Annotated in this window: 75 protein-coding genes, 1 tRNA gene, 1 other RNA gene and 1 pseudogene (2 of these 78 cut by a window edge); 62 read left to right on the top strand and 16 right to left on the bottom strand. The window is 70.1% G+C overall.

Annotated features, from left to right (window positions below):
• The 3 genes in view from AB1K56_RS08230 to AB1K56_RS08220 are tightly spaced (at most 45 nt apart) and all read right to left on the bottom strand, a layout consistent with a single transcriptional unit that may run on beyond the window.
• A protein-coding gene (locus AB1K56_RS08230) for a bifunctional [glutamine synthetase] adenylyltransferase/[glutamine synthetase]-adenylyl-L-tyrosine phosphorylase (RefSeq protein ID WP_371205260.1) crosses the window boundary here: on the bottom strand, positions 1-275 show its 5' end (the start). The gene continues 2,716 nt to the left of window position 1, outside the view; 275 of the gene's 2,991 nt are visible here — the first part of the coding sequence; the start codon lies at positions 273-275; its stop codon lies off the left edge, out of view.
• 10 nt (positions 276-285) lie between these two features.
• A complete protein-coding gene (gene glnA / locus AB1K56_RS08225) occupies positions 286-1,626 on the bottom strand; it encodes a type I glutamate--ammonia ligase (protein WP_136585609.1) in 1,341 nt (446 codons plus the stop codon).
• 45 nt (positions 1,627-1,671) lie between these two features.
• Positions 1,672-1,854 carry an SPOR domain-containing protein gene (locus tag AB1K56_RS08220; protein ID WP_136585608.1) on the bottom strand — a complete coding sequence of 61 codons (183 nt, stop codon included), beginning with the start codon at positions 1,852-1,854 and terminating at the stop codon, positions 1,672-1,674.
• Positions 1,855-1,950: 96 nt separating this feature from the next.
• Here AB1K56_RS08220 and ppgK point away from each other — a divergent pair, with 96 nt between their 5' ends.
• From ppgK to AB1K56_RS08205, 3 genes are read left to right on the top strand one after another with little or no spacing between them, the layout of a single operon-like run.
• A complete protein-coding gene (gene ppgK, locus AB1K56_RS08215; RefSeq protein WP_371205259.1) occupies positions 1,951-2,736 on the top strand; it encodes a polyphosphate--glucose phosphotransferase in 786 nt (261 codons plus the stop codon).
• Entirely contained in the window at positions 2,733-3,152 is a 420-nt protein-coding gene (locus tag AB1K56_RS08210; RefSeq protein WP_371205258.1) for a hypothetical protein, read from the top strand. The genes ppgK and AB1K56_RS08210 overlap by 4 nt, the downstream gene beginning before the upstream one ends.
• Positions 3,134-3,502, top strand: a complete 369-nt coding sequence (locus AB1K56_RS08205; RefSeq protein WP_371205257.1) for a hypothetical protein — start codon at positions 3,134-3,136, stop codon at positions 3,500-3,502. Before AB1K56_RS08210 ends, AB1K56_RS08205 begins: the two co-directional genes overlap by 19 nt.
• 4 nt (positions 3,503-3,506) lie before the next feature.
• Here AB1K56_RS08205 and AB1K56_RS08200 read toward each other — a convergent pair whose 3' ends face one another.
• Positions 3,507-3,794 (bottom strand): hypothetical protein, encoded by a 288-nt coding sequence (locus AB1K56_RS08200; protein ID WP_264630829.1) that lies wholly within the window; start codon positions 3,792-3,794, stop codon positions 3,507-3,509.
• A gap of 174 nt (positions 3,795-3,968) precedes the next feature.
• Between AB1K56_RS08200 and AB1K56_RS08195 the strand changes: the two genes are divergently transcribed.
• Positions 3,969-4,202 carry a hypothetical protein gene (locus AB1K56_RS08195; RefSeq protein WP_371205256.1) on the top strand — a complete coding sequence of 78 codons (234 nt, stop codon included), beginning with the start codon at positions 3,969-3,971 and terminating at the stop codon, positions 4,200-4,202.
• Positions 4,203-4,294: 92 nt separating this feature from the next.
• On the opposite strand, the gene rnpB is transcribed toward AB1K56_RS08195, so the two are convergent.
• From rnpB to AB1K56_RS08180, 3 genes are all read right to left on the bottom strand, one after another.
• An RNA gene (rnpB, locus tag AB1K56_RS08190) (RNase P RNA component class A) lies at positions 4,295-4,674 on the bottom strand.
• 28 nt (positions 4,675-4,702) lie between these two features.
• Positions 4,703-6,403, bottom strand: coding sequence for a bifunctional 3'-5' exonuclease/DNA polymerase (locus AB1K56_RS08185; RefSeq protein WP_371205255.1), 1,701 nt, complete (start codon positions 6,401-6,403; stop codon positions 4,703-4,705).
• Between the two features lie 15 nt (positions 6,404-6,418).
• Positions 6,419-7,147, bottom strand: a complete 729-nt coding sequence (locus tag AB1K56_RS08180; protein ID WP_371205254.1) for a zinc ribbon domain-containing protein — start codon at positions 7,145-7,147, stop codon at positions 6,419-6,421.
• A 229-nt stretch (positions 7,148-7,376) separates the two neighbouring features.
• On the opposite strand from AB1K56_RS08180, the gene AB1K56_RS08175 reads away from it, so the two are divergent.
• Positions 7,377-7,449: transfer RNA gene (locus tag AB1K56_RS08175), tRNA-Val, on the top strand.
• Here the strand turns inward: AB1K56_RS08175 and AB1K56_RS08170 are convergent.
• Positions 7,409-7,633 (bottom strand): helix-turn-helix domain-containing protein, encoded by a 225-nt coding sequence (locus AB1K56_RS08170; protein WP_371205436.1) that lies wholly within the window; start codon positions 7,631-7,633, stop codon positions 7,409-7,411. The genes AB1K56_RS08175 and AB1K56_RS08170 overlap by 41 nt on opposite strands.
• A gap of 170 nt (positions 7,634-7,803) precedes the next feature.
• Here AB1K56_RS08170 and AB1K56_RS08165 point away from each other — a divergent pair, with 170 nt between their 5' ends.
• The gene (locus AB1K56_RS08165) at positions 7,804-8,007 is read left to right on the top strand and encodes a helix-turn-helix domain-containing protein (RefSeq protein WP_371205253.1); all 204 of its coding nucleotides are present in this window, start codon (positions 7,804-7,806) and stop codon (positions 8,005-8,007) included.
• Between the two features lie 46 nt (positions 8,008-8,053).
• A pseudogene (locus AB1K56_RS08160) lies at positions 8,054-8,200 on the top strand (helix-turn-helix domain-containing protein); the annotation flags it as partial.
• A gap of 123 nt (positions 8,201-8,323) precedes the next feature.
• Here AB1K56_RS08160 and AB1K56_RS08155 read toward each other — a convergent pair.
• Positions 8,324-8,635 (bottom strand): hypothetical protein, encoded by a 312-nt coding sequence (locus AB1K56_RS08155; RefSeq protein ID WP_371205444.1) that lies wholly within the window; start codon positions 8,633-8,635, stop codon positions 8,324-8,326.
• A 95-nt stretch (positions 8,636-8,730) separates the two neighbouring features.
• Between AB1K56_RS08155 and AB1K56_RS08150 the strand changes: the two genes are divergently transcribed.
• The 41 genes from AB1K56_RS08150 to AB1K56_RS07950 all read left to right on the top strand — a co-directional run bounded on the left by AB1K56_RS08150 (position 8,731) and on the right by AB1K56_RS07950 (position 35,240).
• Complete coding sequence (locus AB1K56_RS08150; protein ID WP_371205252.1) at positions 8,731-9,384, top strand: phage antirepressor KilAC domain-containing protein; 654 nt, start codon at positions 8,731-8,733, stop codon at positions 9,382-9,384.
• 19 nt (positions 9,385-9,403) lie between these two features.
• On the top strand, positions 9,404-9,592 hold the full coding sequence (locus AB1K56_RS08145) for a hypothetical protein (protein WP_371205251.1): 189 nt from the start codon (positions 9,404-9,406) through the stop codon (positions 9,590-9,592).
• A complete protein-coding gene (locus AB1K56_RS08140) occupies positions 9,589-10,419 on the top strand; it encodes a hypothetical protein (RefSeq protein ID WP_371205250.1) in 831 nt (276 codons plus the stop codon). Before AB1K56_RS08145 ends, AB1K56_RS08140 begins: the two co-directional genes overlap by 4 nt.
• Positions 10,416-10,658: a hypothetical protein gene (locus AB1K56_RS08135; RefSeq protein ID WP_371205249.1), complete on the top strand. Its 243-nt coding sequence runs from the start codon at positions 10,416-10,418 to the stop codon at positions 10,656-10,658. Before AB1K56_RS08140 ends, AB1K56_RS08135 begins: the two co-directional genes overlap by 4 nt.
• A gap of 330 nt (positions 10,659-10,988) precedes the next feature.
• A complete protein-coding gene (locus AB1K56_RS08130; protein ID WP_371205248.1) occupies positions 10,989-11,588 on the top strand; it encodes a hypothetical protein in 600 nt (199 codons plus the stop codon).
• A complete protein-coding gene (locus AB1K56_RS08125; protein WP_371205247.1) occupies positions 11,581-12,063 on the top strand; it encodes a hypothetical protein in 483 nt (160 codons plus the stop codon). Before AB1K56_RS08130 ends, AB1K56_RS08125 begins: the two co-directional genes overlap by 8 nt.
• Complete coding sequence (locus tag AB1K56_RS08120) at positions 12,054-12,344, top strand: hypothetical protein (protein WP_371205246.1); 291 nt, start codon at positions 12,054-12,056, stop codon at positions 12,342-12,344. Before AB1K56_RS08125 ends, AB1K56_RS08120 begins: the two co-directional genes overlap by 10 nt.
• Positions 12,341-12,613 (top strand): DUF3263 domain-containing protein, encoded by a 273-nt coding sequence (locus AB1K56_RS08115; RefSeq protein ID WP_371205245.1) that lies wholly within the window; start codon positions 12,341-12,343, stop codon positions 12,611-12,613. Before AB1K56_RS08120 ends, AB1K56_RS08115 begins: the two co-directional genes overlap by 4 nt.
• Positions 12,610-12,870, top strand: a complete 261-nt coding sequence (locus AB1K56_RS08110; RefSeq protein WP_371205244.1) for a hypothetical protein — start codon at positions 12,610-12,612, stop codon at positions 12,868-12,870. The genes AB1K56_RS08115 and AB1K56_RS08110 overlap by 4 nt, the downstream gene beginning before the upstream one ends.
• A complete protein-coding gene (locus tag AB1K56_RS08105; protein ID WP_371205243.1) occupies positions 12,867-13,100 on the top strand; it encodes a hypothetical protein in 234 nt (77 codons plus the stop codon). Before AB1K56_RS08110 ends, AB1K56_RS08105 begins: the two co-directional genes overlap by 4 nt.
• Entirely contained in the window at positions 13,097-13,849 is a 753-nt protein-coding gene (locus AB1K56_RS08100) for a hypothetical protein (protein WP_371205242.1), read from the top strand. The genes AB1K56_RS08105 and AB1K56_RS08100 overlap by 4 nt, the downstream gene beginning before the upstream one ends.
• Positions 13,846-14,961 (top strand): DNA cytosine methyltransferase, encoded by a 1,116-nt coding sequence (locus AB1K56_RS08095; RefSeq protein WP_371205241.1) that lies wholly within the window; start codon positions 13,846-13,848, stop codon positions 14,959-14,961. Before AB1K56_RS08100 ends, AB1K56_RS08095 begins: the two co-directional genes overlap by 4 nt.
• The gene (locus AB1K56_RS08090; RefSeq protein WP_371205240.1) at positions 14,958-15,182 is read left to right on the top strand and encodes a hypothetical protein; all 225 of its coding nucleotides are present in this window, start codon (positions 14,958-14,960) and stop codon (positions 15,180-15,182) included. Before AB1K56_RS08095 ends, AB1K56_RS08090 begins: the two co-directional genes overlap by 4 nt.
• Positions 15,179-15,637, top strand: a complete 459-nt coding sequence (locus AB1K56_RS08085; RefSeq protein ID WP_371205239.1) for a hypothetical protein — start codon at positions 15,179-15,181, stop codon at positions 15,635-15,637. The genes AB1K56_RS08090 and AB1K56_RS08085 overlap by 4 nt, the downstream gene beginning before the upstream one ends.
• On the top strand, positions 15,637-16,080 hold the full coding sequence (locus AB1K56_RS08080) for a hypothetical protein (protein ID WP_371205238.1): 444 nt from the start codon (positions 15,637-15,639) through the stop codon (positions 16,078-16,080). Before AB1K56_RS08085 ends, AB1K56_RS08080 begins: the two co-directional genes overlap by 1 nt.
• Positions 16,077-16,535 (top strand): hypothetical protein, encoded by a 459-nt coding sequence (locus AB1K56_RS08075; RefSeq protein ID WP_371205237.1) that lies wholly within the window; start codon positions 16,077-16,079, stop codon positions 16,533-16,535. The genes AB1K56_RS08080 and AB1K56_RS08075 overlap by 4 nt, the downstream gene beginning before the upstream one ends.
• Positions 16,532-17,227, top strand: a complete 696-nt coding sequence (locus AB1K56_RS08070) for a hypothetical protein (protein ID WP_371205236.1) — start codon at positions 16,532-16,534, stop codon at positions 17,225-17,227. The genes AB1K56_RS08075 and AB1K56_RS08070 overlap by 4 nt, the downstream gene beginning before the upstream one ends.
• On the top strand, positions 17,227-17,448 hold the full coding sequence (locus AB1K56_RS08065; protein WP_371205235.1) for a hypothetical protein: 222 nt from the start codon (positions 17,227-17,229) through the stop codon (positions 17,446-17,448). Before AB1K56_RS08070 ends, AB1K56_RS08065 begins: the two co-directional genes overlap by 1 nt.
• A gap of 231 nt (positions 17,449-17,679) precedes the next feature.
• Entirely contained in the window at positions 17,680-17,877 is a 198-nt protein-coding gene (locus AB1K56_RS08060) for a hypothetical protein (protein ID WP_371205234.1), read from the top strand.
• A 94-nt stretch (positions 17,878-17,971) separates the two neighbouring features.
• Positions 17,972-18,490: a hypothetical protein gene (locus AB1K56_RS08055; RefSeq protein WP_371205233.1), complete on the top strand. Its 519-nt coding sequence runs from the start codon at positions 17,972-17,974 to the stop codon at positions 18,488-18,490.
• Complete coding sequence (locus tag AB1K56_RS08050) at positions 18,487-18,633, top strand: hypothetical protein (protein WP_371205232.1); 147 nt, start codon at positions 18,487-18,489, stop codon at positions 18,631-18,633. The genes AB1K56_RS08055 and AB1K56_RS08050 overlap by 4 nt, the downstream gene beginning before the upstream one ends.
• Positions 18,630-18,902, top strand: a complete 273-nt coding sequence (locus tag AB1K56_RS08045) for a hypothetical protein (RefSeq protein ID WP_371205231.1) — start codon at positions 18,630-18,632, stop codon at positions 18,900-18,902. The genes AB1K56_RS08050 and AB1K56_RS08045 overlap by 4 nt, the downstream gene beginning before the upstream one ends.
• Before the next feature lie 2 nt (positions 18,903-18,904).
• Entirely contained in the window at positions 18,905-19,393 is a 489-nt protein-coding gene (locus AB1K56_RS08040) for a hypothetical protein (RefSeq protein WP_371205230.1), read from the top strand.
• Positions 19,394-19,621: 228 nt separating this feature from the next.
• Positions 19,622-19,930, top strand: coding sequence for a hypothetical protein (locus tag AB1K56_RS08035; RefSeq protein ID WP_371205229.1), 309 nt, complete (start codon positions 19,622-19,624; stop codon positions 19,928-19,930).
• 387 nt (positions 19,931-20,317) lie between these two features.
• On the top strand, positions 20,318-20,587 hold the full coding sequence (locus tag AB1K56_RS08030; RefSeq protein WP_371205228.1) for a hypothetical protein: 270 nt from the start codon (positions 20,318-20,320) through the stop codon (positions 20,585-20,587).
• A complete protein-coding gene (locus AB1K56_RS08025) occupies positions 20,508-21,992 on the top strand; it encodes a terminase large subunit domain-containing protein (protein ID WP_371205227.1) in 1,485 nt (494 codons plus the stop codon). Before AB1K56_RS08030 ends, AB1K56_RS08025 begins: the two co-directional genes overlap by 80 nt.
• 9 nt (positions 21,993-22,001) lie before the next feature.
• Positions 22,002-22,160: a hypothetical protein gene (locus AB1K56_RS08020; protein ID WP_371205226.1), complete on the top strand. Its 159-nt coding sequence runs from the start codon at positions 22,002-22,004 to the stop codon at positions 22,158-22,160.
• Positions 22,157-23,329: a phage portal protein gene (locus AB1K56_RS08015; RefSeq protein WP_371205225.1), complete on the top strand. Its 1,173-nt coding sequence runs from the start codon at positions 22,157-22,159 to the stop codon at positions 23,327-23,329. Before AB1K56_RS08020 ends, AB1K56_RS08015 begins: the two co-directional genes overlap by 4 nt.
• Positions 23,326-24,096, top strand: a complete 771-nt coding sequence (locus tag AB1K56_RS08010) for an HK97 family phage prohead protease (RefSeq protein WP_371205224.1) — start codon at positions 23,326-23,328, stop codon at positions 24,094-24,096. Before AB1K56_RS08015 ends, AB1K56_RS08010 begins: the two co-directional genes overlap by 4 nt.
• Positions 24,097-24,240: 144 nt before the next feature.
• Positions 24,241-25,689 (top strand): phage major capsid protein, encoded by a 1,449-nt coding sequence (locus AB1K56_RS08005; protein ID WP_371205223.1) that lies wholly within the window; start codon positions 24,241-24,243, stop codon positions 25,687-25,689.
• An 89-nt stretch (positions 25,690-25,778) separates the two neighbouring features.
• Positions 25,779-26,282 (top strand): hypothetical protein, encoded by a 504-nt coding sequence (locus AB1K56_RS08000; RefSeq protein WP_371205222.1) that lies wholly within the window; start codon positions 25,779-25,781, stop codon positions 26,280-26,282.
• Positions 26,279-26,863, top strand: a complete 585-nt coding sequence (locus AB1K56_RS07995; RefSeq protein WP_371205221.1) for a hypothetical protein — start codon at positions 26,279-26,281, stop codon at positions 26,861-26,863. The genes AB1K56_RS08000 and AB1K56_RS07995 overlap by 4 nt, the downstream gene beginning before the upstream one ends.
• On the top strand, positions 26,860-27,324 hold the full coding sequence (locus tag AB1K56_RS07990; RefSeq protein WP_371205220.1) for a hypothetical protein: 465 nt from the start codon (positions 26,860-26,862) through the stop codon (positions 27,322-27,324). The genes AB1K56_RS07995 and AB1K56_RS07990 overlap by 4 nt, the downstream gene beginning before the upstream one ends.
• A 10-nt stretch (positions 27,325-27,334) precedes the next feature.
• Entirely contained in the window at positions 27,335-27,691 is a 357-nt protein-coding gene (locus AB1K56_RS07985; RefSeq protein WP_371205219.1) for a hypothetical protein, read from the top strand.
• Complete coding sequence (locus AB1K56_RS07980) at positions 27,688-28,707, top strand: phage tail tube protein (RefSeq protein WP_371205218.1); 1,020 nt, start codon at positions 27,688-27,690, stop codon at positions 28,705-28,707. The genes AB1K56_RS07985 and AB1K56_RS07980 overlap by 4 nt, the downstream gene beginning before the upstream one ends.
• A complete protein-coding gene (locus AB1K56_RS07975; protein WP_371205217.1) occupies positions 28,707-29,276 on the top strand; it encodes a hypothetical protein in 570 nt (189 codons plus the stop codon). Before AB1K56_RS07980 ends, AB1K56_RS07975 begins: the two co-directional genes overlap by 1 nt.
• Positions 29,277-29,290: 14 nt before the next feature.
• Complete coding sequence (locus tag AB1K56_RS07970; RefSeq protein WP_371205216.1) at positions 29,291-29,692, top strand: hypothetical protein; 402 nt, start codon at positions 29,291-29,293, stop codon at positions 29,690-29,692.
• Between the two features lie 155 nt (positions 29,693-29,847).
• The gene (locus AB1K56_RS07965; RefSeq protein WP_371205215.1) at positions 29,848-32,673 is read left to right on the top strand and encodes a phage tail tape measure protein; all 2,826 of its coding nucleotides are present in this window, start codon (positions 29,848-29,850) and stop codon (positions 32,671-32,673) included.
• Positions 32,670-33,419 (top strand): hypothetical protein, encoded by a 750-nt coding sequence (locus AB1K56_RS07960; RefSeq protein WP_371205214.1) that lies wholly within the window; start codon positions 32,670-32,672, stop codon positions 33,417-33,419. The genes AB1K56_RS07965 and AB1K56_RS07960 overlap by 4 nt, the downstream gene beginning before the upstream one ends.
• A gap of 14 nt (positions 33,420-33,433) precedes the next feature.
• Positions 33,434-34,552: a hypothetical protein gene (locus AB1K56_RS07955; protein ID WP_371205213.1), complete on the top strand. Its 1,119-nt coding sequence runs from the start codon at positions 33,434-33,436 to the stop codon at positions 34,550-34,552.
• Positions 34,542-35,240, top strand: a complete 699-nt coding sequence (locus AB1K56_RS07950; RefSeq protein ID WP_371205212.1) for a hypothetical protein — start codon at positions 34,542-34,544, stop codon at positions 35,238-35,240. The genes AB1K56_RS07955 and AB1K56_RS07950 overlap by 11 nt, the downstream gene beginning before the upstream one ends.
• Here the strand turns inward: AB1K56_RS07950 and AB1K56_RS07945 are convergent.
• On the bottom strand, positions 35,237-35,626 hold the full coding sequence (locus AB1K56_RS07945; protein ID WP_371205211.1) for a hypothetical protein: 390 nt from the start codon (positions 35,624-35,626) through the stop codon (positions 35,237-35,239). The genes AB1K56_RS07950 and AB1K56_RS07945 overlap by 4 nt on opposite strands.
• A 69-nt stretch (positions 35,627-35,695) precedes the next feature.
• Between AB1K56_RS07945 and AB1K56_RS07940 the strand changes: the two genes are divergently transcribed.
• From AB1K56_RS07940 to AB1K56_RS07910, 7 genes are read left to right on the top strand one after another with little or no spacing between them, the layout of a single operon-like run.
• Positions 35,696-35,845 carry a hypothetical protein gene (locus AB1K56_RS07940; RefSeq protein WP_371205210.1) on the top strand — a complete coding sequence of 50 codons (150 nt, stop codon included), beginning with the start codon at positions 35,696-35,698 and terminating at the stop codon, positions 35,843-35,845.
• Entirely contained in the window at positions 35,845-36,588 is a 744-nt protein-coding gene (locus AB1K56_RS07935; protein ID WP_371205209.1) for a hypothetical protein, read from the top strand. The genes AB1K56_RS07940 and AB1K56_RS07935 overlap by 1 nt, the downstream gene beginning before the upstream one ends.
• Complete coding sequence (locus AB1K56_RS07930) at positions 36,585-37,001, top strand: hypothetical protein (protein ID WP_371205208.1); 417 nt, start codon at positions 36,585-36,587, stop codon at positions 36,999-37,001. The genes AB1K56_RS07935 and AB1K56_RS07930 overlap by 4 nt, the downstream gene beginning before the upstream one ends.
• Positions 37,002-37,031: 30 nt before the next feature.
• Entirely contained in the window at positions 37,032-37,448 is a 417-nt protein-coding gene (locus AB1K56_RS07925) for a hypothetical protein (protein WP_371205207.1), read from the top strand.
• A 19-nt stretch (positions 37,449-37,467) separates the two neighbouring features.
• Positions 37,468-37,920 (top strand): hypothetical protein, encoded by a 453-nt coding sequence (locus tag AB1K56_RS07920; RefSeq protein ID WP_371205206.1) that lies wholly within the window; start codon positions 37,468-37,470, stop codon positions 37,918-37,920.
• 1 nt (position 37,921) lies between these two features.
• Positions 37,922-40,138, top strand: a complete 2,217-nt coding sequence (locus AB1K56_RS07915) for a hypothetical protein (RefSeq protein WP_371205205.1) — start codon at positions 37,922-37,924, stop codon at positions 40,136-40,138.
• 35 nt (positions 40,139-40,173) lie between these two features.
• The gene (locus AB1K56_RS07910) at positions 40,174-40,449 is read left to right on the top strand and encodes a hypothetical protein (protein WP_371205204.1); all 276 of its coding nucleotides are present in this window, start codon (positions 40,174-40,176) and stop codon (positions 40,447-40,449) included.
• A 54-nt stretch (positions 40,450-40,503) separates the two neighbouring features.
• On the opposite strand, the gene AB1K56_RS07905 is transcribed toward AB1K56_RS07910, so the two are convergent.
• Complete coding sequence (locus AB1K56_RS07905; RefSeq protein ID WP_371205203.1) at positions 40,504-40,785, bottom strand: hypothetical protein; 282 nt, start codon at positions 40,783-40,785, stop codon at positions 40,504-40,506.
• 124 nt (positions 40,786-40,909) lie between these two features.
• Positions 40,910-41,830 (bottom strand): tyrosine-type recombinase/integrase, encoded by a 921-nt coding sequence (locus AB1K56_RS07900; protein WP_371205202.1) that lies wholly within the window; start codon positions 41,828-41,830, stop codon positions 40,910-40,912.
• A 231-nt stretch (positions 41,831-42,061) separates the two neighbouring features.
• Between AB1K56_RS07900 and AB1K56_RS07895 the strand changes: the two genes are divergently transcribed.
• Positions 42,062-42,412: a hypothetical protein gene (locus tag AB1K56_RS07895; protein ID WP_371205201.1), complete on the top strand. Its 351-nt coding sequence runs from the start codon at positions 42,062-42,064 to the stop codon at positions 42,410-42,412.
• A 108-nt stretch (positions 42,413-42,520) separates the two neighbouring features.
• On the opposite strand, the gene AB1K56_RS07890 is transcribed toward AB1K56_RS07895, so the two are convergent.
• Complete coding sequence (locus AB1K56_RS07890; protein WP_264630832.1) at positions 42,521-43,216, bottom strand: DUF1345 domain-containing protein; 696 nt, start codon at positions 43,214-43,216, stop codon at positions 42,521-42,523.
• Positions 43,217-43,467: 251 nt separating this feature from the next.
• On the opposite strand from AB1K56_RS07890, the gene aceE reads away from it, so the two are divergent.
• The 6 genes from aceE to AB1K56_RS07860 all read left to right on the top strand — a co-directional run bounded on the left by aceE (position 43,468) and on the right by AB1K56_RS07860 (position 51,204).
• Positions 43,468-46,194 (top strand): pyruvate dehydrogenase (acetyl-transferring), homodimeric type, encoded by a 2,727-nt coding sequence (gene aceE / locus AB1K56_RS07885; protein WP_371205200.1) that lies wholly within the window; start codon positions 43,468-43,470, stop codon positions 46,192-46,194.
• Between the two features lie 125 nt (positions 46,195-46,319).
• A complete protein-coding gene (locus tag AB1K56_RS07880) occupies positions 46,320-47,492 on the top strand; it encodes a PucR family transcriptional regulator (RefSeq protein ID WP_371205435.1) in 1,173 nt (390 codons plus the stop codon).
• 167 nt (positions 47,493-47,659) lie between these two features.
• Complete coding sequence (locus AB1K56_RS07875) at positions 47,660-48,580, top strand: ACP S-malonyltransferase (RefSeq protein ID WP_371205199.1); 921 nt, start codon at positions 47,660-47,662, stop codon at positions 48,578-48,580.
• On the top strand, positions 48,577-49,581 hold the full coding sequence (locus tag AB1K56_RS07870; RefSeq protein WP_371205198.1) for a beta-ketoacyl-ACP synthase III: 1,005 nt from the start codon (positions 48,577-48,579) through the stop codon (positions 49,579-49,581). Before AB1K56_RS07875 ends, AB1K56_RS07870 begins: the two co-directional genes overlap by 4 nt.
• A 67-nt stretch (positions 49,582-49,648) precedes the next feature.
• Positions 49,649-49,897, top strand: a complete 249-nt coding sequence (locus tag AB1K56_RS07865; protein ID WP_022880558.1) for an acyl carrier protein — start codon at positions 49,649-49,651, stop codon at positions 49,895-49,897.
• A gap of 68 nt (positions 49,898-49,965) precedes the next feature.
• Positions 49,966-51,204: a beta-ketoacyl synthase gene (locus AB1K56_RS07860; protein WP_371205197.1), complete on the top strand. Its 1,239-nt coding sequence runs from the start codon at positions 49,966-49,968 to the stop codon at positions 51,202-51,204.
• A 144-nt stretch (positions 51,205-51,348) separates the two neighbouring features.
• Here AB1K56_RS07860 and AB1K56_RS07855 read toward each other — a convergent pair whose 3' ends face one another.
• The 3 genes from AB1K56_RS07855 to AB1K56_RS07845 form a co-directional block, all read right to left on the bottom strand.
• Positions 51,349-51,852, bottom strand: a complete 504-nt coding sequence (locus AB1K56_RS07855; RefSeq protein WP_076675660.1) for a DUF3145 domain-containing protein — start codon at positions 51,850-51,852, stop codon at positions 51,349-51,351.
• Between the two features lie 129 nt (positions 51,853-51,981).
• Positions 51,982-52,863 (bottom strand): hypothetical protein, encoded by an 882-nt coding sequence (locus AB1K56_RS07850; protein WP_371205196.1) that lies wholly within the window; start codon positions 52,861-52,863, stop codon positions 51,982-51,984.
• A gap of 80 nt (positions 52,864-52,943) precedes the next feature.
• Positions 52,944-53,118: the final stretch of a hypothetical protein gene (locus AB1K56_RS07845; RefSeq protein WP_371205195.1), read on the bottom strand. It continues 410 nt past the right edge of the window; only the last 175 of its 585 coding nucleotides appear in the window; its start codon lies off the right edge, out of view; the stop codon is at positions 52,944-52,946.

Below are 53,118 nucleotides of genomic sequence, written 5' to 3'. Positions count from 1 at the left end.
CCGTCGGAGGCCCCGACGATGTCCCACAGCGCGCGCCAGGCTCCCGCGTCGGCGGCCGCGCGGCGGACGGCGTCGGCATCCCGACGCGCGACCTGCAGGACCGCCCGGAGCGCGCGATCGGGATCCGCCACGCGCTGCGCGAGCTGCATGGCATCCGCCCGATCGACGCCGACCGACTCCTCGAGCTCACCGAGCAGGGTGTCTGCTTCGGTGAGCTGCGAGAAGCCGGTGCGGGCGAGGGCGGTGAGCGCGGTGGAACGGTCGCCCGAGGTCATCGTTCGCTCGTCAGAGCGCTTCGAGGTTGCTCGCGAGCTCGAACGGCGTCACCTGCGCGCGGTACTGCTGCCACTCGCGGCGCTTGTTGAGCAGCACGTACTTGAAGACGGTCTCGCCCAGCGTCTCGGCGACGAGCTCGGACTCCTCGAGGTACTCGAGGGCGTGGTCGAGGCTCGCGGGCAGCGGCGCGTACCCCAGCGCGCGGCGCTCGGCGTCGCTGAGCGACCAGACGTTGTCTTCGGCCTCGGCGGGGAGCTCGTACTCCTCTTCGATGCCCTTGAGGCCGGCCGCGAGCATGAGCGCGTACGACAGGTACGGGTTCGCCGCGGAGTCGAGGGCGCGGTACTCGACGCGCGTCGACTGGCCCTTGTTCGGCTTGTACAGCGGCACGCGCACGAGCGCCGAGCGGTTGTTGTGGCCCCAGCAGATGAAGCTCGGGGCTTCGTCGCCGCCCCACAGGCGCTTGTACGAGTTGACGAACTGGTTCGTCACGGCCGAGATCTCGTTCGCGTGGCGCAGGAGGCCCGCGATGAAGTGCCGGCCCACCTTCGACAGCTGGTACTGCGCGCCCTCTTCATAGAACGCGTTCATGTCGCCCTCGAACAGCGAGAGGTGCGTGTGCATGCCGCTGCCGGGCTGCCCGCTGATGGGCTTGGGCATGAAGGTGGCGTACACGCCCTGCTCGATCGCGACCTCCTTCACCACGGTGCGGAAGGTCATGATGTTGTCGGCCGTGGTCAGGGCGTCGGCGTACCGCAGGTCGATCTCGTTCTGTCCCGGTCCGCCCTCGTGGTGGCTGAACTCCACCGAGATGCCGAGGTCCTCGAGCATGCGCACCGAGCGGCGACGGAAGTCGTGCGCGGTGCCGCCGGGGACGTTGTCGAAGTAGCCCGCCGAGTCGACCGGCTGCGGCTTGCCGTCGGGGCCGAGCTGCGACGACTTCAGCAGGTAGAACTCGATCTCGGGGTGCGTGTAGAACGTGAACCCCGCGTCGGCGGCCTTGGCCAGGGTGCGCTTGAGCACGTGACGGGGGTCGGCGACGGCTGGCTGTCCGTCGGGCGTCGTGATGTCGCAGAACATGCGCGCCGTGGGGTCGATCTCTCCCCGCCACGGCAGGATCTGGAACGTCGTGGGGTCGGGGTGGGCGAGGAGGTCGGACTCGTAGGAGCGGGTCAGGCCCTCGATCGCCGATCCGTCGAAGCCGAGGCCCTCGGTGAAGGCCCCCTCCACCTCGGCCGGCGCGATCGCCACCGACTTGAGCGTGCCGACCACGTCGGTGAACCACAGGCGGACGAACTTGACGCCGCGCTCCTCGATCGTGCGCAGGACGAAATCGCGCTGCTTGTCCATCGTCATCCTTCGTTTCGGGGGCAGTCGGTGGGTCGGGCCCGACTCTCAGTCGTCCTGGGCCTCTTCGTCGGCCCACTGCTTGGCGCGCTGCTTGAGCAGCTGCGGAGCCGCGGCGGCCTCTTCGGCGGTGTCGAACGGTCCGGCGCGGTCGATCGCGGGCGACTCGTACCCCTTCTCGACCTGTCCGGTCTCGAGGTTGTACCAGTACTTCTCATTCTCGTCGCTCACGATGGCTCCTCCCGTGCGTTCGCGAATCGGCGCGGAACCGCCGGTGCTCTCCTGATCCTACTGATGCCGACCCCGCGCCTGGATAGGCTGAGGGGTATGGCAACGAATGCGTCTCGTGCGGTCGGAGTGGACATCGGCGGAACCGGCATCAAGGCCGGAATCGTCGATCTGGATGCCGGGGAGCTCATCAGCGACCGGGTGAAGGTCGCCACTCCGGAGGGCGCGGAACCCGCCGACGTGCTCGCCGCGGTGAAGCAGGTGCTCGAGACGCTCGAGGCCCCCGCCGATCTGCCGCTCGGCGTCGCGTTCCCCGCGATCGTCAAGGGCGGGCGCACGCTGTCGGCGGCGAACGTGTCGAAGTCGTGGATCGGCTTCGAGGCCGAGAAGTTCTTCGAGCAGGGCCTGTCGCGCGACATTCACTTCGCCAACGACGCCGACGTGGCCGGTATCGCCGAGGTGCGCTACGGCGCGGCGAAGGGGATCGAGGGTCTCGTGATCCTCACCACCCTGGGCACCGGCATCGGTTCGGCCATGATCTACGACGGCGTCCTCGTCCCGAACAGCGAGCTGGGGCACCTGCAGCGCGCCGGACACAAGAAGGATGCCGAGCACTTCGCTGCCTACTCCGCGCTCGAGCGCGAAGAGCTGTCGTGGGAGAAGTGGGCCAAGCGGCTGCAGTGGTACTACGACTACGTCGAGTTCCTCTTCAGCCCCGACCTCATCGTCGTCGGCGGTGGCGTGTCGAAGCACTCCGAGCACTTCCTGCCCCTGCTGAACCTGCGTGCGCCGATCGTCCCCGCGAAGCACCGCAACAACGCCGGCATCATCGGTGCGGCCTCGCTCGCGGTGCCGGTTCCCGAGGCGCTGCCCGCCGTCAAGTGAGGCGCGGGGCGGGCGGCATCCTGATGCTCGCCGCGGGTGCCGTCGCCACGCTGACCGCCTGTTCGCCGGCCGCGGAGGCCGCGCCGTCCGGGACGGGATACATCGTGAGCGAGCGGGGGTGGTGGAGCGACGCCGACTCCGACGAGGTCGAGACGGCGCGACCGCAGGTCGCGGTAGAGACGGCGCCTGCCGAATTCGTGGCCGCCGTCCGCGCGGGGCTCCCGGAAGACAGCCCCGTGCAGGCGTTGCCCGATGAAGCGCTCGAGGAAGTCGGCCAGGACTTCTGCTTCCTCGCGGTCGAGGTCGACGACAGACCGTCTCTTCCCGAGGCCGTCGCGGGTGTCTCGCTCTCGCCCGGCGACGACCGGGTGATCGCCGACGCGGCGCGGAGCGTGCTGTGCCCGAGCGACGACTGATGCGGGTGACCGCGCGCCGGGCGTTGGCGGCCCTTCTCGTCGTCGGGGCGATCGTGTCGATCTCGCTCGAGTACGCGGAGGCGGCGGCCGTTCCCCGGTTCTCCCTCGCCACGGTGCCGCCCGATCCGGGTGGCTTCCTGGCCGAGGTGCGCGCCGGCGCCCCGCGCGGGGGTGTCGTCGCGGTCTCCCGGGACGACACGGTGCTCTCCGCGGGGTGGAAGTACTGCTCTGCTCACGCGCAGATGCAGCCCGGATCGTCGGCGGTCGTTGCGGTCGGAAAAAGACAGCTCACGGACGGCGCGGAGATCGGGATCGTCGCGCGGGCCGCTCTCGCCTCCCTGTGCCCCTGATCTCTCACGCCGCCGCGTCGCGCACGCTCACCGCGTTGCGCCACACCACCGGCGCCCAGTGACCGCCCTCGCAGGGCACCTCCAGCATGACCACGCGATCGTTACCGCCGGTCGCCCAGGCCGGCTCGCGCGTCGCGGCGCGATTGGGCCACGTCACCCAGGCCCACACGGCGCGCTTCTGCGCGTACCACTCGATGGGTCGGGAGCCCCAGGTCTCGGGCTGGAGCGTGCAGGGAGCGATGGATGCCAGCACGCGCGCGACCATCTCGTCGCTGACTCTCGTCGACCCCATGCACCGGCTCCCTTCCCCGGCCGAGATCGAGTGTAGAACATATGTCCGACACTCGCCCCGGCACGTCCCACGCCCCTACCGAATCGGCGCGCCCGCCGTCAAACGGATGCCGCGCGGGAGCCCGGCCCCCTAGCGTCGAGCGCATCGATGCACACGACACAGAGGGGGAACATCGTGAGCAATGACTACAGCGGCGCCGCCGCGGGGCTCGGAATCGGCGTCCTGATCGTCGGATTCCTCGCCTACATCGCGATCCTGGCGCTCGCGATCTGGATCGGGTACCTGATCATGCGCACGGCCGTGAGGAACGGCATCCTGCGCGCCGATGAGGAGCGCGCTCGGCGCGGACTCGCCGGAGGGGGCATGGCGCCTCCGCCCACGGGCCCCGGGTACAGCTCGGGCGCCTGAGACCACCGCACGGCATGATGGCCCCGTCGCTCTTCGGAGCGGGCGGGGCCATCGTGCTGTGTCGTGCTGTGCTGCGCTGTGTTGTCGAGGGGCGAATGGGCCGGCCTGTACGCCGGGTTCTGTCCGGGAGGCGTTCCGACGAGCGGGACGTCTCCGTGGACGGTCATCTCTCTCGGCGACACGTTGCCGTGCCGCTCCAGCGGCCTACCCGGGGACTCGGCGAGCCGCGTCTGCATCCCCTGTCTGGCCTTGCTCCGGACGAGGTTTACCTCGCGGGTCGTGTCACCACGACCCCGGTGGTCTCTTACACCACCCTTTCACCCTTACTCGCGCCGTGAAGCGCGGGCGGTCTGCTCTCTGTGGCACTGTCTCGCGGATCACTCCGGGTGGGCGTTACCCACCGTCCTGCCCTGTGGAGCCCGGACGTTCCTCGGCACGGGCGAACCCGTGACGCGACCGTCCAGCCGACCCATTCGCTCCGTCGAGTCTACGCGGGTCGCTCAGCCCTTCTCGGCCGTCTCGCCGATGCGCAGGTCGAGGGGGAAGTCGATCGGGAACGTCCCGAACAGCAGTCGACCCGCGGATGCCGCGGATGCGCGCACGGCGTCCGCGACGGCGTCGGCGTGCGCGAGGGGCGTGTGCACGACGATCTCGTCGTGAAGGAAGAACGCCAGGTGCGGCACCCGCGCGAACACCGGACCCGACGCGGGCGCCGCGTGGGCGGCATCCACGGCCGGAAAAGCGGCGAGACGCGCGCGCAGATCGGCGAGCCACGCGAGGGCCCACTCGGCGGCCGTGCCCTGCACGACGAAGTTGCGGGTGAACCGGCCCCGATCGCGCGCCGAGCGGCGGGCGCGGTTCTCGTCGACTCCGGATGCCGCGGCGTCGCTCGCGCGCGACTGAAGGTGCTGCCAGGCCTCTCCCGCGGCGGGTGAGGTGCGTCCGAGCCACGTGCGCACCACTCCCCCGTCCTCGCCGACGCGCGCCGCGTCGTCGACGAGCCGCATCGCCCGCGGGAAGGTGCGGCGCAGCCGCGGAAGGAGCCGACCGCTCTCCCCCGTGGTGGCGCCGTACATGGCGCCGAGCATCGCGAGCTTGGCCTCGGCGCGGCTGGCGACGGCTCCGCGTTCGACGATGCCGGCGTAGAGATCGCGACCGGATGCCGCTTCGGCCAACGCCGTGTCGCGCGCCATCGCCGCCAGGACGCGGGGTTCGAGCTGCGCCACGTCAGCTGTGACGAGCGTCCATCCCGGGTCGGCGCGGACGGCCGTGCGTAGCGCGCGGGGGATCTGCAGGGCGCCCCCACCCGACGACGCCCACCGGCCGGTGACCACTCCGGCGGGGACGTACACGGGGCGGAAGCGGTCGTCCTGCACCCACTCCTGCAGCCACGCCCAGCCGTTGGCCGTGTAGAGGCGCATGAGCTTCTTGTAGGCGATGAGCGGGGCGACGGCGGGGTGATCGTGCTCGGCCAGTTCCCACCGACTGGTCGAGTTCACGAGCAGGCCCGCCCGGTGCAGCGATCGCAGCAGCCGCGGTTGCGAGTCGAGCGACGCCGTGGGGTCGTCGAGGGCGGCGCGCACGACCGCGGCCGTGCGCTCGATGCGCTCCGGCAGGCCTCCCCCGCGTCGTCCGCCGAGCTCGCGCTCGAGCATCTCCTCGTGTGCGCGACGGCTCCACGGCACGCCCGCCGCGTGCAGTTCGGCGGCGATCAGGGCGCCCGCGGACTCCGCGGCGCACAGCAGACGGAGTGCTCCCGGAGCCGCGGCCGAGGCGAGGGCGCCGAGCTGGCGGTGATACTCGGCGGCGACCGCGTCGAGCGTGTCGGGCAGGGCGGTCGGGCTGTCGCCGAGGTCGAAGAGCGTGTCGGTCGTCGCGGGAGCCGAGATGCCGGCATCCCACTCCCGGTGGGCGCGGAGTCCGTGATCGTCGACGACGTCGTGGGCGTCGCGCAGGATGCCGTGCGCCAGGCGCACGTCCCAGGCGCGGGCGACCCGGACGCCCGCCGCGAGCAGCGCCGGGTAGACGGATGCCGTGTCGGCCCAGATCCAGCGGACCTCTCCTCGCGCCTCGCGGTCGGCGACGGCGTCGGCGAGGCGGTCGGAGGGAACCTCCTCGGGCGGGAGGGCCTCACCCCCGAGGGTCAGGAGAGCGAGGGAGCCGGAACCGGTGCGCCCGACGACGACAGCGTCAGACGCCATGGGTGCCGGGTGGGGTCACCGGGATTCTTCGGTGCGGACGAGGATCGCCCCGCACTCGGGGCACAACACGACCTCGTCGGTCTGCGCGCGGCGCACCGTCGCGAGATCGCTCGGCGGGAGCACCATGCGACAGGCTTCGCACGCCCCGGCCCGCAGCAGGCCGGCGCCGTTGCCCCGCGAGGCGAGACGCTCGTACAGCCCCAGCAGGTCGGAGGGAACGGATGCCGCCACGGCGTCGCGATCGCGACGGGCGCCCTCGAGGCGCGTGGTCGCGTCGGACACGGTGGTCTTGGCCTCGGCGCTGAGCTGGGCGCCCTGCGCGTTGGTGTCGGCGATCAGCGACTCCTGCTCGGCGACGGCGGCATCCGCTGCCTCGAGACGCTCCATGAGGGCGATATGCATGTCTTCGAGGTCGCTCTTGCGCCGCTTCAGCGACACGAGTTCGCTCTCGAAGCCCTGCGCCTGCTTCGGGTTCGACGACGCGGCGAGACGCTCGGTGTCGCGGGCGATGCGGGCGTCGACCACGGCGACGTCGGACTCGAGACGCTTCAGCTCGGCGGTGATGTCGTCGCGCGCGTTGGCCCGGGTGCCGAGCTCTTGCGACAGCGTGGCCCGCTGGGCGATGAGCTCGCGCACGCGCTCCGCCTGCGGAGGGTTCGCCGCGACGCGCTCGTCCCGACGGATGCGGGCGTCGAGGTCGGCGAGATCGAGCAGTTTGCGCTGGTCGGCGGGATCGGCATTCACGGCTCCCACGCTACCCCGGCCCCCCGACATCGGCGCACGCGCGGACAGCGCGGCCGGCGCGCCCCGCGCGCCCGGCGCCGAGATCACACCTTCGGCGCGAGATCACCGCGTAGGGCCGCGCTCTTCGGTGCGATTTCGCGCCGAACGTGTGATCTCGCGCGCGTCGCCCGGCGATCGCAGCGGCGGGTGCGCACGCGGCGGGGGCTCGCGGATAGACTCGGGGCATCCCGGGCCTTTAGCTCAGCTGGTAGAGCGCCACGTTTACACCGTGGATGTCGTCGGTTCGATCCCGGCAGGGCCCACCGGAGCAGCACCTGTCTCGCCAAAGAGGTAGGCGACGCTCGTGTCGAGCTCGGCGGCCAGGTCGACCACTTCCTGCAGCGCCCAGCCATTTTTTCCGCGGAGCTTCTTGCCGAACGCGGTGGGCTCGATGCCGAGCGCCTCCGCGACGGCGCCCTGCGTGCGGCCGGAAGCCCAGATCAGCATGTGCGCGCGCTCGCCGAGGCGGGCGTCAGCTTCACGCGAGGCGGTGCGTCGAGTGCGGGGTGCAACGGCGGTGGAAGTCATGGAATGACCGTATCGGTCAAAACGGACAGATAGCAAGTAATCCGGCCAAATCGCTTGAAACGGACTAATTGTCATGTAGTGTCCTCCGCATGCCGCAGATGACTAACAGTCCGGAACCGGACTCTCAGCCCGAGTTCATCACGCCGCGCGAAGCAGCACGGATCGCATTCCTCACCCCGCGTAGCCTCTCCCGTCTCGCCGACGAGGGCAAGATCGAGGCGCGCCGACCCGGAAAGCACCGCCGCTACCGCCGGTCCGACGTCGAAGCGCTCGCCGCGGACGGTGCGTCGTAGCGGCGGCGCGGTGGATCGCGTGATCGGACGCAACGTGTGGCTCATCATGCAGGACCGTGGCGTTACCGCTCGCCAGCTGGCAGCGGACATCGGCATGAACGAGTCGGCGCTGTCGCGGCGACTGCGCGGTGAGAGGGGCTGGCGCCCACAGCATCTCATCGACGTAGCCCGACACCTCAAAGTGACGGTCGTCGATCTCTACGGAGCCGACGCGACGGACCAACTGCCGGCGCACGGTCGGCCGTTCTGTGACGCTCACCCTGCCGGGACGTCGAAACCCTGCCGAGACTGCGGACGAGCTCGTCTCGCGGCGGCCTTACGACAGGCGGACCTGCACGCCGAGCAGCCGCCCTCCGTCGAGGAAAACGGTCCGGCCGGGCAACCGAATGGACCGGGAGTCGCTTCCAACCTCGGCGATCTTCAGGGCAAGCCGCGCTGTGTTCTCCGCGTTCACATCCCCCAGCCGTCGACCGCTGAGGTAGACGCTGACGGTCGGCTCGAGACGGTTGGCGAGCAGACGCACATCGACCTCGACATCTCGCTCTCCCTTGCCGACGAGGTGTTGGTACGTGCTGGCGCCACGGACGTAGGCCCACATGTCCGTGTTCAGATCGGCCTCAGGCTGCACGGCGGGTCGTCTCCCTCTCCCGAAGATCCGCTCCCAAATGCTCACGAGGTGCCTCCATTCGATGGTCGTGCGGGCGAGCCTATCGGCGGCGCATCGTGAACGGCCCGACGGCGCAGCTGCAGACCCGCGACGTGCTCGCCCGCAGCGCCGCTCTCGTCCAGCCCCGTCGCCTCGTCGCGCGGATGCCGCGGCGCGGTGACCTTCGCATCACGATCGACGGGCCCTACACCTACCTGAACATCGGCGACCTCGAGCACCTCGTCGATGACTCCGTCGTTGGTGGCGATGACCGCGGCGTCGCGACGCTGCCCGACGCGCTCGACTGGGCGCGCGACCGCGGCCCCCGCGGCGTCGAGGTCGCCGACTGGGTGCAGGAGTTCCTCGCTGGCGTCGACGACGTCGTGCTCGAGCAGGCGCACCGCATCCCCTCGTTCGTCGACGCCGTCACCGTCCGCAAGGCTGCGCAGTTGCTGGATGCCGACCCCGCCATCTCGATCGGTCAGACGACCCTCTTCGAGCACATGGCCCTCATCGGGTGGATCCACCGCACGGGCGCGGATGCCGCGTGGCAGCTGACCGACATCGCCCGCCGCTTCGACTGGCTCACCACGCGCACGGTCATCGTGCGCCGCAAGCGCTACCCGCAGGTCTACGTGACCGCGCGCGGTCTCGCCGCTCTGCAGCGGTCCCTGCACGGCATCGCGGGCCCGCCCGCCGAGCCGGCCCCGCAACCGACCCTCTTCGACTGACACACCGGAGACACACACCATGAAGACCCGAAACCTGCTCGAGATCGAGCACCCCGCCCTGCCGTGGCTGCTGACCCCGGCGCTCCTCGCGCTCGTCCTGCTTCTCGGCGTGCTCTCCGTGCACGTGCCCGTCGCGGCCGCTGTGCTCGCCGTGCTCGTCGGTGCGCTGCTGCTCGTCGCGTTCTTCCGGATGGGGCGCCGCTCGTGAGCGCCGAACGGACGGCGCCCGTGTGCACGTGCGTCGAGGATGTCGTGTGCGGCGCCTGCATGTCGGGCGCGGTTACCCCCGGCGTCCCGGCGGATGCCGACGAAGACGTGCACAAGTGCCCGCCGGAGCACCGTCACGGCGAAGACGCGAACTGCTACACGAACCACCGGTGCCGGTGCGACGGATGCCGCACCTACGCCCGCGAGCACCGCTACTGGCTGTTCCACCTGCACCGCGCCGGCAAGCTGTCTCCCGGTGCGGCGCTCGACGCCCGCGGCGTCCGCCGCCGCCTCGAAGCGCTCATGGCGATCGGGTGGAGCATGCCCGCCGTCGCCGAACGCGTCGGCGTGCACCGCTCCCTGGCGCTCCGCTGGCTCGAGGCCGACGCCGTCGAAGCGTCGACCATCACCCGCGTCTCCGCCGTCTACGAGCAGCTGCGCGCCGAGCAGCCCCCCGCCGACACGCACATCCAGCGCGGCATCGCGAACCGCACCCGACGCCTCGCCGCCGAACGCGGCTACGTGGACCCCGCCTGGTGGGTCTACATCGACACCGACGACGACCCGACCGCCGACGACGACGCCGAGATCATCGACGTCGTCGCCATCGAGCTCGCCGTGGGCGGCGCCCGCGTAGCCCTCACCACGCACGAACGACACGAGGCCGTCCGCCAGCTCAACGCCCGCGGCTACTACGACACCGTCATCGCCCGCATGCTGAGCGTCGACCAGAAGACCATCGCCCGCGACCGCGAGCTCCTCGACCTCCCCACCATCACCCCCACCATCCACGCGGACCGCGCCACACAGAAAGCGCTCGCCGCGTGACCGGGCAGGCTCGCCGCCCGGAGACGCTGCGGTGGATGGTGCGGCGCACGCGCGTCTCGAGCGGACGCCGCGCGGGGATGACGGCGTGGGTCGCGTTCCGGTATCGCTGGGTGCGCATGTTCGGTGTGCCCACCCGGCACACGGAGGCTGTGCTCGGGCTGTTCCCGACGCTCGAGGAGGCCGCCGACCGCGCGCGTCGCGATTGCGCGATGTTCTACGACGAGCGGTCGCGGCCGTGAGCGGCCGTCCCGAGCGGGCGATGGTCTACGCGGTGTACTGGCGCGAGCTCAACGTGATCAAGATCGGGCGCGCGTCCCGTCACCGCCGCTACCGCGAGCTGTGCGCGGGCGACGACGGCGGCGAGGTGCTGTTCCTGCTGCGCGACGTCCCGGTCCGCTATGAGGGCGCGATCCTGCGCCGCTTCGCCGAGCTGTTCACGCCGGCATTCGACTCCGAGCTCGATGCCGAGTGGCTGCTGCCGCGCGGCCGCGGGTGGACGGAGTGCTTCCTCGTCGCGCCTGAGCGGCTCGCCGAGGCGCGACGAGAGATGTACGAGGGGATCCTCCGCTATGGCGATTACGAGGCAGAGACAGCTGCCGCCGGAAGCGTTCCTGAACCCGCAGCTGTTGGCGTTGTCGCCGGCGGTGCGCCTGACGGAGATCGGGCTGCGGATGTACGCGGACAACTTCGGTCGGGAGCAGGCGATCTCGCGTCTGCTGGTCGCGTCGATCTATCCGATGGACCGGGAGATGAGCGAGTCGACGATCGACGAGCACCTGCTGCAGCTGGCGGATGCCGGGGTGATCGCGGTGTACGCGGCGGGGCCTCGGCGGGAGACGTTCTATCAGTTCGTCGAGTGGCCGGCGGTGTCGCATGCGGGTCGGTCGAAGCATCCGGAGCCTCCGGAGGACTTCCGGAACCATTCCGGAACCGTTCCGGGCGAGGGAGTGAGAGGGAGAGAGGGAGCGGGCGAGAGCGGCCCCGGCCTCACCCCTTCCGGAACGGTTCCGGATCCCGACGCCCCGCCCGCCCCGTTCTGCCGGGCGCACCTCGAGACCCTCGGGACGGACGAACCGTGTCAGCCCTGCGGCCGTGCCCGCCTGGCACGGAAGTTCTACGACGACCAGCTGTTCGCTCGACGACGCGCCGCGGAGGCATCCGATGACTGACCACACCGAAGCGCCGGCGACGGGCTACGCCGCCCGGGTGATCGTCGCGAACCGCGACCTCGAGCGTTCCGCGGCATCCGGCGTCTACGCCCTCGGCATGGCGCACAGCTACCACCACCGTCAGCTGCGATCCCACGGCGGCCCCGACTCCCCCGACAACCTCGTGCTGCTCACCGGCACGGGCACGACGGGCGAGCACGGCGCCGTGCACGGGGATCCCCGCATGGCGCAGCGCGTCGGCCTGATCGTCCCGTCGTGGGCGACGCCGGCGGAGTACCCGATCTATCGGCGCGACCCGTACGGCCTCGGGTGGGACTGGTTCCTGCAGACGCCCGACGGTCAACTCGAGTGGGCCGGCGGAGACGGACGCGCGACGATGGCCCGCCTGCACGGCATCGACGACACCGACATCGACGCCGCGCTCGCGCTGTTCCGCGAGATGGTGTCGCTGGCGAGGCGGTCACCATGGGACTGATCGCTGAGGCATTCGACGCGTGGCGGGAGGCACGGCAGGCGTACGACGACGCCCTCGTCGCCGCATACGTCGCCGCCGAGGAAGCCACGAACGGCCGCCTGTTGAACGATCGCGGCCGCCGCGCCGACATTGACGCCCTGTCCCTGTTCATGGGCCCGGAGATCCGCGCGCACGCGTACGCCTCCGAGGAGCTCCGCGACTGGTGGGCGCAGCATCCGCGCGTCACCTTCGAGGACTTCGAACGGCAGTGGACCGCAGCCCGAGAGCAGGCATGGGCATGAGCCGCGGTCACCGCGCCACCCTCGGCCTCTTCCGCCCGCGCTCGCCGGAGCGCCGCCCCGAGCCGACGCCGGTGCAGCTGCTCGCCTTCGAGGAGGAGTTCGGCGCTCACTCGAGCCGGAAGCAGCTCGAGATCCAGGACCGTCTCGGCATCCGTCCCGCCCGCTACTACCAACTGCTGCTGCGCGCCGTGCACGACCCGGCCGCCGTCGCCGCGCACCCGACTACTGCCCGCCTCGCGCGGGACCGCTTCGAGAGGAAGACCCGATGAGTTCGACCGAGCTGACCGTGCCGCGCAGCCGCGGCGAGTACCGCAAGCGCCGCAAGCCGAAGCCGGAGTGGGGCCGCGGCGACGTCGTCGTCGTCGGCCGCGTGCGGTGGATCATCCGCTCGATCGGTGGCACCCCGTCCACCCCGAAGGCGAAGCGTCCCGTGATGCTGCACTCCGGTTCGACGGTGAACCACCTGTGCGAGTGGAACACGACCCTCGCCCTGCTGCCCGAGAAGCCCTCGAAGGAGAAGCCGTGAGCATGCCGCACCCTCCCGCCGATGTGCCCGAGCACACCGAGCACGCACCCCTCCTCCGCGCCGACTTCGGGCAGGCCATGGTCGACGTCGACGTCGAGGCCGCCCGCGCGACAGCCGTCCGCCTCGAGCAGGAGCTTGCCGAGACCGAGCGCCTGCTCACCATCCGCACCGCCGAGCGTGACAGCGCTCGCCGTGGTCGTTCCCGTTGGCCTGAGGAGGTGTCGTCGTGACGGTGGAGTTGCTGCCTCGCGCAGCATTCGAGCGCGCCGTCGTGGAGGAGATCCGGGTGCAGGTGTATCGGCTGACGGTGTCGACGCGCGCGGGGCTGGATGTCGTGGCGTCCCGGGTGGAGCGCCGGGTGATGCCGACGCTGCCGCCGCTGCTGGATCAGCTGCGCGGCGCGATCCGCCCGTCGGGTTCGGGGCGCGACTCGGGTCGTGCGACGTCGGCGCCGCTGCCCTTCGATGCGACGGCGCTCGAGCTGCTCCGTGCGGTCGAGTCGGGTATCGCGGAGATGTACCGCACGGCGACGGATCTCGAGCCGATCGGCACCTCGGAGCAGCTGCTGCTCGAGTGGTTCCGGGAGTTCGAGTTCGCGCACCGTGCCGGGGATCTGGTGGAGGCGCAGCTGCTGAACTACCGCGACCGGATCCGCACGTGGCGGTGGCGCATCGAGGACTTCTTCGCCCCACCTAAGCAGCTCGAGATGCCCCTGTGCCCGCGGTGCGGGTACACGCACGAGGTGGTGCTCGTGGACGGGGAGCTGATGAAACGCCGGTGCGCGGTGCTGACGTCGTGGGGCGATCACTCTCGCCGTGAGCCGGTGGCGGAGTGCAGGCATTGCGGAGCCCGGTGGGTCGGGTTCGACGAGCTCCGCAGCATGCAGGTGGAAATCGACGAGAACGTCGAGAAGTACGGCGAGATCGAAGAGGTGCTCGCCGAGTACGAGCAGCGCGACGAGGCGGAGGTCGACGAATGATCCCGATGCAGGCGCTCGACCTGTTCGCGGGTACGGGCTGGGGCGTGGCGCTGCAGGCTCGCGGCATCCGCGAGGGCGGTGTGGAGATCATGCCCGAGGCGCAGGCGTCGCGAGCGGCCGCGGGCATGGAGACGATCTACTCGGACGTGTGGCACGGCTTGCTGGGTGACGACCCGCGTCGGTTCTGGCACGCGCTGCAGATCGCGTCGCCGCCGTGCCAGCCGTTCAGTCTGTCCGGGAAGGGTGCGGGACGCGCGGCGCTCGACGACGTGCTGCGCGCGATCGTCACCGGCGCGTACCGCCGACCGGAGCGCCTGCGCGCGCTCGGCGCTGAGACCGACGATCGCACCGCCCTTGTGCTCACCCCGCTCGCGCACGTCTACCGCGATCGCCCGCTGTGGGTGACGTGGGAGCAGGTGCCGCCGGTTCTACCGGTCTGGGAGGCATGCGCGGAGGAGCTGCGCGCAATGGGTTACTCGGTGTGGGTGGGCATCATCCGTGCTGAGCAGTTCGGCGTCCCGCAGGCCCGTCGACGCGCGGTGCTCATCGCTCGCGCCGACGGCATCGAGGCGGCCCCGCCGACTCCGACGCACTCTCGGTTCTACGAGCGGGAGAACGACCGTCTCGACGAGGGTGTGCTCCCGTGGGTGACGATGGCGGATGCCCTCGGCTGGGAGCTCTCGTCTCGCCCGAGCCCGACGATCACCGGCGGGGGCACGGAGACCGGTGGTGCCGAGCCGATCGCGAAGCTCGCCCGCTACACGTCCCGGCCTGACTGGGTGTTCCGGCGTCCCGCGACCACAGTGGTCGCCGACCCTCGCCTAGGCGGCCCTGGCCGGTCGGAGTTCGTGAAGGGCGGCATCTCCCGGCAGAACAGGCCGGGCTCGCTGCGTATCGAGGCGCACGAGGCGGCGAAGCTGCAGAGCTACCCCGACGGCTTCCACTTCGCGGGTGGTCTCGGGAAGCAATTCCTGCAGATCGGGAACGCGGTCCCGCCGCTCATGGCCGGGGCCATCATCGACGAGCTGATCGCCCCGGCCGCACACCGCCCGGCGCCCGCGCTCGAGAAGACGCCTGCGCTCGCCGCGGGCGGAGAGAGGCAGGTGGCGTGATGTGGCTCGTGGTGTTCTTCGTGGTGCTGTCGATCGCGGTGTGCGGGTCGGTGGTGTTGCTGGTCGCGTCGGCGTGGGATCGCCGGTGGGGGTCGTTCGTGGTGTTCCTGCTGGCCCTGGTGGTCGGTGCGGTGTTGTTCGGGGCGGCGTTGCAGGCGCAGGCCGGCCCGGTTGGTCGTGACGTGGCGCTTGCCGCGTCGGTGGAGAGGGGTGTGCGATGACGGATGTTCAGGTGCTGATGGGTGTGGTGAGGGAAAATCTCGCTGCGCTGCTGCACGGCTCGGACGATGACGCTGTCGCGGCTGTCGACCGGATGCTGTTCGTGGTGGACGACGATCCGTCGTTCGGGGCGCTGTGCGGGATGCTGGCGGAGATCGGCGGCGATGCGCTGCGCGAGCACCGCGCGGGGTTGCCCGCAGGCCCGGCTCGGTCGGCGCCGTTCGGTCTCATTCCGATGCCGGAGAGTGCGACGCTGCCGGAACGGATGGCTGCTCAGCTCGTGACGGCGTCGGCGAACGGTGATCACCCGATGACGATGTCGCTGCTGAGCGCGGTGCTGTCGTGGCAGCACGTGGATCCGATGTCGAAGCTCGCCGCGCGTCTCGCGGTGCACGCCCGCATGCTGCACCTGTCTGTGTGCAGTGACTCGGCGTCCGGCGTCGAGGCGGGTGCGTGATGGCTGAGCAGAAGGTGATCGTCCTGGCAATGGATCAGGACGAGGTGGTCATCGTGACGCCGCGGACGACCGCTCGCGCTCGCGGCGTCGCTTCGTCCGGTGTCGCACTGACGGCATCCGTGGCCGCGGCGCCGAAGGATGTCCGCTCTCGGATGCTTGAGGCGGTGTTGCCGACGGCGGTGACGGCCACGGCGGAGACGCGCGTGCGCGCTCTCGCGAACGAGGTGTTCGTGCGCACGGAGGCGGAGGCGAATGCGCTTCCCGTCGGCTCGATCATCCGCGACAACATGCACGACGCCCGCGTGAAGGTGAGTGAGCGCGGGTGGGAGCAGTCGGGTACGTCGGGGAGGTGGGGGCCGACCTGGATAGCGTTCCCGGCCCGGGTGCTGTTCGTCCCGCGGGACTTCGATGCAGCGCTCGCCGCTGAGGAAGCGGGTGCGTGATGCCGATTGCGAACTACACGACGACGAAGAACGTCGACGAGACGGCGGGCGAGATCATCGAGGCGCTTCGTCGCCGCGGGATCACGCGTATCGCGACGACGTACGACGATGACGGGGAACCGTCGGGCCTCGAGTTCTCGATGCGCACGCCGTACGGGGTGCGGCACTTCGCCCTGCCGGTGCGGACGGATGGTGTGCAGGCGGCCCTCGAGAGGGCGGAAGCTGCCGGGGAGTTCGCGGCGTCGAAGCGCCGCGCAGGGACGTTCACGTCGCGGGAGCACGCCGCCCGTGTGGCGTGGGCCATCGCTCGGGACTGGCTGCGGGCGCAGTCGGCACTACTGGATGCCGAGCTCGTCACGCTCGACGAGGTCATGTTCCCGTGGATGGTCGGCGGCGTGGACGGCGCGACGGCGTTCGAGACGTACCGCTCGCAGCAGAAGGCGATCGAGTCGTGAGCGACGAGGTGACGTGCGCGTGGTGTCACCGCCTGGTGGAGTTCGGTGACGAGCACGGCGACGGAGTGTGTGTGCTGTCGGTGGTGCTCACCGCTGACACGAGTCGACTGGATGCGGCGCTCGTGAACCTGGATGCCGTGGTGCGGATGGCGACGTCTCGCTTCGCGGAGGGCGTCGAGGAGGGCCTGCTCTCCCATCTCCCGGACCCGGATCTGCGGATGCCGGCTGTTACGCCTCGCGTTCTGCGCTCGCCGCATGTGCCGTCTCCGTCGACGGCGTACGTGCTGGATGGGTCGATGTTCGCGGATGAGCAGCTGCGGGTGGTGTTGTCGGAGTCGGTGTCGTCGGAGATCGCGGATGCCGTGCAGGCGCAGCTCGAGCGGCGCACGCGTGAGCAGGATCTGATCGCGTGGGTGGAGCGAGTCGCCGCGTTCCGGCCGGATGGGATGCCGTCGCTGCCGGTCGAGCAGCCGGTCCTGCTGCCGTGGCAGAGGGAGATCCTCGCCCGCGTGGCATCCGGCGAGCCAATGACGATCCGAGCGGGCGGCCGGTCGCATGGCCGCAGCTTCGTCGATCGTGTGCTCGCAGAGGTGTGCCCGGCGTGCCGGGCTGTCGGGGGTCACGCGCCGACCTGTGTGACACGTGTCGCGGCGCAGCTGAGCACCCTGACCGACCACGAGAAGGAGACCTGATGCCCACCGGCCCGCACAAGACGTTCGACGTCGCGAAAGCGTTCGCCGACGCCAACTCCCGCATCCAACGACAGATCAACGAAGCCGCGCTCGCCGCGGAGCGCCGGATGATCATCCAGAAGATCCGCCTCGATGGCTTCCGCGGAACGATCATGGTCGGCTGCGTCGCCCTGCACTACTCCCCTACCGCCGGTTTCTCACTCGAAAGGCCGAACACATGACCACTCCCGACCCTTTCACGCCGAAGCTCACCCCTCACCCGAGCGTCTTTCCTGGCGAGTTCGGCTTGCGCGCTGCTCCCGAGCCGTCCCGGTTCGGGTTGGGCGTCGGCCGTCATCCGGGCGCCGCGTGGGTCATGGGCGATCGCGAGTCCCTCGACGTTCTGCACATCGACGGGATCTACTTCGCCGCGCCGCCCACGAGGCGCCATATCCGCGCCGAAGGGGGGGCGGGTGACTATCGAGGACGTGACGGTGTTCCCGGGCTCGCTCACGCACCGTCAGGCGTTCGTGTGGGCCATCCGTCCCCTGCTCGGCTTCCCCCACCGCATCCGCTACCGGGTCGGATACCGCGCGTGGCGGATCATATACGCCGCGGCGGACCGAATCCGCGGCATCCGCGCCAACCTCAAGAAGGGAGTCCGTCGGTGAGCGAGCAGCGTCCGGTGGAGCCGGAGGAGACGGCGTCGCCGGATGGGCGGCCGCGTGAGGTGCGTCCGTCGTCACCGCCGGATCAGGTGCAGCGGTGAGCGCGTTCGATGTCGTGCCGACCGTCGAGGAGACGGCCGGAGATACGCCGGAGGAGCTTGAGGAGTGGCTGACGGAGACTTTCGCTGAGTTCGCCGAGCTGAACGTGCAGCGCGGCTACCACGACGCGGACGGGTTCTATGCGGAGCTGGCGGGCTCGCCCGCGTGTCTGGCCCGTGGTCACGTCGCCCGCGTCGACGAGGGGCATCCGCTGTTCGATGAGTGGGCGGATGCTCACCCGATGTCGTGGGACGGCGACGCGCGCCTGTGTGAGGCGACGCAGTACGGGACGGCGTGCTCAGCGTGCGAGACCGACTGCGGCCTGTTCTGGGAGCCGCCATCGTTGTGGACGCTCCCGGGCGTGCGAGGCCAAGAGACGCGCCCTGAGCGCTCGCCGCTGCTATGCCCCGAGTGCCGGGATGGGAAGTGCCGGAACTGCGTGGGTGAGGCGATGACGGATGCGGATGAGATGGTGCCGTGTGGGTGCCCCAACCACACGAACGGGAGCCTGACGTGAAGATCAGCCTGCATTTCCTCTGGTTCGACGCCTGGGTGGGCGTGTTCATCGACCGCCCGAAGCGGACCGTCTACATCTGCCCGTTGCCGTGCGTCGTCGTCAAAATCGCGCGGCCGGTCCACACGAACGGGAGCATGAGGTGAGTGTCGAGCAGCGGGTCAAGGTGTCGTGCGACGACTTCGACTGCTCGGCGACGATCGTGAGCGGAGTCGGCCTGACCGCGGCCCGGGCCATGACGAGTGAGGCCGGTTGGGTGAACACGGTGCATCACATCGGCCTTGACCATCGTGTCGTGCTGCAGGACTTCTGCCCCGATCACCGCGACCGCGGCTTCGACTGGAACACCTGGTGGAAGCAGGAGCGGGAACGCACTGGATCGACCGAACCGTCGCCCGGCGCGGGTACGTTGTGAGCATGGATGACGGGGGCATCATCGCGGGAGCCATCATCGCGATCATCGCGGGCATGGTCGTTCCGTTCGTTACGACGCAGTTCTCGCTGTGGTCCGAGTCGAGACGGGACCTGTTCCGCGCCCGGCGGAAGGCACTCGACGAGTACGTCGAGGAGCAGAGCGCCGTCGGCATCCGCGGGGGCAAGGTGTGGCGTGAGCAGCAGGAGAAGGACGCGGCGGTGAGGTCGTGGCAGCCCGACCTGCTCGATGAGGCTCTGCAGACGGCGAAGCTGCGCCGCCTGCGTTCGCTCATGACGACGTCGGACCGATCCGTCTCGAAGATGGTCGAGCTCACGACCGGCGTGACGAGGGACTCCAAGCCCCGGCCGCCGGTCAACACGCTCGCAGTGCTCGCCACGTGGGCGGCTGGCCGCAATTGGCGTGCCGCGTTCGCCGCGCGACGCGTCATCCGACAGATCGAGCGGTACACCCCACCCCGAGACCAGGAATAGGCCCACGACACGCCAGACGCCCACCTCGCGCGCTCGCCGCGTCGAGGTGGGCGTTTCGTGTGTTAAGGTTTCGTCGCCCGGTAGAAGTGTCTCTACCGATCGAAGCGCCCCACCTCGTCAGGTTGGGGCGCTTCGTCGTGCAGGCGACGGTATCTGATCCGTCGCACGGTCCCTCGGTGGTTCGGGTCTGCCGAGGGACCGCATCGCACCTCGGGAGGTGCCGCGGGCATGAGTGACATCCACCACACGAAGCATCACCGCGACGCGGTCAAGGAGCTCAAGGCGCGAGCGCCGAGGCAGAAGTGCATCACGTGCCCGAAGATCCTGCTCGCCTCCGCGCCGAAGGGCCACCCTCTCGCGATCACCCTCGGTCACCTCGTCGACGTCGACAGTGGCGGCGTCGCGAATCCCTACCACCCCTCGATGTACGGGCCGCAGTGCTCGGCATGTAACTACGCCGGCGGCGCGCGTCGAACTAACGCGAAGCGTCGCGGTGAGCGCATCGACGACCTCCGCACCTCGCCCGACTGGGTCTGACCCGGCCGCACCCCGACCCCCGCCGGGGGGGGGGGGGGGCGAGGGGCCCGATTTTTAGGATCGGCCCGCGCGCGTTCGACCGCGCCTTGAAACTTTTTTCTCTCTCCCCGACCTTCGATCCGGAGGCACGTGCCCATGACTTCGTCAGGCGCGAAGCACCGCCCTAGCAAGGGCAAACCGGGGACGATGGCGGCCTACCGCAAGGGGTGCCGCTGCGACCTCTGCAAGGGCGCGAACACGCGGCGCGTGCAGAAGCAGAGAGCCCGCCCTGCGGCCACGTTGACGGCCCCCGTTGTCGAGCTGTTCCCGGGGGCACAGCAGCGAGCACAGGAACCCCCCTCTGACGCGAGCACATCGGCCGATCCGCCGGCTGGCGCGTGGGGCGACATGGAGACCGCAGTGCGGGCCGACCTCGGCGCGCTCGAGAACCTCGACATTCCCGGCGCGGCGACGTTCAAGGCATCCGCGATCATCCTCGCCAAGGAGCTCGACGACCTCGACAGTCGCGCCTCGAAAGCCCCTCTCGTGAAGCAGCTCATGGACGTCATGGGCCGGCTGACGAAGAAGGAGGCCGGCGATGACGACCCCCTCGGCTTCCTCGCCGATCTCGCCGACGAGTTCCCCGCTCCCGCGTTTCGGGACGCGTCGCAACCCTGACAACCCGACACGGGGCGGTCAGGTAGCGAAGATCGCGCGCGCGCTCGGTCAGCCGTTCATGCCGTGGCAGCAGCACGTCGCGGACATCGCTGGCGAGGTGGATCCGCGCACGGGCCTCCCGGTCTACCGCGAGATCGTGCTCCTGGTCCCACGCCAGTCGGGCAAGACGACGCTGCTGCTCTCCGAGATGGTGCACCGCGCGTTCGCGTTCGGTCGGCCGCAGCTGACGCGCTACGCCGCGCAGACGGGCGACGACGCAATAGGCAAGTGGAAAGAGCACGTCGAGATCCTGCAGGCGACTCCGTTCCGGACGCTGTTCGAGACCGAAGACACGAACGGGCAGCGTTCGCTCGTGTGGGCGAATAAGTCTCGCTACACCCCGACGGCGACGACCAAGAAGTCGGGTCACGGCAAGACGCTGGATCAGGGCGTCATCGATGAGGCGTTCGCGCAGGTCGACTTCCGCACCGAGCAGGCGATGGTGCCGGCGATGGTCACCCGCGCCGACGCGCAGCTGTTCGTCGTGTCCACCGCCGGCGATCTGACGAGCGTCTTCCTGAACGCGAAGATCGACGCCAACCGGGAGCGGCTGCAGGCTGAACCCGATGCGCCGTCGTCGATCGCGTACTTCGAGTGGTCAATCCCGGATGACGAGGACGTCTTCGATGAGGAGACGTGGTGGCGCTGGATGCCAGCGCTCGGGCGGACCGTTGGCCCCGCGGCCATTCGGGCGGCGCTCGAGTCGATGCTCGCCGACCCGCTCGAGGGTGAGCGAGGCTTCCGCCGCGCATTCGGCAATCAGACCGACCGCGGCTCGGCAAACGAGACCGTCTTCGCGATCGACGACTGGCGTGACACCGGCAGCGACGAGTCGTACATCGTCGGCCCGAGAGCCCTCGCCCTCGACGTCACCCCCGACCGTTCCTACGCGGCTGTCGCGTGGGCCGGATACAACGGCCGCGGCGAGATGCACTTCGAGGTCATCAAGCACGAGCGCGGCACGCACTGGGTCGCTGGGTTCCTCGCCGACAAGATCAGCCGGCAACGGGGCCCGGTTACCGTGAGCCTCACCGGCAAGCAGGCCGCAGCCATGGAAGACGAGCTCACCGACCTCGGCATCTCCGTGCGGATCCTCTCCGCCGCTGACTACGTCGCCGCATGCGCCAGCTTCCACGAGGGCATCGTGCGACGCACGAGCCGCCACCTCAAGACGGGGCAGCTCGACCTCGACGTCGCCGTCGCCGCCGCCGCGTGGACGAACAGCGAGGCCCGCACGTGGGACCGCCGCAAGTCGACGGTCACCGACATCTCCCCCCTCGTCGCCTGCACCGTCGCGCAATGGGCGTTCGTGCTCGAGGAGCGGGAACGCGAAGACGACTACGACGTGCTCGACTCCGTCGGATAGGAGACCCCCGTGCGACTCGACTGGATCGCCGACGGCCTGCTCGCTGTCGGTCTGCTGCTCGTCGTCGTCGGCGTCGCCCTCGTCTCCATCCCGGCGGCGCTCATCGTCGCCGGCGTCGGCCTGGCGGCCATGGGCGTTCGCATCGGCATGCGAGTGGAGGGTCGATGAGCTTCCTCTTCCGCGGCGCCTCGCGCTCTGCATCCGGGCAGATGATCCCGCCCCGCCCCGCCGGCATCAAGGGCAAGACGGTGACCGCGGCATCCGCTCTCCGGCAGTCCGCCGTGTGGGCGGCGCAGGATCTGCGCGCCGGCCTCATCTCGTCGTTCCCGATCGACACGTTCCGTAAGGTTGCCGGCCTGCAGGTCGAGGTGCCCAAGCCTCCCGTGCTCATCGCCCCCTCGGGCGAGGACATGAGCATCGCCGAGTGGATGTATGCCACGCAGTACGACCTCGACCGGGCCGGCAACTGCTACGGCATCATCGCCGAGGTCGACGGCGCCGGCCGCCCCCGCCGGATCGACCTCGTCTCGCACGAAGACGTCACCGTGCTCGTGAAGGACGGCGTCGTCAGCTACACAATCAAGGGCAAGCCGTACACGCGCGCCGAGATCTGGCACGAGCGGCAATACGTCATCCCCGGACTGGCCGTCGGCCTCTCCCCCATCGCGCACGCCGCCTGGTCGCTCGGGCTGTGGTCGTCGGCCGCCGAGTTCGCGGCCGACTGGTTCAGCAACCACGGGATGATTCCGAACGGTCACCTGCGCAACACCAGTAAGACGCTCACCGCCACCGAAGCGGATGCCGTCAAGGCGCGCTTCAAGGTGGCGGTCGAGGGCGGCGACATGTTCGTCACCGGCAACGACTGGGAGCTCAAGACCGGCGGGGCACCCGCTGCTGACATGCGGTTCCTCGAGCAGCAGGAAGTCAGTGACCGCGAGGCGGCCCGATTCTTCGGCGTCCCCGGCGACATGATCGACGTGTCGACGAAGGGCTCGTCGGTCACGTACGCGAACATCACGCAGCGAAACCTGCAGTTCCTCATCACGAAGCTCGGCCCGGCCGTGCAGCGCCGCGAGAACGCGCTGTCGTCCCTGCTCTCTCCCTCTCGGTTCGTGAAGCTCAACACCTCCGCGATTCTCCGGATGGACCCGGAGACGCAGTCGCGGATCCTCATCAACGAGATCCAGGGCTTCCTCACCGCGCCCTCTGAGGCGCGCGCCTACCTGAACCGCGCACCGTTCACGCCCGAGCAGCTCCGCGAGTTCGCGGACCTCGGCATCATCGGATCCGGCACCCCGGCGCCGGCCATCAACGTCAGCACCGGAGGTTCGTCGTGACCGTCACCATCGCCACCGATCTCGCCGGCCGTGCCGCGGCCGCCGCACGCGAGCCGGGCGCCGTCCCCTCGGCGCCCACCCGCGCGCAGGCATTCGGCGCGCAGCTGCGCGTGCAGACCGTCCAGCGCGACGGAAAATCGTTCTTCCACTTCCACGGCGTCGCGTCCACCGTCGAGCAGCCGTACACGATGTACGACTGGTACGGCGAGTACGACGAGGTCGTCGACGCCGGCGCGTTCGACGACACCCTCGCCGCGAGCCCGGACGTCGCGTTCCTGCTGAACCATGCCGGCACGACGATGGCGCGCACCAAGTCAGGCACGCTCGAGCTCAGCGTCGACAGCACCGGCCTCATCGTCGACGCGTACTGCAACCCCGAGCGCAGCGACGTCGCCGACCTGGCCCACGCGATCGGCGACGAGGACATCGACGAGATGAGCTTCGCGTTCCGCATTGTCAGCGGCCAGTGGTCCCCCGACTACACCGAGTACCGCATTCTCAAGGTCGACCTCGACCGGGGCGACGTCTCCGCCGTGAACTACGGCGCGAACCCCAACACCTCGATCAGCGCGCGCGCCAAGCAGGCCATCGCCGCCGTCGACGAGCTCCCCGCGCCCTATCTCCGCGCCCTCGCCGCGCGCGCGGGTGAGCGCCTCGGCGCCGCCGCCGCGCCCGCGGATGCCGCCCCTTCCCCGGCCCCCGCAGCATCCGCGGCGCGCTCCGTGTCCTTCGCCGAGGCGCTGCTGCGCGACGAGCTCGGCGCCTGATCTCTCCCCCTCTTCCGTCCCGCCGACCGGTGGGGCGGTCACCCGCGCAACGCGAACGGTCCATGCAGATGACGGACGGCCGCGCCAGATGAGCGAGCACGCGCACCAACCGCGACCCCGAACGGGGCGCAGGAAGGAGTCCCCGTGGACTTCGAACAGCTGCTCGCACAGCTCCGTGCGCAGCGAGCCACCGCCGATGCGAGCTTCCGCGCGCTCGACGCCGAGGGCCAGGGCATCCTGGCTCGCGCGCAGGCCGACAACGCCCGCGCGCTGACCGACGAGGAGAACGAGCGCTCCCTCGTGATCGTCTCCGAGCGCCGCGCCGCGCGCGAGCAGATCGCGACGATCGACGCGCGCATCGCTGAGGTCGAGGCGGAGCGCGCGGCGGATGCCGCCGACGCGGACGCCGCCCAGCGCAGCGCGCCCGGCGCCGCCGGCCCCGCCGGCGGCACGCAGCACGCCCGCACGAGCGAGCGTGAAGCGACCTACACCCGGCGCAAGCAGGTGCAGGACGGTGTCTCGTTCTTCACCGACATGTTCCGTCAGCAGATGGGCATGGCGAGCCCGGAGACGCAGGCCCGCCTGCAGTCGCACACCGCGGAGATGGCGGAGGCTCGCACCGAGCGCGCCGTCGCGACCGGCGGACTCGGCGGGCTCGTGCCCCCGCAGTACCTCGTCGACCTCGCGGCGCCCATCGCCCGCGCCGGTCGCGTGACCGCGGACATCGTGCGCCACCTGCCCCTGCCCGCCGAGGGCATGAGCATCATCGTCCCGCGCCAGACCACCGGCGCGACCACGGCGGTGCAGGCCACGCAGAACACGAACGTTTCGAACACGGACATCGCGGTCACCGACCTCGTCGTCCCGATCGTCACGATCGCCGGTCAGCAGGACGTCTCCCGCCAGTCGCTCGAGCGCGGCCACGGCGTCGACGAGCTGATCTTCGCGGACATCGTCTCGGCGTACAACGTGAACCTCGACGCGCAGGTGCTCGCCGGCACCGGATCCGCGGGCCAGATGCTCGGCATCCTCAACACCGCCGGCACGACTCAGATGTCCGCGTTCGGCGCTCCCGCCGCCGCCGCGACGTTCTGGTCGAAGCTGGCGGGGGCCATCGTCGCCGTGCAGACGGGGCGCTTCCTCGCACCGACCGGCATCGTCATGCACCCCCGTCGCTGGGGATGGCTGACGAGCCTCGTCGACGCGTCGAACCGTCCGCTCGTCGTTCCCAACCAGAACGGCCCGAGCAACGCGCAGGGGCACTACAACGAGCCGCTCGACACCAACGCCTCCGCCCCCGTCGGCTGGATGCAGGGCGTGCCGGTGTACACCGACGCGAACCTGCCCACCTCCGTCGGCACCGGCCCCGAGGATCAGGTCATCACGGCCCGCCTCGAGGATCTCCTTCTCTGGGAGGAGAACGGCGGCGTGCCCCGCGAGCTGCGCTTCGAGCAGACGCTCGGCAACCAGCTGACCGTGAAGCTCGTGGCCTACGGCTACGCCGCATTCACCGCGGGCCGCTACCCGCTCGCCACCGCCCTCATCGGCGGCAACGCGGGCGCCGGTAACGGTCTCGTCGCCCCGACGTTCTAACGTCACCGCAGCTCGGCGCCGCTGCCCTTCGCGGCGCGGCGCCGAGCTGCTCCAATCCCCGCCCGCCGAGGCACGACGAAAGGCACCTCATGGCACCCAAGAAGAGCACCCCCGAGTCGACGATCACGCCCGGCGTGGACATCGAGCAGCACGTCGCGGACAACTACCGCGCGCTCGTCGCCGACCCCGACCGAAACATGACGTTCAAGGACGTCGCGCAGCGAGCCGAAGCCGAGGGCGACAAGACCCTCGCCGCGTGGGCGCGTCAGCAGGCCGCCGCCGACGGCAAGGACGTCACCCCGGACGAGGCCAGCCCCGATCCGGACAAGGTCAAGCGCGACGCCGACGCCGCCGCCAAGGCAGCCGCCGGCGAGACGCACGCGCGCGGCGCCGACGAGACCGGACAGGTCGACGCGACCGAGGCCGGCGGCACCCCGCCGACCGGCGTGCCCGTCGACTACAACGCGCTGACCATCGAGGATCTCAAGGGCATCCTCACGCTTCGTGACGTCGACTTCTCGAAGTTCTCGCTCAAGGGCGAGTACGTCGAGGCCGCGGAGCAGTCCGACACCGCCGGGCAGGCGCAGGCGTGACCGACGTCGCGGGCGGACTGATCACCCTCGAATACGCCCTCGAGGGCCTCGGGTACGGCGACAAGCAGTCGCCGCCCGACGGGGGGCAGCTGTCCGCCCGCGACGCGGACATCGTCCGATACATCCAGGCCGCCACCCCCGTCATCGAGCACCTCGTCGGCGGCCCACTGCTCCCCCGCACCGAAACGCAGATGCGCGACGGAGGCAAACGCGCCGTCCTGCTCAGCGGCCGTCTCACCGCTGGCGCCGTGACCGCCGTCCGCGTCGACGGCAACCCGTGGGAGGGACACGTCGTCGACGTGCACAGCGGCATCCTCTACGCCGGCGGGAGCCGCACCTTCCCCGACGGGTTCCGCAACATCGCGATCGACGTCGCCGCCGGCGGCGCGCCGCTTCCCGAAACCCTCAAGCTCGCCGCGCGCGAGCTCGTGCGGCACTGGGTGCAGAACGGCAGGCAGGGTCCCGCCGCGGCACCGCTGAACTTCCAGTCGGACGCGTCCAGCCTCCCCACCGACGAATACGCCATCCCCCGCCGTGTGCGTCAGCTGTGCGCACCGTTCGTCGGAGTGGGGATCGCATGAGCGACTCCGCGACCACCGCCCTCGCCGTCAAGCGCGCCCTGTACGACGCCGCGCGCACGCTGTTCGACCCGAACGTCGTGCTCGTCTCGTTCGGGCTCTCCACCGCTCGCCGAGACCTCACAGAGATCGTCGCGTTCCTCGAGGTGAACACGCGCCAGGAGCCGGGCCCCCTGTCCGGGACGAACCGATCGCGAAACGAAGACGTCGACGTGCAGGTCGTGATCAGCGTCGCCCGCGCCGGCGATGACGACGACCTCGGCGTCAGCGACACCGCCTACGCGCACCTGCGCACGCTCGAGGAGCACGTCCGCAAGACGGACCCGCAGCTCGGCGGTCTCGCGCTGTGGTGCTTCCTTACCTCGACGGAGTCCTTCGGCTACACGCAGGCCGATCAGCTCTCGCAGGGCCGCCTGTGCGAGATCGAGGCCACCTTCACCGCCCGCGTTCGCATCACCGGATAAGGAACCCCTCATGCGACAGCTGATCCACAAGTCCCCCATCGGCCCCCTCAGCATCCCCGGCGTGCTCGGCGAGCCCGAGCCCGGCGAGCCGTTCGAGGTCGAAGACGACATCGCCGAGTCGCTGCTCGAGCAGTCCGACCTCTACGCCCCCGCCGACAGCACCGAGCTCACCGTCCCGGAACTGCGGAAGATCGCCGAGGAGCGCGGAGTCGACCTGACCGGAATGCGGAACAAGGCCGACATCGCCGCGGCCATCGCCGCGCACGAAGAGACGCCCACCGTGGGCGCCACCGATCCCACCGCGACCGACCCCGGCGCGGCATCCACCGAAAAGACCGACACGCAGGAAGGCGGTGACGAGCAGTGATCCAGGCGGATTGCAGCATCGGGTTCAAGAAGGAGACCACCTACGGAATGGCCGTCACCCCGGACCGGTTCCTCGAGTTCACGTCCGAGACGATCGACTACGACCGGACGTTCTACCAGGGCCAGGGCATGCGCCCCGGATCGCGCCTCTCCCGCTCGAGCCGCCGCGCGCTCGTCAAAGACGGCGGCAAGGGCGACATCGAGCTCGAGGTGCCGACCCGCGGGCTCGGCACCTTCCTCGAGGCGCTCATGGGCGTCGGCTCGTCATCGCTCGTCGTCGCCGGGGTCTACCAGCAGCTGTTCACGCTGATCAAGGACGACTTCCTCCCCTCGGTCACGCTGCAGAAGGGCATCCCCCGCCTCGGCGCGAACATCGTCGACGCGTACACCGCGCGCGGATCGGTGTGCTCCTCGTTCGAGCTGAGCATGGCGAACGCCGACGTGCTCAAGCTCACGTCGTCGTGGATGTCGCGCGACATCGACACGAGCATCGCCTACGCCACGCCCTCCTACCCCGCGGCCGCCGAGCTGTTCACCTTCGTCGGCGCCGGCCTCGTCGTCGGCGGCGTCGTCACCGTGCCCACCTCCACCGCCCTCGCCGCCGGCGGCACCACCGTCGCCGACGTCCGCGACTTCTCGATCTCGGTCGACCAGAAGCTCGACAGCAACGGGTACAACATGGGCGGCGCGGGCAAGCGCAGCCGCCGCCCCGCCGTCGGCATCGCCGAGGTCAAGGGACGCATCACCGCCGAGTACGACGCGCTCACCTTTCGTGACGCGCTCGCGGCGCAGAGCCCGCTGGCCCTCGTCGCCACCTTCGAGGCGGCGACGGAGATCGTCGCGGGCTACAAACCGACGCTGCAGGTCGTCGTCCCCGACATCCGCTTCGAGAGCGAGCTGCCCAAGTCGAACGGCGGCGACGTGATCACGCAGTCCATCGACTTCACCGCGTTCGACGGCCTCGTCGCCCCGCAGCCGATCTACATCGCCGTGCGGACGGCCGACGCCGCGCTGTAATGGCCGACTCGGTCTCGTTCACCGTCGAGCCGGTCAACCTCCGCGCGATCCTCGCGGAGATCAAGGAGATCGACCCGAAGCTCGCGAACAACCTGCGCCGCGAGTTCCGACGCTCAGGTGACGAGATCCTCGCGGCGCAGCGCGCCGCCCTGGCGAAGCGTCCCCCGCGCGTGGGCGGATCCTCAACCGTTCTGCGGATGATCCGCCCACGCAACGGGCGCAAGCCGTACCTCGCCCTGCGCCGTCAGTACCAAGAGGGCGGCACCCGCACCGGTGGCGTGTCGAAGCTGCGCAGCAAGATCGCCGGCGGCCTGCGCGTGCGCACGATCGCATCGCAGCGCCGGCAGGCGGTCGAGTTCAAGACCACCGGCCCCCGCAACGGCGGCGCCAACATGGCGCGCGTCTACGAGAGCCGCATGTTCCGACACCCCGTCTTCGGGCGCCCCGGAGAGTGGGCGCCGCAGTACGGCCAGCCGTACTTCTTCAAGCCCGTGACCGACGAGATGCGCCAGCGGATGAGCGCGCGCATCACGTCGGCGATCGACGACGCATTCGCGTCCCTGAGATGAGAGACACACCCGACATGAAGATCCGAATCAAAGATGTCACGGTCGTCGGCCGCAACATCGACTCCGCGCGCATCCGCGACCTCGTCGAGCTGCAGACGCAGACCGGCATGAAGCTGCCCGAGATCCGCGAGGCCGGCAAGCCCGGCGCACTGCTCACCGCGCCCGTCATCGCGTTCCTGTCGATGCGTGGGGCGGGACACGCGTTCACGTGGGAAGACGCGCTCGACCTCAGCCTCGACGAGATCCGCGTCGTCGTCGAGCCCGGCGACCGCCCCGCCGTCCAGGAGGACGAGCAGGCGGACCCTCCGCAGCCGTCCGGGGATTCCGCTCCGGACGGCGACGCCCCCGCGGAGGCGACCGCGTCGTCGGCACGTCGCCCCTCGAAGCGTCGGAGCCCTGGCTCGCCCAGCAAGTAAGACGCCGTCTCGCGAACTTCCTCGTGCTGTTCCCGGGGCACAACGCCGTGAACGTGCACGACATCGTCTACGCGGACTGGCGGGGTCTCGCTGAGGCCACCGACGAAAACATCCGACAGAAGGCCGCGCGCCGCCGCGGCCGCTAGGAGGTCTCCGTGGCGAAGGACTTCCTGATCCGGATCGTCGGTGACGCCTCCAAGGGCATCTCCGAGCTGGATCGCTTCGCCAGGAAGGCCGACGATCTCACACACGTCGGCGCCGCCGGCATGGTCATGGGCGGCCTCATCGCCGCCGGTGTCGGCATCGCGGTCGACCGCTACGCCGAGTTCGACCAGGCGATGTCCAACGTCGTCGCGACCGGCGACGACGCGAAGCGTAGTCAGGAAGCGCTCCGCGACGCCGCCCTCGACGCCGGCGCGTCGACGGTGTTCTCCGCCACCGAGTCGGCGAACGCTATCGAGGAGCTCGCCAAGGCGGGAGTATCGGCTGAGGACACCCTCGCCGGTGGCCTGAACGGTGCGCTCGACCTCGCTGCCGCCGGAGGTCTCGGTGTCGCGGATGCCGCGACCATCATGGCGACGTCCATGAACCAGTTCTCGGTCAGCGGCCAGGACGCGACGCACGTCGCCGACCTCCTCGCCGCCGGCGCGGGCAAGGCGCAGGGCGATGTCAGCGACATGTCCTTCGCGCTGGCGCAGGCCGGTCTCGTCGCCAATGCCACCGGCCTCTCGATCGAGGAGACCACGGGCGGGCTGTCGGCGTTCGCGTCCGCCGGTCTGCTGGGATCCGACGCGGGGACGAGCTTCAAGGCCATGCTGCAGCGGCTCACCCCGCAGTCCGCCGAGGCGCAGCGGGTCATGGATGAGCTCGGCATCAGCGCGTACGACGCCGGCGGCAACTTCATCGGACTCGCCAACTTCGCCGGGAACCTGCAGAGCTCTCTCCGCTCGCTCACCCCCGAACAGCGGCAGTCCGCCCTCGCGACCATCTTCGGGTCCGACGCCGTGCGCGCGGCGACGATCCTCTACAACCAGGGCGCCGACGGCATCCGCAAGTGGACCGGCGCTGTCGACGAGCAGGGCTACGCCGCGAACGTCGCGCGCACCCGGCTCGACAACCTCCGCGGCGACATCGAGGAGCTCGGCGGCGCGATCGACACCGCGCTCATCCAGAGCGGCTCCGGCGCGAACGACTCGCTGCGCGCCCTCACCTCCACCGCCGCCGGCGCCGTGTCGTGGTTCGGAGAGCTTCCTGCACCGCTGCAGCAGGCCGGGCTATACCTCGGCATTGCCGCGGCCGCCGTCGGCCTCTTCGGTGGCGCAGCGACGGTCGGCGTTCCGAAGGTCATGGCGCTCAAGACTGCTGTCGAGGGCACGAGCCTGTCGATGCGCGGGCTGAGCCTCGCGGCCGGCGGTGTCACGATCGGACTCGCCGCGGTGATCGCGATCGTCGCGGCCGCAGCGGCCGAGCAGGCGAAGGCGGAGGCGCGCGCGCAGGCGTACGCCGACACCCTCGAGCAGGGCACGCGCCGCGTCACCACGGCAACGCGCGAGATGGCGAAGGAGACTCTCGCCGCTCAGCAGAGCTGGATGGGCATCGACCGCGGCTCGACGTTCACGAACGCCGAGAAGCTCGGCCTGAGCCTCGACACCGTCACGGACGCCGCCCTCGGCCAGGTCGCCGCGCTCGAGGAGCTCTCCGGCGTGCTCAAGGCCGGCCAGGGCGATCACATCGAGGCTGAGCGTCTCGCTCAGCGCCTCGGCCTCTCGCTCGCGGAGGTATCCGCCGCCGCGACTAGCGTGTCGCAGGGCGTGCTCGGTTCGGCGGGTTCGCTCGAGCAGGCGATGAACGCGGCACGCCAGAAGGAGGCCGCCGACAAGAGCGCCTCCGCAGCATCCCGGGACTCGGCGAACGTCGCAGACTCGGCTGCCGCGTCCTACCTCGCCGAAGCGGACCGCATCGAGCAGGTGACGAAGGAGCTCGACAACCTCATCGACTCCGTCAACGAGGCGAACGGCGTCGGACAGGATGCCGTCACCACGAACGCGCGGTGGAAGGACAGCCTCGCCGGGATCTCCGGGGAGGTGCAGAAGCAGCGCGAGGAGTACGAGCGGGCGAACGGCTCCCTCGACGGGTACTCCCTCAGCCTCGACGAGCACACGGCCGCGGGATCCGCGAACGCCGCGATGCTGGCGTCCGTCGCCAGCGACGCGCAGGCGGCCGCGAAAGCGCAGTACGAGCTCGACGTGAACACCGTGGGCGCGCAGGCCGCAGCGGAGAGCTATGCCCGCAACCTCGGCGAGCAGCGATCCGCCTTCGAGGAAGCTGCTCGAGCCGCGGGGTTCAACGCCGATGAGGTGCAGCGGCTCGCCGACAAGGTGTTCGCTCTGCCGCCCTCGCGCACCGTCGACCTGATCGCGGAGACCGGCACCGCCACGCAGCGCGTGCAGGACTTCGCGGCGATGTGGGCCGGCATCCAGTCCAAGACAATCAGCCTCAACGCCGTGCCGCTAATCGGTGGTGGAACGCTCGAGCAGAGTGGACCGTTCGCGGACGGCTACCGCTTCGCCGGTGGCGGCGAGGTTCGGGGCCCCGGCACCCGCACCTCCGACTCGATCGCCGCGTGGCTGTCGGACGAAGAGTTCGTCGTCAATGCGGATGCCGCGCAGAAGAACAAGGGGCTGCTCAGCTACATCAACGCCGGCGGCGAAGTCCGCGCCTACGCGGACGGGATGCTCGGCGTCGCCAGCGCGTCGGGAGCGCCGACCGTACGCATGATCCCTCTCGCCGGCTCCGCGGGTGAGGACGCGGGCGCGGTGAACCGCCGCGCCATCCAGGAGGACGTGCGCACCGCCATCGCGGCGGCGATCTCGGCCCGCCCCGAGGGCACACGTGAGTACCACTTCCCGCCCGGGGTGACCGCCGAGCAGCTCGTCCGTGCGATGGACGAGGACATTGCGATGAACATGAGGCTCGGATGACGTCCGTACACATCGACGGGGTGACCATCGACGACGGCAGCACCGTCGAGGGCGTCCTGACGCTGACCAGTCTGACCGGGTGGCGGGACGGGGTGGACTTCCGCCGCGAGCGGACGCCCCGCCCCGCCGCTCACGGAGAGTTCTCCGCGAAGGGGTGGAAGTCGGGGCGTCTCGTGCGCGCCGAGTTCGAGGTGCTCACGCGCCCGGCGTTCGGCGTCAGCCATGTCGAGGCGCTCGACCGTGTCATCGGCATCCTCGACGACGGCGGCGAGGGTGAGCTGTTCGTCGACGAAGGTGACCGTCAGCTGACAGCGATGGCGTCCCGGTACGGACAGCCCGAGGTGACGGAGATCGCGGAGGGCCTGCTCTCTGCCGTCTCGCTGCGGTTCCTGACGCCGGATCCTCGCCGGTACGGCCGCAGCACAGCAATTCCCGCGGCCGCCTCCCTCACGCTGTTCCACCGCGGCAATTCCGCAGCCCTGCCCGTGCTGCGTGTGAACGGCCCGAGCGCCGGCTACTCGCTGACGTTCTCGACCGGCGACATCGTCACCGTGCCGGGGGGACTCGGCGCGGGTCAGCAGGACGTTCTCACCGCGGCGTCGCAGTGGGTGAAGCGCAACGGGTCGACGGTGCCGCTGCTCGGCGTGACGGGGCATGTGCCGGAGGTGCCGCGCGGCGTCGACGTCGTGGTGACCGTCGCCGGTGCCCCGTCTGTGGCGGCCGACGTGGTCGACACCTACAGCTGAAAGGGCGGTGCCCGATGGTGTGGGAGGTCGACGTTCACGAGAGCTGGGAGGGAAAGCCGCTCCTCGACATCGCCGAGATCGTCGAGTCGTCGAAGCAGACCACCAACCTCGGCGGCACCGGCACCGGGACGCACGTACTGCAGCTGCGCGGCAGTGGCCTGTTCAGCAAGCAGCCGACCGCCGCGGAGCGGGCGTTCGCGCGTTCCCTGTTCCGCCTGTGGGCGTCGAAGATTGTCGTCCGCCGCGACGGCGTGACCGCGTACGACGGGTGGATCGCCAAGCGCCGGTTCGACCCGCAGGCGGGGACGCTGACGCTCACGACCGTCGAGATGCGCGCGGCGATCTTCCGGGTGCGGCTGACGTATCCGGTGAAGCGGCACCTCGAGGGCGACCTCATCGTCACCAACCGCGGGCCCGAGGGTGCCGTGCGCGCCATCCTCGGCAAGACGCTCGACTGGGGCTACGGCTTCTTCATCCCCATCGACAAGCCGGCCGACTCCGCCGGGTCGTTCTCCGCGAGCTGGTACTGGTATCAGCACCTCACGATCGAGGATCTCCTGCAGCAGGTGGAGGACACCGGCCACGAGGTGTACTTCCGCCCCTACCGCGCCGCCGGCGACGTCGCCCGCTACCAGACAGTCGCGGCGCCCGAGGTGCTCGGCGAGACGCGCCCCATCTCGCTCTCCGCCGCGCAGAGCGCTGTGACCAGCCTCGCCGACGAGGAGGACGGCGCCCGGATGCTCACCGGCATCGAGTACCAGGGCAACGGCACCGACCAGGACGCCCTTTACGCCGGCAGCAACTGGGACGACCTCTACCCCGGCCAAGACCCGACCGTCCCGAACCGCGACACCATCCGCAACGCGAAGGACGTCACCGACGTCAACGTGCTCCGCGACACCGCGCTCGCCGACATGCGCCGCGACCATCAGCCGACGGTCGGTCGCAAGTTCGATCTGCAGATGAATGCCACGGTCACGGCCGCATGGGGGATGCCCGGCGAGATGCTCGAGACGAAGCAGCGCGCCGACGAGTGGAACGACGACACCCCCAAGACCTACCGCGTGGTGTCGTGCACGACCGACGTAGGGACCGACACCCTCGGATTGGATATCAAGCGCCATGGCAGTTGACCCGTCCCTGCTCGCCACGCTTCGCGAGATGCAGGACCGCATCCGCCGGCTCGAGAACGGAATCCCGCTGCAGAACGCGTCGGTGACCCGTGGCCGCCTGCGCTTCATCGGCGGGCTGCTGCGCGTCGACGCCGGCGGCCGTGTCGAAATAGTCGGCGCCCTGCAGGTCGACGGTGAGACGACCGTCACCGGCACGTTCACCGTCACCGGCGACTTCACCGTCGAGGGCAATCTCACCGTCACGGGCCCCTGGAACCTCGAGGGCGCTGGGACCATAACGGGAGACGTGACGGTGACCGGCAAGGTCACTCAGGTCGGCGACATGGACATCGACGGCGTACTCACCGTGAACGGCAGCGGGTGGTCGATCACGGGCGACGGCGAAATCTCCGGGAAGGTCAGCCTCACGGGCTCGCTCGAGGTCGCCGAAGGTGGTTACATCCAGGTCGGCCCGACACGCATCTCAGGAGCGACGGACGGCTTCATCTCGTCGCTCATCTCGATCGTCGTGCGAACCCCACTGCTGAACGTCGACGGCGCACTCGGGGTGAGCCAGGGCGCCGTCTTCGAGGGATCCGTCAGCATGCCCGGCCTCGTACCGATCGCACTCGCCGATGCACCTGCAGGAGCTTTCGCCGGCGCAATCTTCCGCGACGCGACCAAGAGGCTACGCGTCGTCGTCGCCTAGGAACAGATCGTCTCTCTCGCCGACGCGATGATGACGAAGCTGTCGGGGTAGAACCCCGACGCGTCAGGCTGCTCACCGTCGATCAGGGACAGCGTGAGAGTGTCCACGCCGCTCGCGATGGCTGCGCACGCCTTCTCCCCCGCCGCCCGCAGCTGCGCATCGGTCGCGTTCGGGATCACGTTGTCGGGCCGGAGCTTCGAGCGCACGGCGTCGTAGAACGTCGTCTCGTCATTGCCCTCGACCGGCGTCTCAGCCGTGAGCGGAGCCTCGGGCGACGCAGACGCGCGGCCCGCGGAGTCCGACTCGCGGCCCTCCGATGCGCCAGCAGAGCATCCGGTCAACAGCAGCAGGGCGATAGCGCTCACTGCGTACAGACGTCGGGTCATGCCGATCACCCTACTCATGCCCTCCCCCATGGCCTACGGCCGGGGGCGATCTGGAAGGACACCCTGCTCATGGCGGACCCGAACGACTACCTCGATCCGACCCTCGTCGACACGCTGCGCGAGAGCGGTGCACCGCGCATCCTGACGACTCGGAAGGATCTCGAGACGGTCTACGTCGCTCTCGACGATTCCGGACAGCTGATCGAGGTGTCGCTGTAATGGGCGTGCTCGCATGGGGCGACGCCGTCGACATCGGCGGAGGCCGAGGCCGCCTCGCCCCCGCCCCCGCTGCGTCCCTCGCCCGCGTCGACGCCGCGTTCCGCTCCGCGTTCGGACGCGCGGCCGACATCAATGAGGCGTGGCGCTCACCGGCGGATGCCGACGAGAACTACCGCAAGTACATCGCGTGGCTGAACGGCGCGGGCCCGTGGGCGCCGATCGCGCTGCCGGGCGACAAGTCCGTCCACTGCTTCGGGTTCGCCGTCGACACCGACGACACGACCGACGCGCAGATGCGGATCTGGAACGAGCACGGCTGGTACTGGACCGTCTACCGAAACGGGCAGCTCGCCGAGCGTTGGCATCTCGAATACTTCCCCGACCGCGACAAGCACCGCAACGACCCCGCCCCCGGCCGCCCGGCCGCCGTCACGTCCGAGGAGGACGAAATGCTCGCACTCAAGATCGACGCCGGCCCCCGCGGCGTGCACCTCTGCACCCTCGGCAACGGCGTGTTCCGTCACCTCATCGAGGACGACAACCCCGAGCGGGTGAAGAACATCATCCGGGGTGACGACGCGTGGACTGAGATCGGCATCCACGAGCTCAACACGTACCTCTGGACGTACGGATGCCGCACCGACATCCACCTGATCGCGGAGAAGGACGGGCGCTTCGAGTTCCAGGTGAAGACGCCCGACGAGGGTGGCATCTTCCGATCCGGTGGCATGTGGCACCGGTGATCCTTCTCCTGCTCCTCACGGGTGGGGATGGTCTCGTCACTATCCCCATCCAGGGCGGCATCACCGAGGGCGGGCTCATCATCATCAGCATCCTCGTCGTGCTCATCGCCGCGCTCTGTGTGATCGGGCTCGTGCTGTGGCGCTTCGGGGCGAACATCGCGCGTCGTCTGAACGCCGTGCAAGACCAGGTCGCGAACGACCACAAGAAGCCCGATGGCACGCCGATCCTGCTGCGCGACGACCTCGACGACAAGCACGACGAGAACGCCGCGAAGCTCGATCGCGCCATCGGTCTCATCACCACCGTGCAGCGCGATGTCGCGTTCCTCATGCGAAAGCACATCGAGCAGGAAGACCGCCTCGACGACCTCGAGGACACCGACCGCGCGCGCCGCGCCCGCACCGCCCCCTGACCCTCACACCGACCACACCGGAGGAAAGTCATGCTCACTCGTCAGGCGATCATCATCGCCACCATCCGCACCGCCATCCCCGCCGCGATCGGCTGGCTCCTCGCCCTCCTCATCGCCCGCATCCCCGTCGCCGCCGACATCATCGCCGCGCTCGACCGCATCCTCGCCGACGCCGTCCCCGGCGCAGCTCTCACCGTCACGACCGTCCTGAACGCCGCCGCGATCGGTCTCGTCGTCGCCGCCTACTACTGGCTCGCCCGCAACCTCGGCCGACGCTCGCCCATCGTCGAGACCTTCCTCCTCGGCTCCTCGCAGCAGCCCGTCTACGCCAAGCAGAACGCCGACGGCGCCTACGACATCACCGGACTGCCCGACCCGTCGAAAGCCACGCGAGAGACCTTCCAGGCGGCGCTGCAGGCCGCGCGCCGCAACGGCTCGACCGACTGAGCGGAGGGGAGTCAGGCCGATGCCGACGAAACAGTACAGCGGCCGCCTCGCCGACATCGGCCTCGAGCTCCTCACGGGCCTCCGGCCGGTCGTGCGGGTCCGGCCGGAAGCCGAGGCGTTCAGCGCGGACGGGCTCATCTCGTCCGTGCCCAAGACCCTGACCCTCACCGACGGCTCCGCGTTCACGGTGAGTCTCGTCCCGTCGGGCGAGCTCACGAATGCCAAGACCGGCGAGCCCGGAGTCGACTACATCATCGAGGTCGGCCGCTTCGAGGACGCCATCGACGGGACGCGATTCCACGGCACCGACGCGTTCCGTTTCACCGCCACCGCCGGCGGCGGGAACATCGGCGAGATGGCCGGCGGCTCCCTGCTCGCGGTGTGGCTCGGCCCGAACTGGCCACCCCTCCCCTCACCCCCCGGTCTCTACATCGACACGACTCCCCCGAACGAGTGGGGAGTGAGGAGCTGACATGCCGCTTCCCGTAGACGTTCCCGTCCTCGGCCGCTTCCAGGGCGGAAAGGGCGACAAGGGCGATACCGGCACCTTTGCCGACGCCACCGCCATCTCGGTCGCCGCCGACGAGATCGACCTCAAGCCCCGCATCACCGGCCCCGAGACCGCACGCGTCGTGCAGCTTCGGATCCCCCGCGGCCTCCCCGGCACGAACGCCGTCGAGAACGACACCGCCTTCGCGACCTACGCCGGCGCCACCGACAGCAAGACCTACCGCGCCCTCGCCCGCACGTACGACCGCGGAGAGGGCGTCGCGATCGAGCGGTTCCTCTCCGCCGACGAACGCTTCTCCGATGCCCCCATGGCCTTCATGCAGCGCGGCTACAACGGCATCGACCGATCCTTCGGGCCCGCGCAGCTGCGCATCCCCGACGGCATCCACCAGATCAGCACCTCGCTCAAGATGACCACCGCCCGCCGCGACGTCAGCTTCATCGGCGCCGGCAGCCGCATGACGCGATTCGTCCTCGCCCCCGACTGCTTCGCACTCGCCGAGGGTTACGGCGACTCGGCGACGGGACGCCGGTTCGACGGCCTGCTCATGCGCGGGTTCACGATCGACGCGTCGGCGCAGGCGGGGCAGCCCAACGCGTCGATGAAAGGCCTGAACATCGGGCACATCTTCAACAGCCGCTTCGAGGACATCGAGATCATCGGCAGCTGGGCGACGGCGTTCGGGCTGGATTTCCTCGTCAACGTCGTCATCGAGAACTGCGGCGCCACCGGCGCCGGCCGCGGCGTCAACAAGGAGTCCCTCCTCGGCTTCGGCTCGGGGTTCGGCATCGGCACCGGCGCGTACCCCAACGAGTCGATGTTCCTGCGCAACGTGCGCACGAAGAACAGCGGCCGCATGGGCATCAACCTCGAGTGGCTGCACGAGTACGGCCAGTACTTCGACACGCAGATCCTCGTCGACGGGTGGCACTCCGACGGCGACGCCGTCGGCATCGGCGACCTCGGCAACGGTGGACTGCAGGTCTACAACGCCCTCATCGAGTACTTCACCGCCGCCGCGATCGTCATCGGCCCCGGCGGGCAGGCGCCGCAGGGCGGCCGCCGGGGTCACATCGACAAGTCGGTGCGCATCCGCAAGGGCGCCAAGACGAGCGCGAACCGCCCCGACCAGGACATCTACGGCGCAAACGGCATCGTTCTCCGCGGAGAGGGCGCCGGCGGATACAACCTCGAGGCGGTCATCGAGAACATCGAGGGCGCGGCGCTGCTCGCCGAGCCGGGCTTCCGGCTCACCCCGGGCGGTCTGCGCGTCGCGCTGCAGGTCTTCCGTGCGCTCAAGGGCGTCGACTGGCGCGCCGGCGGCCGCATGGAGCCGGACGTGATCTTCGAGGACGGGCACTACGAGGACAGCAACATCGGCCTCGACCTGCGCACCGCCATGCTCGCGCCCGGCATCCACCGGAACACGTTCCGCTCCACCTCCGGCGCGCAGCCAATCGCGGTGCGCTTCGACCCGGCGATGCCGGTCAACAAGGCCGTCATCAGCGAGAACGTCGCCATCGACACCGCCACGTTTATCGACGGCCGCGCAGCGCTCACCGAGCTCGTCGAGCGCGACAACCGCATCGTCACGACGTCGGTGGACCCGAGCGTGATCTTCTTCGACCAGATGACGGCCTACCCCGACGTCAACAGCCTCGGCGACGGGTGGATCGCAGCGAGCGTCGGAGCGTTCACGCAGAGTCACGTCTGGGGCCGCGGTCGCTACGGCGCGCAGCCGCAGCCGGGCGGCACCGGAAACTCGGGCGCGGGAGTCCGCTACCGCGACGCCGGCGTCCTCGGTTACTCGATCAGCGCATGGATCGACCCGCCCTCCACCGGCATCGGCCGCCGCGGCATCGTCGCGTCGTTCGACCCGGCAACGGGCGTCTGCATGGTGATCGAGAACTCCTCGACCTACTACCAGGTCACCCGTTACGACCTCTCCGGACAGCGACAGACCGTCGCGACGTCGACGGTTCCGACCGCCACACGTGCGCACGTCGAGATCCGTCAGAGCGCGACGGGTAACACGTTCTGGTTCTACATCAACGGTGAGCTCGTCCGCGATCCGTTCAACACCAGCACCGTTCCGAAGACGCGCTACGCCGGCATGTTCGGCCTGGCGTCCGCGGACGGCTGGATCAACGGACTCGGGATTCGCCCCTTCGCGGGCTGAGAGGAGAAGACGAGATGTCCGAAGATGTGGCGAGGGTGAAGCCCACGCCGCTCGAGCGGCTGCAGGCGGCCCTGGCCGACCTGCCCGAGGAGCGCTCGGCACAGATCAAGGTCACGGTCGAGACAGACGGGGAGGTCGCCGCCGAGTGGCACGACGGCGACGCCTGGACGTACGTCTCGATCCGCGACGACGACACGATGTTCCTGGTCCGCCAGAGCGGCCACGAGCTCGAGGAGCGGGTGGTGCCGTTCGATGATCGGCTGCTGCCGGCTCTCTTCGAATGGTCCGCCGGGCAGGATGCGCCCGTCTGATTCAAGCAAGCCCCGGCGTCCCTCTTCGGAGGTGACGCCGGGGCACTCTCGTCGTTACAGCCGCCGCACACTGACCGCGTTGCGCCAGACCACCGGCTGCCAGTGCCCGCCGTCGCACGGCACCTCGAGCACGACGATGCGATCGTTCGCGCCCATCGCCCACGCCTCGACACGCTCGGCGGCCTGGTTCGGCCACTGCACCCACGCCCACACCGGACGCTTGTCCCGGTACCACTCGACCGGCTGCTGCCCGTACGCCTGCAGCGGGAGTGTGATCGGATGCACGGATGCCAGCGTGCGCGACAGCATCTCGTCGCTGACCTTCGTCGAACCCATAGACCGGTCCCCTTTCCCCGGCCACGCAACAGGCTACGCGCTCCCCGGCGCGACGAAACGCCCCTCCCTGCACTCACGTGTGCGGGGAGGGGCGTTTTGTTCGTCTGCGGGGCGCGTGCCGCGCTCAGGCAGCGAGCGGATTAGCGCTGCGGCCGGAGCGGATGGGCACGACGCGGCCCGGGAGGGCGTCGACGGCCGCGCGCTTCCGGCGCTCGCTGACGCCGGTGTAGATCTGCGTCGTCGCGAGGGACTCGTGCATCATCAGCTCCTGCACGACGCGGATGTCGACCTCGGCCTCGACGAGGTCTGTACCGTACGCGTGGCGCAGGGAGTGGGGGGTTAGCTTCGGATCGGTGATGCCGGCGCGGATCTTTGCTTTCGTGATGAGGTCGGTGACGGAGGAGCCGCGCACGTGCCCGGTGCGGGTGCCGCGGGCGGGGAACCACCAGTCATCCGCCGGCATGGTCGTCGCGAGCTCGGCAATGACGGGGTGCAGCGGGAGGCGGCGCTCCTTGTTGCCCTTTCCGACTGTGCGGATGGTGCTCGTCAGGCGGTCGATGTCGCCTCCGTGCACCGCGCCGATCTGTGACACGCGGAAGCCCTGGAAGTAGCCGAGGAGAATCATGGCGCGTGTCTTTCGGTACGCGCCCGAGTCGAGCATCGCGTCGATTTGCGCGCGGGTGAACGGTCGAGGCGTGCCCTTCGGGGCGGTGACCGGGGCGAGGCGCACGGTCGGGTCGTCGCCGCGGAAGTCGTCCTCGAGCAGGAACCGGAAGAATGCGACGAGCGCGCCGCGTTCGGTGCGTCGTGTGCCGGCGGTGATGCCAGGGCGCCCGAGGTGCCGGCGGAGGTCGACCAGTGTGACCTCTTCGTAGGACTTGCCGCACGATCGGCGCAGCGTGCGCACGAAGGAGGCGCGGTTGCGGATGGTGGTTTCGGCGAGCCCGGCCGAGCGCTGGTACTCCTCGAAGTAGGCGAGTGCGAGGTCCCAATCGTCTTGATCCGATATCAGCCTGAGCTGCGGTTTCCTCTGCGCAACACCCATGATCGGTCCCCCTCTGTCGTGAGCCTCGCGGCCCCGGAATGTGCAGTGGAGCGACGCTATGCAATGGCGGCGGCGTGTCGCTCGTTTGGTGCATCGGTGAGCCGGATCTCAGTAGTCACCAGTAGGCGCCGATGCCGGAATGTCGGTGGTTCGTGGTGGACTCCCGGTGCACGCACGCACCGCACCCGAAGCGGTACTCGCCCGTGCGTTTCCCCAGGAGCGACCCCTCCCTTGACCATGTGGAGACAGTGGCTCGACCGCGCCACCAACAGAGATTCAGATCGAGAGATTGCGAGGAAGACGAGGCTCGCGCACACCACTATCGGCCGATGGCGGAATGCCGGCACCGCGCCGGCCGAAGGTGTCATCGCGATCGCTCGCGCGTACGGAGCGGATCCGATCGAAGGGCTCATCTTCGCCGGCCTGCTAACCGAGGCGGACCTGCTCAATGGCGGGCTGCGCAACGCGGTGCGCCATGCCCCGACGGCGTACCTCACCGAGGAGCTGCACGAGCGGGTCACAACCGGGCGCGTGCACGGCGGGTTCGAGGAGCTGCGGCGCATGTTCCGCGCACGGGCCTAGATCAGGCGGCGCGGCCTGCGCGACGCGACGCGAGGCTGACGACGGGAGCGACGGAGCGCCGCACTTCCACCGTGGATGTCGTCGGTTCGATCCCGGCAGGGCCCACCGTCAGTTCAGGATGTTCACGCTGCGCGCGATCACCAGCGCGAGCAGGATGAACCCCGACACCGCCTGCACCATCATGAACAGCTTGGCCCTGCTCGACAGGGGCATGACGTCGGTGGGGCTGAACGCCATCGCGTTGGATGCCGAGAAGTACAGGTAGTCGACGTAGCCGGGCGCCCAGTCCTCGACGTCGGACGAGCGGCGTCGCACCTCGCTGACCGCGTCGCGGTCGGAGTCCTGGGGGAACTGGAAGTCGGCGGGCGGCAGCTCGTCGCGGGCGTCTCGGCGGCGGGCGATCGGGCCGCCCCGGTCCATCTCCCAGTAGACGACGGCGTAGCCGATGACGTTGATCGCCCACACCTGCGCCGCGCCCAGGAGCGTTCCGGCCCCGTCGCCCTGCCCCTGCAGCAGCTGATGCACGAGCAGCACGAGCGCCACCTGGTTCGCGAGCAGCAGCACGGCGGTGAAGGCGAGGGCGAAGCCGCGCCCGAGTCGCGACTCGCGCGTCAGGCGCGACGGATTGGTCACCACCATCGGAATGGCGCACAGCACACCGGCGCCCACGACGACGTACCTCAGGATGCCGGAGGCCTCGGTCGGCAGGAACGCGTACAGCCCCGCCCCCACGGCGAGGGCGATGAGCACCGGCCACCGGTGCTCGGGTCGCGTGCGGAACGCGGAGGGATCCTGCGTGGTCACGGGCTCAGGCTAGACCCGCCGCGTCGCCGCGCCCGGGCTGCGGCATCCTTCATCGACAGTCCACAGGCGGCGCGCGACTGCTCGACGTCGAAGCGTCGCGACGACGAGACGACGACGGAGGGCCCCGCGCGCATCCGTCGGCGCCGCGACTCGCTAGGCTGGACGCTGGTTGATTGTGCGGAGCGAACAAGGGTTGCCGCACTCGTATGGCGATTCTCTGGCATGACCTGCCAGACGACGAAAGGTCTTCCGTGACTGTTCACGACCAGGATCCGTATTCGCAGGGGCCGCAGGACAGCGACCCGGAAGAGACCGGGGAGTGGCAGGAATCCCTCCGCCAGCTCGTCCAGGCCAAGGGGCCGGCTCGCGCTCGCGAGATCATGCTGAGCCTGCTCAAGGGCTCGAAGGAACTGCACCTCAACGTGCCGATGGTTCCGACCACCGACTACATCAACACGATCGCTCAGAAGAACGAGCCCGAGTTCCCCGGTGACGAGGAGCTCGAGCGTCGTTACCGCAAGTGGATCCGCTGGAACGCGGCGGTCACCGTGCACCGCGCGCAGCGCCCCGGCATCGGCGTCGGCGGTCACATCTCGACCTACGCCTCGTCGGCCGCCCTGTACGAGGTGGGATTCAACCACTTCTTCCGCGGTCTCGACGACCCCTCCGGTGGAGACCAGATCTTCATCCAGGGCCACGCGTCGCCCGGCGCGTACGCCCGCGCCTACCTCGAGGGTCGCCTCACCGAGGCGCAGCTCGACGGGTTCCGCCAGGAGAAGTCCGCGGCCCCGAACGGCCTTCCGTCGTACCCGCACCCCCGTCTCATGCCGGAGTTCTGGCAGTTCCCGACGGTGTCGATGGGTCTCGGTCCGATCAACGCCATCTACCAGGCGATGTCGAACAAGTACCTCTCGAACCGCGGCATCAAGGACGTCTCCGACTCGCACGTATGGGCGTATCTCGGTGACGGCGAGATGGACGAGGTCGAGAGCCGCGGCCAGCTCCAGGTCGCCGCGAACGAGGGCCTGGACAACCTGACCTTCATCATCAACTGCAACCTGCAGCGCCTCGACGGCCCCGTCCGCGGCAACGGCAAGATCATCCAGGAGCTCGAGAGCTTCTTCCGCGGCGCCGGCTGGAACGTGATAAAGGTCGTCTGGGGTCGCGAGTGGGACGACCTGCTCGCCCGTGACACCGAGGGCGCGCTGCTGAACCTGATGAACACCACGCCCGACGGCGACTACCAGACGTACAAGGCCGAGAACGGCGCGTACGTGCGCGAGAACTTCTTCGGACGCGACCCCCGGGCCCTCGAGCTCGTCAAGGACTACACCGACGAGCAGGTCTGGGGCCTCAAGCGCGGTGGCCACGACTACCGCAAGGTGTTCGCGGCGTTCAAGGCGGCCAAGGAGCACAAGGGCCAGCCCACCGTCATCCTCGCCAAGACCATCAAGGGCTACGGTCTCGGTCCCCACTTCGAGGGCCGCAACGCCACGCACCAGATGAAGAAGCTGACGCTCGACGACCTCAAGGCGTTCCGCGACGCGATGGACATCCCCGTCACCGACGCGCAGCTCGAAGAGAACCCGTACCAGCCGCCGTACTACAACCCCGGTGAGCAGGACGAGACGATCAAGTACATGCTCGAGCGTCGCCGTTCGCTCGGCGGGTTCCTGCCCGAACGTCGCACCACGCACGTGGGTCTGGAACTGCCCGGGGATGCCGCGTACGCGCTGCCCAAGAAGGGCTCCGGCACGCAGGACGTCGCCACCACCATGGCGTTCGTCCGTCTGCTGAAGGACCTGCTGCGGGTCAAGGGCTTCGGCCACCGCATCGTGCCGATCATCCCCGACGAGGCGCGCACGTTCGGCATGGACGCGTACTTCCCGACGGCGAAGATCTACAACCCCAAGGGCCAGCACTACACCTCGGTCGACCGCGAGCTCCTGCTGGCGTACAAGGAGAGCCCCGAGGGGCAGATCATCCACGTCGGCATCAACGAGGCGGGCGCCCTCGCGGCGTTCACCGCGGCCGGCACGGCGTACTCGACCCACGGCGAGCCGCTCATCCCGGTCTACGTCTTCTACTCGATGTTCGGCTTCCAGCGCACGGGCGACGCCCAGTGGGCGGCCGGCGACCAGATGGCGCGCGGCTTCATCATCGGCGCCACCGCCGGTCGCACCACGCTGACCGGTGAGGGTCTGCAGCACGCCGACGGTCACTCGCAGCTGCTCGCCTCGACCAACCCCGCGACCGTGTCGTACGACCCGGCCTACGGATACGAGATCGCCCACATCGTGCGCTCCGGCATCGAGCGGATGTATGGCGGGGAGCACTCCGACCCGAACGTCATGTACTACCTGACCGTCTACAACGAGCCCTACGTGCAGCCCGCCGAGCCCGAGGGCGTCGACGTGGACGGCATCGTCCGCGGCATCCACCACATCTCCACCGGTGAGGGCGACGGCCCCCGCACGCAGCTGCTCGCGTCGGGCGTCGGCGTGCCGTGGGCGCTCGAGGCGCAGCGCCTGCTGAAGGACGACTGGGGCGTGAAGGCCGACGTGTGGTCGGTCACCTCGTGGTCGGAGCTGCGTCGCGACGGTCTCGCCGCCGACGAGCACAACTTCCTGCACCCCGACGAGGAGCCCCGCGTGGCGTACCTCACCGACAAGCTCAAGGAAGCCGAGGGTCCCGTCGTGGCCGTCAGCGACTGGATGCACGCGGTGCAGGACCAGATCCGCCAGTGGGTCCCGCAGAACTATTGGACCCTGGGCGCCGACGGCTTCGGCTTCTCCGACACCCGCGCCGCGGCTCGTCGCTTCTTCAAGATCGACGGTCCCTCGCTCGCGGTCCGTGCCCTGCAGGCTCTGGCCGAAGAGGGCAAGGTCGACCGCGCCGTGGTCGGACAGGCGATCGAGAAGTACCGCCTGCACGACGTCAACGCCGGCACCAGCGGCAACGCGGGCGGCGAGGCCTGATCCACGTGACGGATTCCACCGTCGGACCCGGTTCCCCCCGCACCACGGGCGGGACCGGGTCCGACCGGTCTTCGGGCACCGACGCCGCGGCCGAGAAAGCCGAGACGCTCACCTGGCTACGGCGCATCTCCGGCGATCTGGCGACCGCGACGATCCAGCGCCTCGAAGAGACGCTCCCCTGGTACGCCGAGATGCCTCCCGCACGGCGCTCGGCGGTGGGGCTGGTCGCCCAGGCCGGCATCACCTCGTTCCTGCAGTGGTTCGAGGAGCCGGCATCCACTCCGGCGATCGCGGCCGACATCTTCGCCGCGGCCCCGCGCGAACTGCTGCGCAGCGTCAGCCTCACGCAGACGCTGCAGCTCGTCCGCGTCACCGTCGAGGTGATGGAGGAGCGGGTCGCCGGGCGCAGCGAGAAGGTGCGCGAGGCGATGCTGTCGTACTCGCGCGAGGTCGCCTTCGCCGCCGCCGACGTCTACGCCCGCGCGGCCGAGGCCCGCGGACTCTGGGACGCCCGCCTCGAAGCGCTCGTCGTCGACTCGATCCTCACGGGCGAGGCCGACGACGAACTCCCCAGCCGCATCGCCGCCCTCGGCTGGCACGGGCACGGCGAGGTCGCGGTGCTCGTGGGCACCACTCCCCCGCAGCTCGACGTCGACCAGGTGCGGCGCACGGCCCGCAAACTCGGCGTCGACGTGCTGATCGGCGTGCAGGGCTCGCGTCTCGTGCTCGTCGTGGGTCGCGCCGACCTCCCCGCCCGCAGTGGCGGCGACGACACCGCCGAGCTGCCATTCCCCGAGATCGCCAAGCGTCTCGAGCCCGGCTTCGGCTCGGGTCACCTCGTGCTCGGCCCCGCCGTTCCGGCCCTCGTCGACGCGGGGCAGAGTGCGCGGGCGGCGCTCGCCGGCTTCGCCGTCGCGCGAGCCTGGCGACACGCTCCGCGTCCGGTCGAGGCCGGCGACCTGCTGCCCGAGCGCGCGTTGGCCGGCGACGCGGTCGCGAAACAGACCCTCGTCGACCGCGTGTACCGCCCCCTGCAGGCGCACAGCGCGGATCTCGTCGCGACGCTGTGGAGCTACCTCGACAACGGGCGTTCGCTCGAGGCGACGGCGCGCGAGCTATACGTGCACCCGAACACGGTGCGCTACCGCCTCAAGCGCGTGTCCGAGGTGATCGGGTGGGATGCCACCGGCCCGCGCGAGGCGCTGATCCTGCAGACGGCGCTGATCCTCGGTTCGATCGGGACGGATGCCACGCGTCGTCGCGGCCTCGCCGGCCGGCGTCCGGTCCCCGCGCGCTGACACCCTTTTGCCCGGATCGAGTGTCCCAGGCACACGGTAAGCGGCGCACGGCTCGCGCCGCGCGAGGCGGATGATGGGGGTCCGATGCACGGCGCGCACAAAGACACGCCGCATATCTGTGCCGATATCTCCATAAGAGCGCGCCCGATCCTTGGCAGGATGGGACGGTGATCATCGCCGTCTTCCCCGGACAGGGGTCGCAGACCCCCGGATTCCTCTCTCCGTGGCTCGAGCTCGACGGGGCGCGCGAGCGTCTTGCGGCCTTCTCCGATCAGGCGGGCGTCGACCTCGTCGCCGCCGGGACCGAGTGGGATGCCGACCGCATCCGCGACACCGCGGTCGCTCAGCCGCTCATCGTGGCGGCGTCGCTGCTGTCGTGGGCAGCCCTGAACGAGCGCGCGGGTGCATCCGTGGGCGGGGTCGCGGGACACTCCGTGGGCGAGATCGCCGCGCTGGCGGCATCCGGAGTCCTCGGCGACGACGACGCGCTGCGTCTGGTGGGACTGCGCGGCCGCGCGATGGCCGAGGCCGCCGCCGCCGTGCAGACGGGGATGAGCGCCGTCGTCGGTGGCGACGAGCAGGCCGTGCTCGAGCGCCTCGACGCCCTCGATCTCACTCCCGCCAACTACAACGGCGGTGGGCAGATCGTCGCCGCCGGAGAGCTGCCCGCTCTCGCCGAGCTCGCGGCCGAGGCCCCGCGCGGGACGCGCGTCATCCCGCTGCAGGTCGCGGGCGCGTTCCACACGCGCTTCATGGAGCCCGCGGTCGAGACCCTGCGCGCCGCAGCGGCCGACGTGGAGGCGAGCGACCCGCGCCTGACGCTGTGGACCAACTCCGACGGCTCGGTCGTCGCCGACGGCCGCCGCGCCCTCGACCTCGTCGTCGCGCAGGTGGCATCGCCCGTGCGCTGGGACCGCTGCATGGCCTCGTTCGCCGAGCACGGCGTCACCGGCATCATCGAACTCTCGCCCGCCGGGGCCCTCACCGGGCTCGCCAAGCGCGCCCTGCGCGGCACCCCGACCGTGGCGGTCAAGACCCCCGACGACCTCGACGCGGCCGTCTCACTCCTGAAAGAAGACCAGGCATGAGCACCCCCACCCTCCGCCAGACCCAGGGCGCGGCGCACACCCGCATCTACGCCTACGGCGCCGCCCGCGGTGAGAACTTCGTCCCCAACGACGACCTCGTCGGCCCGATCGACTCGAGCGACGAGTGGATCCGCCAGCGCACCGGCATCGTCACGCGCGTGCGCGCGAACAAGGAGACGGATGCCATCGACCTGGCCTCCGAAGCCGCGCGCGAGGCCGTCGAGAAGTCCGGGGTCTCCCCCGCCGACATCGACGCCGTGATCGTCGCCACCATCAGCAACCCGAAGCAGACGCCCTCGGCGTCCGCGATCGTCGCCGACCGCATCGGCGCCAACCCCGCCGCGGCGTACGACGTCAACGCCGCGTGCGCGGGCTTCGCCTACGGCGTGGGACAGGCCGACGCCCTCGTGCGGGCGGGCCTGGCGACGCACGTCGTCGTGGTGGGCGCCGAGAAGCTCAGCGACATCGTCGACCCCACCGACCGCAGCATCTCGTTCCTCCTCGGCGATGGCGCGGGCGCCGTGGTCGTCGGTCCGAGCGACACCCCCGGGATCGGACCGACCATCTGGGGCTCCGACGGGTCCAAGGCCGACGCCGTGGGCATGAACGCCACCCTCAACGAGTTCCGCGACGGCACGGCGCCGTGGCCCACCCTCCGCCAGGAGGGCCCGACGGTCTTCCGCTGGGCCGTGTGGGAGATGGTCAAGGTCGCGCGTCAGGCGATCGAGGCGGCCGGCATCGAGCCCGCCGACCTCGCGGCCTTCGTGCCCCACCAGGCCAACATGCGCATCATCGACGAGTTCGCCAAGCAGCTCGGTCTGCCCGAGACCGTGGTCATCGGCCGCGACATCGAGACCACGGGCAACACGTCCGCGGCGTCCATCCCTCTCGCCACCCACCGTCTGCTCGAGGAGCACCCGGAGCTGAGCGGCGGACTCGCGCTGCAGATCGGCTTCGGCGCCGGACTCGTGTTCGGCGCGCAGGTGGTCGTGCTTCCCTGACGCGGCGACGCCGAACCCTAGACTGATCGGGGCCTGTCAGGCCCGCCCCCAAGAAACAGGAGACATCATGGCATTCACCAATGACGAGGTTCTCGCCGGCCTTGCCGAGCTCATCACCGACGAGACCGGGATCTCGGCCGACGAGGTCGCCCTCGAGAAGTCGTTCACCGATGACCTCGACATCGACTCCATCTCGATGATGACGATCGTCGTCAACGCCGAGGAGAAGTTCGGCGTCACCATCCCCGACGACGAGGTCAAGAACCTCAAGACCGTCGGCGACGCCGTGACGTTCATCACGTCGAACCAGTCCTGACACCTCCCGGTGGGGGCTTCGGCCCCCACCGGTCACGACCTGTCGTCCGCACCAAGGATTCCTCGCTCATGAGCACACCCCGCATCGTCGTCACCGGCATCGGAGCCACCTCGCCCATCGGCGGAACGGCACCCGAGAGCTGGTCCGCCCTGCTCGCCGGCACCTCCGGCGCCCGTTCCCTCGAGCACGAGTGGGTCGAGCAGTACAACCTGCCCGTCACGTTCGCCGCCGAGGCGCTCGTGCGTCCCGAGACCGTGCTCGAGCGACCCGTCGCCAAGCGCCTCGACCCGTCCTCCCAGCTCGCGATGGTGGCGGCGAATGAGGCCTGGGAAGACGCCGGCAGCCCCGACATCGACCCCGACCGCCTCGGCGTCGACTTCGCCACCGGGATCGGCGGCGTCTGGACGCTGCTCGACGCCTGGGACACCCTCCGCGAGAAGGGCCCGCGTCGCGTCATGCCGATGACGGTCCCCATGCTCATGCCCAACGCGGCGGCCGGCAACCTCTCCCTCCACTTCAACGCGCGCGCCTTCGCCCGCACGGTCGCCTCCGCGTGCGCGTCCAGCACCGAGTCGATCGTCAACGCCGTGCAGCACATCCGCGACGGCCTGGCCGACGTCGTGATCGCCGGCGGCACCGAGTCGGCGATCCACCCGATCACGATCGCCTCGTTCGCGTCGATGCAGGCGCTGTCCAAGCGCAACGACTCCCCCGAGACCGCCTCGCGGCCCGCGAGCATCGACCGTGACGGCTTCGTCATGGGCGAGGGTGCGGGCGTGCTGATCCTCGAGACCGAGGAGCACGCCAAGGCGCGCGGTGCCAAGATCTACGCCTCGATCGTGGGCGGAGGCGTCACCGCCGACTCGTACCACATCACCGCCAACGACCCCGAGGGTCAGGGTGCCGCCCGTGCGGTCCACCTGGCGCTGGAGATGGCCGGAGCGTCGGTCGACGACGTCACGCACATCAACGCGCACGCGACCTCGACCCCGGTCGGCGACCCGAACGAATACAAGGCGCTGCGCGCGGTGTTCGGCGACCGCGTCGACGAGATCCCGGTCTCGGCGACGAAGGCCTCCACCGGTCACCTTCTCGGCGGCACGGGCGCCCTCGAGGCGATCTTCACCGTCCTCGCGCTGCAGAACCGCGTGGCTCCGCCCACGATCAACCTCACCGAGCAGGACCCCGAGGTCCCGTTCGCCCTCTCCGGCTCGCCCATCGAGCTCGGGGCCGGCGACCAGCTCGCGATCAGCAACTCGTTCGGCTTCGGCGGACACAACGCCGTCGTCGCGATCGCCTCGGTCTGATCCGACGAGAACGCCCCCTGGCATCCCTCCGACTGCGATCGGGGATGCCAGGGGGCGTTCTCTTTCGTCCGAGCGGGGATACGCGGTCCCGGCGCCGGGTGCGGACACCGGCCTCCGGTAGTGGCGCCTCCCCGCCCGGCGGTCTCAGCCGACCTTGTGCAGCCAGACGATCTGCTGATCGTCGCCCGCGTGACGGAACGGTTCGAGCTCCTCGTCCCACGCGGAACCGAGGGCGACGTCGAGTTCGCGCTGCAGTTCGAAGGGATCGCCCGCGGCGACCTCCATCGCGTACCGCACGCGGTCCTCGCCGATGACGACGTTGCCCGACGCGTCGGTCTGCGCGTAGTGGATGCCGAGCCCCGGCGTGTGCATCCAGCGACCGCCGTCGCTGCGGGGCGTGGGGTCCTCGCTCACCTCGAAGCGCAGGTGCTCCCAACCGCGGATGGCGCTCGCGAGGGCCGCACCGGAGCCGACGGGACCCTCCCAGTAGAACTCCGCGCGACGGCTGCCCATCAGCACGGGCTGGTCGGCCCAGTCGAAGTTGACGGCACGGCCGAGAGCGCGTCCCACCGCCCACTCCAGGTGGGGGCACAACGCGCGGGGCGCGGAGTGGATCAGGATCACTCCGCGCGAAGACGTGATCGCCATGGTCTCTCCTTCGTCAGGTACGTCTTCCCCTACGACCTGTGATGGAGCACGGCGGCTGTTCGGTTGTCCCGGCAATTATCGCCCGCGCATAACGAAATCACAACACTGTGATTCCGCCGACAGCGCGGCTCAGCCGAACCAGAGCGCCCAGTACAGCGCGAAGTTGCGGTTCCCGTACGCCGAACACGCGTCGCCGGCGCCCCAGCGGGCGGCCAGAGCGGCCGGATTGGGCTGATAGGGGGTGTAGTTGTACAGCGCGGCGGTGGCCTCGTTCGCGATCGTGACGTCGCTCCCGCCGCAGGCGGGGTCAGGTGAATAGGCGATGTAGTGCGTGCCGGGTTGGCGCATGAAGTCCGAAGCGCTGTACGACTTCAGGTCGGTCACGCCCTGGGCCACCTGCTCCGCGAAGCCCGCCACGCCCGCATCGCACGCGGCGTCGTCGGGGCACCGGGCGCCCATCGCGGCGCCCAGCTGCGCGGGACTCGGGGCACGTGCGGTCCGACCCACCACGAGGCTCTGCTCCTTCTGCAGGGTGACCAGGATGACCTTGGCCGAGATGCCGCACGCGCGCTGTACCCGGTCGATCACCTCGGCGGCGGTCAGGCGTCCCCCGTCCCAGCCCTCGCAGATCGTGCGGCCCGTGGCATCCGAGACGATCGGTGCGCGGGCGGGGAGATCCACCTCCAGGTTCGCCAAGCACGTGTCCGAGGTGCACGCGCCGACCTGGTCGTCGAGGAACGCCTGGATCTGATCGGCGGTGAGGGCGTCGCCGTCATAGAAGTCGTCGTCGGAGATGAGCGACCCCGCGTCGAACGCGGTCAAGTCGACCGCCTCGCGGCGCGTCTCGGCGTTCCAGGCGGCGTTCCACGCGCGCGTGAGGGTGATCAACGGCACGAGGGCCGCGATGATCAGGGCGACGAGCGTGGCAGCGGTGACGCCCGCGACGATCCGGCGGCGGCGGAGCACGCGGACGCGGGCCGCGGAGGGGCGCCGCTTGCGAGTCTTGGCCACCATACGATCGTGCCGCACCGCGCTGACCGCGCGCTGCACGCGGGAGCGTGGGCGCGTCGGTCAGCGCGGTCGGCGCCGGCTCAGCTGCCGGGCTGGGCCGGCGGGGTGGGGGCCGAACCGTCGGCGGGCGGCGTGGGGGCGGTGCCGTCGGCCGGGGGTGCCGGCGGGGTGGGGGCGCTGCCGTCGGTCGGCGGAGTGGGGGCCGAACCGTCGGCGGGCGGAGCCGGCGGGGCGGGCTTCTCCCCCTCGACCTTC

Origin of the sequence: Microbacterium sp. BWR-S6Y (assembly GCF_041379845.1) — a bacterium.
Classification (GTDB): Bacteria; Actinomycetota; Actinomycetes; order Actinomycetales; family Microbacteriaceae; genus Microbacterium; species Microbacterium hydrothermale.
Note: the sequence above shows the minus strand (reverse complement) of the source record. Positions and strands in the feature narration are given on the sequence as shown.

Coding starts and splice junctions, on each gene's coding strand:
- glnA (WP_136585609.1), bottom strand. CDS start 1,626: ATGGACAAGCAGCGCGATTTCGTCCTGCGCACGATCGAGGAGCGCGGC.
- ppgK (WP_371205259.1), top strand. CDS start 1,951: ATGGCAACGAATGCGTCTCGTGCGGTCGGAGTGGACATCGGCGGAACC.
- AB1K56_RS08200 (WP_264630829.1), bottom strand. CDS start 3,794: ATGGGGTCGACGAGAGTCAGCGACGAGATGGTCGCGCGCGTGCTGGCA.
- AB1K56_RS08185 (WP_371205255.1), bottom strand. CDS start 6,403: ATGGCGTCTGACGCTGTCGTCGTCGGGCGCACCGGTTCCGGCTCCCTC.
- AB1K56_RS08170 (WP_371205436.1), bottom strand. CDS start 7,633: ATGCTGATCTGGGCTTCCGGCCGCACGCAGGGCGCCGTCGCGGAGGCG.
- AB1K56_RS08165 (WP_371205253.1), top strand. CDS start 7,804: ATGCCGCAGATGACTAACAGTCCGGAACCGGACTCTCAGCCCGAGTTC.
- AB1K56_RS08145 (WP_371205251.1), top strand. CDS start 9,404: ATGAAGACCCGAAACCTGCTCGAGATCGAGCACCCCGCCCTGCCGTGG.
- AB1K56_RS08130 (WP_371205248.1), top strand. CDS start 10,989: ATGGCGATTACGAGGCAGAGACAGCTGCCGCCGGAAGCGTTCCTGAAC.
- AB1K56_RS08125 (WP_371205247.1), top strand. CDS start 11,581: ATGACTGACCACACCGAAGCGCCGGCGACGGGCTACGCCGCCCGGGTG.
- AB1K56_RS08120 (WP_371205246.1), top strand. CDS start 12,054: ATGGGACTGATCGCTGAGGCATTCGACGCGTGGCGGGAGGCACGGCAG.
- AB1K56_RS08115 (WP_371205245.1), top strand. CDS start 12,341: ATGAGCCGCGGTCACCGCGCCACCCTCGGCCTCTTCCGCCCGCGCTCG.
- AB1K56_RS08110 (WP_371205244.1), top strand. CDS start 12,610: ATGAGTTCGACCGAGCTGACCGTGCCGCGCAGCCGCGGCGAGTACCGC.
- AB1K56_RS08095 (WP_371205241.1), top strand. CDS start 13,846: ATGATCCCGATGCAGGCGCTCGACCTGTTCGCGGGTACGGGCTGGGGC.
- AB1K56_RS08085 (WP_371205239.1), top strand. CDS start 15,179: ATGACGGATGTTCAGGTGCTGATGGGTGTGGTGAGGGAAAATCTCGCT.
- AB1K56_RS08080 (WP_371205238.1), top strand. CDS start 15,637: ATGGCTGAGCAGAAGGTGATCGTCCTGGCAATGGATCAGGACGAGGTG.
- AB1K56_RS08065 (WP_371205235.1), top strand. CDS start 17,227: ATGCCCACCGGCCCGCACAAGACGTTCGACGTCGCGAAAGCGTTCGCC.
- AB1K56_RS08040 (WP_371205230.1), top strand. CDS start 18,905: ATGGATGACGGGGGCATCATCGCGGGAGCCATCATCGCGATCATCGCG.
- AB1K56_RS08035 (WP_371205229.1), top strand. CDS start 19,622: ATGAGTGACATCCACCACACGAAGCATCACCGCGACGCGGTCAAGGAG.
- AB1K56_RS08030 (WP_371205228.1), top strand. CDS start 20,318: ATGGAGACCGCAGTGCGGGCCGACCTCGGCGCGCTCGAGAACCTCGAC.
- AB1K56_RS08025 (WP_371205227.1), top strand. CDS start 20,508: ATGACGACCCCCTCGGCTTCCTCGCCGATCTCGCCGACGAGTTCCCCG.
- AB1K56_RS08015 (WP_371205225.1), top strand. CDS start 22,157: ATGAGCTTCCTCTTCCGCGGCGCCTCGCGCTCTGCATCCGGGCAGATG.
- AB1K56_RS08000 (WP_371205222.1), top strand. CDS start 25,779: ATGGCACCCAAGAAGAGCACCCCCGAGTCGACGATCACGCCCGGCGTG.
- AB1K56_RS07990 (WP_371205220.1), top strand. CDS start 26,860: ATGAGCGACTCCGCGACCACCGCCCTCGCCGTCAAGCGCGCCCTGTAC.
- AB1K56_RS07985 (WP_371205219.1), top strand. CDS start 27,335: ATGCGACAGCTGATCCACAAGTCCCCCATCGGCCCCCTCAGCATCCCC.
- AB1K56_RS07975 (WP_371205217.1), top strand. CDS start 28,707: ATGGCCGACTCGGTCTCGTTCACCGTCGAGCCGGTCAACCTCCGCGCG.
- AB1K56_RS07970 (WP_371205216.1), top strand. CDS start 29,291: ATGAAGATCCGAATCAAAGATGTCACGGTCGTCGGCCGCAACATCGAC.
- AB1K56_RS07960 (WP_371205214.1), top strand. CDS start 32,670: ATGACGTCCGTACACATCGACGGGGTGACCATCGACGACGGCAGCACC.
- AB1K56_RS07955 (WP_371205213.1), top strand. CDS start 33,434: ATGGTGTGGGAGGTCGACGTTCACGAGAGCTGGGAGGGAAAGCCGCTC.
- AB1K56_RS07950 (WP_371205212.1), top strand. CDS start 34,542: ATGGCAGTTGACCCGTCCCTGCTCGCCACGCTTCGCGAGATGCAGGAC.
- AB1K56_RS07945 (WP_371205211.1), bottom strand. CDS start 35,626: ATGACCCGACGTCTGTACGCAGTGAGCGCTATCGCCCTGCTGCTGTTG.
- AB1K56_RS07940 (WP_371205210.1), top strand. CDS start 35,696: ATGGCGGACCCGAACGACTACCTCGATCCGACCCTCGTCGACACGCTG.
- AB1K56_RS07935 (WP_371205209.1), top strand. CDS start 35,845: ATGGGCGTGCTCGCATGGGGCGACGCCGTCGACATCGGCGGAGGCCGA.
- AB1K56_RS07925 (WP_371205207.1), top strand. CDS start 37,032: ATGCTCACTCGTCAGGCGATCATCATCGCCACCATCCGCACCGCCATC.
- AB1K56_RS07920 (WP_371205206.1), top strand. CDS start 37,468: ATGCCGACGAAACAGTACAGCGGCCGCCTCGCCGACATCGGCCTCGAG.
- AB1K56_RS07915 (WP_371205205.1), top strand. CDS start 37,922: ATGCCGCTTCCCGTAGACGTTCCCGTCCTCGGCCGCTTCCAGGGCGGA.
- AB1K56_RS07905 (WP_371205203.1), bottom strand. CDS start 40,785: ATGGGTTCGACGAAGGTCAGCGACGAGATGCTGTCGCGCACGCTGGCA.
- AB1K56_RS07900 (WP_371205202.1), bottom strand. CDS start 41,830: ATGGGTGTTGCGCAGAGGAAACCGCAGCTCAGGCTGATATCGGATCAA.
- AB1K56_RS07870 (WP_371205198.1), top strand. CDS start 48,577: ATGAGCACCCCCACCCTCCGCCAGACCCAGGGCGCGGCGCACACCCGC.
- AB1K56_RS07865 (WP_022880558.1), top strand. CDS start 49,649: ATGGCATTCACCAATGACGAGGTTCTCGCCGGCCTTGCCGAGCTCATC.
- AB1K56_RS07860 (WP_371205197.1), top strand. CDS start 49,966: ATGAGCACACCCCGCATCGTCGTCACCGGCATCGGAGCCACCTCGCCC.
- AB1K56_RS07855 (WP_076675660.1), bottom strand. CDS start 51,852: ATGGCGATCACGTCTTCGCGCGGAGTGATCCTGATCCACTCCGCGCCC.